General features: G+C 69.2%; 57 protein-coding genes and 1 other RNA gene (2 of these 58 running past the window's edge). 24 read left to right on the plus strand and 34 right to left on the minus strand.

Annotated features, from left to right (window positions below; genetic code table 11):
• Positions 1-185 carry the start of an RNA polymerase sigma factor RpoH gene (gene rpoH, locus ACLQ7T_RS03195; RefSeq protein WP_420470822.1) on the minus strand. It extends 703 nt beyond the left edge of the window, so the window shows 185 of its 888 coding nt (coding positions 1-185); its start codon is at positions 183-185; its stop codon lies beyond the left edge, outside the window.
• A 276-nt stretch (positions 186-461) separates the two neighbouring features.
• Here rpoH and ACLQ7T_RS03200 point away from each other — a divergent pair, with 276 nt between their 5' ends.
• Complete coding sequence (locus tag ACLQ7T_RS03200) at positions 462-1,574, plus strand: hypothetical protein (protein ID WP_420478105.1); 1,113 nt, start codon at positions 462-464, stop codon at positions 1,572-1,574.
• 20 nt (positions 1,575-1,594) lie between these two features.
• Here the strand turns inward: ACLQ7T_RS03200 and ACLQ7T_RS03205 are convergent, their stop codons facing one another.
• Both ACLQ7T_RS03205 and ACLQ7T_RS03210 read right to left on the minus strand, forming a co-directional pair.
• Positions 1,595-1,900: a GNAT family N-acetyltransferase gene (locus tag ACLQ7T_RS03205; RefSeq protein ID WP_420478106.1), complete on the minus strand. Its 306-nt coding sequence runs from the start codon at positions 1,898-1,900 to the stop codon at positions 1,595-1,597.
• Between the two features lie 10 nt (positions 1,901-1,910).
• Complete coding sequence (locus ACLQ7T_RS03210) at positions 1,911-2,915, minus strand: RluA family pseudouridine synthase (protein WP_420478107.1); 1,005 nt, start codon at positions 2,913-2,915, stop codon at positions 1,911-1,913.
• 121 nt (positions 2,916-3,036) lie between these two features.
• Between ACLQ7T_RS03210 and ACLQ7T_RS03215 the strand changes: the two genes are divergently transcribed.
• Positions 3,037-3,675 carry a DUF2799 domain-containing protein gene (locus ACLQ7T_RS03215; RefSeq protein ID WP_420478108.1) on the plus strand — a complete coding sequence of 213 codons (639 nt, stop codon included), beginning with the start codon at positions 3,037-3,039 and terminating at the stop codon, positions 3,673-3,675.
• 22 nt (positions 3,676-3,697) lie between these two features.
• Here the strand turns inward: ACLQ7T_RS03215 and fba are convergent, their stop codons facing one another.
• From fba to ACLQ7T_RS03245, 6 genes are all read right to left on the minus strand, one after another.
• Positions 3,698-4,783 (minus strand): class II fructose-bisphosphate aldolase, encoded by a 1,086-nt coding sequence (fba, locus tag ACLQ7T_RS03220; protein ID WP_420478109.1) that lies wholly within the window; start codon positions 4,781-4,783, stop codon positions 3,698-3,700.
• A gap of 142 nt (positions 4,784-4,925) precedes the next feature.
• A complete protein-coding gene (locus tag ACLQ7T_RS03225; RefSeq protein WP_420478110.1) occupies positions 4,926-6,119 on the minus strand; it encodes a phosphoglycerate kinase in 1,194 nt (397 codons plus the stop codon).
• Positions 6,116-6,478 (minus strand): hypothetical protein, encoded by a 363-nt coding sequence (locus ACLQ7T_RS03230; RefSeq protein WP_420478111.1) that lies wholly within the window; start codon positions 6,476-6,478, stop codon positions 6,116-6,118. Before ACLQ7T_RS03230 ends, ACLQ7T_RS03225 begins: the two co-directional genes overlap by 4 nt.
• Positions 6,478-7,485 carry a type I glyceraldehyde-3-phosphate dehydrogenase gene (gene gap / locus ACLQ7T_RS03235; protein ID WP_420478112.1) on the minus strand — a complete coding sequence of 336 codons (1,008 nt, stop codon included), beginning with the start codon at positions 7,483-7,485 and terminating at the stop codon, positions 6,478-6,480. Before gap ends, ACLQ7T_RS03230 begins: the two co-directional genes overlap by 1 nt.
• Before the next feature lie 129 nt (positions 7,486-7,614).
• The gene (locus tag ACLQ7T_RS03240) at positions 7,615-9,126 is read right to left on the minus strand and encodes an ATP-binding protein (protein WP_420478113.1); all 1,512 of its coding nucleotides are present in this window, start codon (positions 9,124-9,126) and stop codon (positions 7,615-7,617) included.
• Positions 9,123-9,842 carry a response regulator gene (locus ACLQ7T_RS03245; RefSeq protein WP_420478114.1) on the minus strand — a complete coding sequence of 240 codons (720 nt, stop codon included), beginning with the start codon at positions 9,840-9,842 and terminating at the stop codon, positions 9,123-9,125. Before ACLQ7T_RS03245 ends, ACLQ7T_RS03240 begins: the two co-directional genes overlap by 4 nt.
• Positions 9,843-9,966: 124 nt before the next feature.
• Here ACLQ7T_RS03245 and ACLQ7T_RS03250 point away from each other — a divergent pair, with 124 nt between their 5' ends.
• Both ACLQ7T_RS03250 and ACLQ7T_RS03255 read left to right on the plus strand, forming a co-directional pair.
• On the plus strand, positions 9,967-10,629 hold the full coding sequence (locus ACLQ7T_RS03250) for a hypothetical protein (RefSeq protein ID WP_420478115.1): 663 nt from the start codon (positions 9,967-9,969) through the stop codon (positions 10,627-10,629).
• Positions 10,630-10,732: 103 nt separating this feature from the next.
• The gene (locus ACLQ7T_RS03255; RefSeq protein ID WP_420478116.1) at positions 10,733-11,968 is read left to right on the plus strand and encodes a S41 family peptidase; all 1,236 of its coding nucleotides are present in this window, start codon (positions 10,733-10,735) and stop codon (positions 11,966-11,968) included.
• 13 nt (positions 11,969-11,981) lie between these two features.
• Here the strand turns inward: ACLQ7T_RS03255 and ACLQ7T_RS03260 are convergent, their stop codons facing one another.
• The gene (locus ACLQ7T_RS03260) at positions 11,982-13,127 is read right to left on the minus strand and encodes a carbohydrate porin (RefSeq protein WP_420478117.1); all 1,146 of its coding nucleotides are present in this window, start codon (positions 13,125-13,127) and stop codon (positions 11,982-11,984) included.
• On the opposite strand from ACLQ7T_RS03260, the gene ACLQ7T_RS03265 reads away from it, so the two are divergent.
• The gene (locus ACLQ7T_RS03265) at positions 13,063-13,254 is read left to right on the plus strand and encodes a hypothetical protein (protein WP_420478167.1); all 192 of its coding nucleotides are present in this window, start codon (positions 13,063-13,065) and stop codon (positions 13,252-13,254) included. The two genes, ACLQ7T_RS03260 and ACLQ7T_RS03265, sit on opposite strands and share 65 nt — an antisense overlap.
• A 96-nt stretch (positions 13,255-13,350) precedes the next feature.
• A complete protein-coding gene (locus tag ACLQ7T_RS03270) occupies positions 13,351-15,255 on the plus strand; it encodes a methyl-accepting chemotaxis protein (protein WP_420478118.1) in 1,905 nt (634 codons plus the stop codon).
• Between the two features lie 10 nt (positions 15,256-15,265).
• Here ACLQ7T_RS03270 and purT read toward each other — a convergent pair whose 3' ends face one another.
• From purT to tkt, 4 genes are read right to left on the minus strand one after another with little or no spacing between them, the layout of a single operon-like run.
• Positions 15,266-16,465 (minus strand): formate-dependent phosphoribosylglycinamide formyltransferase, encoded by a 1,200-nt coding sequence (purT, locus tag ACLQ7T_RS03275; protein WP_420478119.1) that lies wholly within the window; start codon positions 16,463-16,465, stop codon positions 15,266-15,268.
• Positions 16,462-17,289, minus strand: a complete 828-nt coding sequence (locus ACLQ7T_RS03280) for an alpha/beta hydrolase (RefSeq protein ID WP_420478120.1) — start codon at positions 17,287-17,289, stop codon at positions 16,462-16,464. Before ACLQ7T_RS03280 ends, purT begins: the two co-directional genes overlap by 4 nt.
• Positions 17,286-17,681, minus strand: a complete 396-nt coding sequence (locus tag ACLQ7T_RS03285; protein ID WP_420478121.1) for a VOC family protein — start codon at positions 17,679-17,681, stop codon at positions 17,286-17,288. Before ACLQ7T_RS03285 ends, ACLQ7T_RS03280 begins: the two co-directional genes overlap by 4 nt.
• A gap of 4 nt (positions 17,682-17,685) precedes the next feature.
• On the minus strand, positions 17,686-19,680 hold the full coding sequence (tkt, locus tag ACLQ7T_RS03290) for a transketolase (RefSeq protein ID WP_420478122.1): 1,995 nt from the start codon (positions 19,678-19,680) through the stop codon (positions 17,686-17,688).
• A 98-nt stretch (positions 19,681-19,778) separates the two neighbouring features.
• Here tkt and ACLQ7T_RS03295 point away from each other — a divergent pair, with 98 nt between their 5' ends.
• The 8 genes from ACLQ7T_RS03295 to ACLQ7T_RS03325 all read left to right on the plus strand — a co-directional run bounded on the left by ACLQ7T_RS03295 (position 19,779) and on the right by ACLQ7T_RS03325 (position 24,943).
• Entirely contained in the window at positions 19,779-20,036 is a 258-nt protein-coding gene (locus tag ACLQ7T_RS03295; RefSeq protein WP_420470803.1) for a hypothetical protein, read from the plus strand.
• Entirely contained in the window at positions 20,036-20,359 is a 324-nt protein-coding gene (locus ACLQ7T_RS03300) for a cell division protein ZapA (protein WP_420478123.1), read from the plus strand. The genes ACLQ7T_RS03295 and ACLQ7T_RS03300 overlap by 1 nt, the downstream gene beginning before the upstream one ends.
• 66 nt (positions 20,360-20,425) lie before the next feature.
• Positions 20,426-20,905 (plus strand): MarR family winged helix-turn-helix transcriptional regulator, encoded by a 480-nt coding sequence (locus tag ACLQ7T_RS03305; protein ID WP_420478124.1) that lies wholly within the window; start codon positions 20,426-20,428, stop codon positions 20,903-20,905.
• Positions 20,905-22,254 (plus strand): S41 family peptidase, encoded by a 1,350-nt coding sequence (locus tag ACLQ7T_RS03310; RefSeq protein WP_420478125.1) that lies wholly within the window; start codon positions 20,905-20,907, stop codon positions 22,252-22,254. The genes ACLQ7T_RS03305 and ACLQ7T_RS03310 overlap by 1 nt, the downstream gene beginning before the upstream one ends.
• 63 nt (positions 22,255-22,317) lie before the next feature.
• Positions 22,318-22,480, plus strand: a non-coding RNA gene (gene ssrS, locus ACLQ7T_RS16225) — 6S RNA.
• A 148-nt stretch (positions 22,481-22,628) separates the two neighbouring features.
• The gene (locus ACLQ7T_RS03315) at positions 22,629-23,183 is read left to right on the plus strand and encodes a 5-formyltetrahydrofolate cyclo-ligase (RefSeq protein ID WP_420478126.1); all 555 of its coding nucleotides are present in this window, start codon (positions 22,629-22,631) and stop codon (positions 23,181-23,183) included.
• 1 nt (position 23,184) lies between these two features.
• Positions 23,185-24,006, plus strand: coding sequence for a TIGR00282 family metallophosphoesterase (locus tag ACLQ7T_RS03320; protein ID WP_420478127.1), 822 nt, complete (start codon positions 23,185-23,187; stop codon positions 24,004-24,006).
• Between the two features lie 91 nt (positions 24,007-24,097).
• Positions 24,098-24,943, plus strand: a complete 846-nt coding sequence (locus ACLQ7T_RS03325) for a DUF5694 domain-containing protein (protein WP_420478128.1) — start codon at positions 24,098-24,100, stop codon at positions 24,941-24,943.
• On the opposite strand, the gene ACLQ7T_RS03330 is transcribed toward ACLQ7T_RS03325, so the two are convergent.
• The 3 genes from ACLQ7T_RS03330 to ACLQ7T_RS03340 are packed head-to-tail and all read right to left on the minus strand — an operon-like array spanning position 24,922 to position 28,357.
• Positions 24,922-25,269: a DUF305 domain-containing protein gene (locus tag ACLQ7T_RS03330; RefSeq protein ID WP_420478129.1), complete on the minus strand. Its 348-nt coding sequence runs from the start codon at positions 25,267-25,269 to the stop codon at positions 24,922-24,924. The two genes, ACLQ7T_RS03325 and ACLQ7T_RS03330, sit on opposite strands and share 22 nt — an antisense overlap.
• The gene (purL, locus tag ACLQ7T_RS03335) at positions 25,269-27,479 is read right to left on the minus strand and encodes a phosphoribosylformylglycinamidine synthase subunit PurL (RefSeq protein ID WP_420478130.1); all 2,211 of its coding nucleotides are present in this window, start codon (positions 27,477-27,479) and stop codon (positions 25,269-25,271) included. Before purL ends, ACLQ7T_RS03330 begins: the two co-directional genes overlap by 1 nt.
• A gap of 59 nt (positions 27,480-27,538) precedes the next feature.
• Positions 27,539-28,357 carry a hypothetical protein gene (locus ACLQ7T_RS03340; RefSeq protein WP_420478131.1) on the minus strand — a complete coding sequence of 273 codons (819 nt, stop codon included), beginning with the start codon at positions 28,355-28,357 and terminating at the stop codon, positions 27,539-27,541.
• Positions 28,358-28,465: 108 nt separating this feature from the next.
• Here ACLQ7T_RS03340 and ACLQ7T_RS03345 point away from each other — a divergent pair, with 108 nt between their 5' ends.
• Positions 28,466-28,660: a hypothetical protein gene (locus ACLQ7T_RS03345; protein WP_420478132.1), complete on the plus strand. Its 195-nt coding sequence runs from the start codon at positions 28,466-28,468 to the stop codon at positions 28,658-28,660.
• A gap of 12 nt (positions 28,661-28,672) precedes the next feature.
• On the opposite strand, the gene ACLQ7T_RS03350 is transcribed toward ACLQ7T_RS03345, so the two are convergent.
• The 8 genes from ACLQ7T_RS03350 to purC form a co-directional block, all read right to left on the minus strand.
• Entirely contained in the window at positions 28,673-29,224 is a 552-nt protein-coding gene (locus ACLQ7T_RS03350) for a sugar O-acetyltransferase (RefSeq protein ID WP_420478133.1), read from the minus strand.
• A 22-nt stretch (positions 29,225-29,246) separates the two neighbouring features.
• The gene (purQ, locus tag ACLQ7T_RS03355) at positions 29,247-29,909 is read right to left on the minus strand and encodes a phosphoribosylformylglycinamidine synthase subunit PurQ (protein WP_420478134.1); all 663 of its coding nucleotides are present in this window, start codon (positions 29,907-29,909) and stop codon (positions 29,247-29,249) included.
• 33 nt (positions 29,910-29,942) lie between these two features.
• Positions 29,943-30,173: a hypothetical protein gene (locus ACLQ7T_RS03360; protein ID WP_420478135.1), complete on the minus strand. Its 231-nt coding sequence runs from the start codon at positions 30,171-30,173 to the stop codon at positions 29,943-29,945.
• A gap of 38 nt (positions 30,174-30,211) precedes the next feature.
• The gene (locus tag ACLQ7T_RS03365) at positions 30,212-31,444 is read right to left on the minus strand and encodes an MFS transporter (RefSeq protein WP_420478136.1); all 1,233 of its coding nucleotides are present in this window, start codon (positions 31,442-31,444) and stop codon (positions 30,212-30,214) included.
• Between the two features lie 106 nt (positions 31,445-31,550).
• Positions 31,551-32,030 (minus strand): YbhB/YbcL family Raf kinase inhibitor-like protein, encoded by a 480-nt coding sequence (locus ACLQ7T_RS03370; RefSeq protein WP_420478137.1) that lies wholly within the window; start codon positions 32,028-32,030, stop codon positions 31,551-31,553.
• Between the two features lie 72 nt (positions 32,031-32,102).
• Entirely contained in the window at positions 32,103-32,234 is a 132-nt protein-coding gene (locus ACLQ7T_RS03375) for a hypothetical protein (protein WP_420470787.1), read from the minus strand.
• A complete protein-coding gene (gene purS, locus ACLQ7T_RS03380; protein ID WP_420470786.1) occupies positions 32,231-32,467 on the minus strand; it encodes a phosphoribosylformylglycinamidine synthase subunit PurS in 237 nt (78 codons plus the stop codon). The genes ACLQ7T_RS03375 and purS overlap by 4 nt, the downstream gene beginning before the upstream one ends.
• Complete coding sequence (gene purC, locus ACLQ7T_RS03385; protein WP_376861550.1) at positions 32,467-33,225, minus strand: phosphoribosylaminoimidazolesuccinocarboxamide synthase; 759 nt, start codon at positions 33,223-33,225, stop codon at positions 32,467-32,469. The genes purS and purC overlap by 1 nt, the downstream gene beginning before the upstream one ends.
• Positions 33,226-33,493: 268 nt before the next feature.
• Between purC and ACLQ7T_RS03390 the strand changes: the two genes are divergently transcribed.
• Complete coding sequence (locus ACLQ7T_RS03390; protein ID WP_420470785.1) at positions 33,494-33,817, plus strand: DUF1476 domain-containing protein; 324 nt, start codon at positions 33,494-33,496, stop codon at positions 33,815-33,817.
• A 65-nt stretch (positions 33,818-33,882) separates the two neighbouring features.
• On the opposite strand, the gene purU is transcribed toward ACLQ7T_RS03390, so the two are convergent.
• Genes purU through purB form a run of 3 tightly spaced genes read right to left on the minus strand, consistent with a single transcriptional unit; the run spans position 33,883 to position 36,535 of the window.
• Complete coding sequence (purU, locus tag ACLQ7T_RS03395) at positions 33,883-34,725, minus strand: formyltetrahydrofolate deformylase (protein ID WP_420478138.1); 843 nt, start codon at positions 34,723-34,725, stop codon at positions 33,883-33,885.
• The gene (locus tag ACLQ7T_RS03400) at positions 34,722-35,234 is read right to left on the minus strand and encodes a DNA-deoxyinosine glycosylase (RefSeq protein ID WP_420478139.1); all 513 of its coding nucleotides are present in this window, start codon (positions 35,232-35,234) and stop codon (positions 34,722-34,724) included. Before ACLQ7T_RS03400 ends, purU begins: the two co-directional genes overlap by 4 nt.
• Positions 35,234-36,535 carry an adenylosuccinate lyase gene (gene purB, locus ACLQ7T_RS03405; protein ID WP_420478140.1) on the minus strand — a complete coding sequence of 434 codons (1,302 nt, stop codon included), beginning with the start codon at positions 36,533-36,535 and terminating at the stop codon, positions 35,234-35,236. Before purB ends, ACLQ7T_RS03400 begins: the two co-directional genes overlap by 1 nt.
• 124 nt (positions 36,536-36,659) lie before the next feature.
• Here purB and ACLQ7T_RS03410 point away from each other — a divergent pair, with 124 nt between their 5' ends.
• Positions 36,660-37,304 (plus strand): glutathione S-transferase, encoded by a 645-nt coding sequence (locus ACLQ7T_RS03410; RefSeq protein ID WP_420478141.1) that lies wholly within the window; start codon positions 36,660-36,662, stop codon positions 37,302-37,304.
• Positions 37,305-37,490: 186 nt separating this feature from the next.
• Here the strand turns inward: ACLQ7T_RS03410 and ACLQ7T_RS03415 are convergent, their stop codons facing one another.
• Both ACLQ7T_RS03415 and ACLQ7T_RS03420 read right to left on the minus strand, forming a co-directional pair.
• Positions 37,491-39,158, minus strand: coding sequence for a lytic transglycosylase domain-containing protein (locus ACLQ7T_RS03415; protein ID WP_420478142.1), 1,668 nt, complete (start codon positions 39,156-39,158; stop codon positions 37,491-37,493).
• Between the two features lie 157 nt (positions 39,159-39,315).
• On the minus strand, positions 39,316-40,107 hold the full coding sequence (locus tag ACLQ7T_RS03420) for a uracil-DNA glycosylase (protein ID WP_420478143.1): 792 nt from the start codon (positions 40,105-40,107) through the stop codon (positions 39,316-39,318).
• Between the two features lie 199 nt (positions 40,108-40,306).
• Here ACLQ7T_RS03420 and ACLQ7T_RS03425 point away from each other — a divergent pair, with 199 nt between their 5' ends.
• The 5 genes from ACLQ7T_RS03425 to ACLQ7T_RS03445 all read left to right on the plus strand — a co-directional run bounded on the left by ACLQ7T_RS03425 (position 40,307) and on the right by ACLQ7T_RS03445 (position 46,826).
• Positions 40,307-41,959, plus strand: a complete 1,653-nt coding sequence (locus ACLQ7T_RS03425; RefSeq protein ID WP_420478166.1) for an electron transfer flavoprotein-ubiquinone oxidoreductase — start codon at positions 40,307-40,309, stop codon at positions 41,957-41,959.
• 128 nt (positions 41,960-42,087) lie between these two features.
• Entirely contained in the window at positions 42,088-43,923 is a 1,836-nt protein-coding gene (locus tag ACLQ7T_RS03430) for a tetratricopeptide repeat protein (protein ID WP_420478144.1), read from the plus strand.
• Positions 43,924-43,926: 3 nt separating this feature from the next.
• Positions 43,927-44,793, plus strand: a complete 867-nt coding sequence (locus tag ACLQ7T_RS03435) for a 4-(cytidine 5'-diphospho)-2-C-methyl-D-erythritol kinase (RefSeq protein WP_420478145.1) — start codon at positions 43,927-43,929, stop codon at positions 44,791-44,793.
• 222 nt (positions 44,794-45,015) lie between these two features.
• A complete protein-coding gene (locus ACLQ7T_RS03440; protein WP_420478146.1) occupies positions 45,016-45,807 on the plus strand; it encodes a fasciclin domain-containing protein in 792 nt (263 codons plus the stop codon).
• Positions 45,808-45,905: 98 nt separating this feature from the next.
• Positions 45,906-46,826 (plus strand): hypothetical protein, encoded by a 921-nt coding sequence (locus tag ACLQ7T_RS03445; RefSeq protein WP_420478147.1) that lies wholly within the window; start codon positions 45,906-45,908, stop codon positions 46,824-46,826.
• A gap of 139 nt (positions 46,827-46,965) precedes the next feature.
• Here the strand turns inward: ACLQ7T_RS03445 and ACLQ7T_RS03450 are convergent, their stop codons facing one another.
• On the minus strand, positions 46,966-47,706 hold the full coding sequence (locus ACLQ7T_RS03450; RefSeq protein WP_420478148.1) for a polysaccharide deacetylase family protein: 741 nt from the start codon (positions 47,704-47,706) through the stop codon (positions 46,966-46,968).
• Between the two features lie 281 nt (positions 47,707-47,987).
• Here ACLQ7T_RS03450 and ACLQ7T_RS03455 point away from each other — a divergent pair, with 281 nt between their 5' ends.
• On the plus strand, positions 47,988-48,875 hold the full coding sequence (locus ACLQ7T_RS03455; RefSeq protein ID WP_420478149.1) for a glycine--tRNA ligase subunit alpha: 888 nt from the start codon (positions 47,988-47,990) through the stop codon (positions 48,873-48,875).
• The gene (gene glyS / locus ACLQ7T_RS03460) at positions 48,875-50,938 is read left to right on the plus strand and encodes a glycine--tRNA ligase subunit beta (protein ID WP_420478150.1); all 2,064 of its coding nucleotides are present in this window, start codon (positions 48,875-48,877) and stop codon (positions 50,936-50,938) included. Before ACLQ7T_RS03455 ends, glyS begins: the two co-directional genes overlap by 1 nt.
• 98 nt (positions 50,939-51,036) lie before the next feature.
• Here the strand turns inward: glyS and ACLQ7T_RS03465 are convergent, their stop codons facing one another.
• The 3 genes from ACLQ7T_RS03465 to ACLQ7T_RS03475 all read right to left on the minus strand — a co-directional run.
• Positions 51,037-52,062: a glycerophosphodiester phosphodiesterase family protein gene (locus tag ACLQ7T_RS03465; RefSeq protein ID WP_420478151.1), complete on the minus strand. Its 1,026-nt coding sequence runs from the start codon at positions 52,060-52,062 to the stop codon at positions 51,037-51,039.
• Positions 52,063-52,102: 40 nt separating this feature from the next.
• Positions 52,103-53,008 carry a cobalamin biosynthesis protein CbiG gene (locus ACLQ7T_RS03470; RefSeq protein WP_420478152.1) on the minus strand — a complete coding sequence of 302 codons (906 nt, stop codon included), beginning with the start codon at positions 53,006-53,008 and terminating at the stop codon, positions 52,103-52,105.
• Positions 53,009-53,093: 85 nt separating this feature from the next.
• Positions 53,094-53,446, minus strand: partial view of a hypothetical protein gene (locus tag ACLQ7T_RS03475; RefSeq protein WP_420478153.1) — the 3' portion only. It continues 163 nt past the right edge of the window; only the last 353 of its 516 coding nucleotides appear in the window; the start codon falls outside the window, past its right edge — the gene reads right to left on this strand; its stop codon occupies positions 53,094-53,096.

Consider the following 53,446-nt stretch of genomic DNA (forward strand, 5'->3'; position numbering starts at 1 on the left):
GCCACGAGACGAAGGTGCGAGGTGACGAGGCGGTGGGCGGCCTCGGGGTCCTGGTGCTCGGTCCAGCGCTTGGCCAGCATGAACTCCTCGTCCTTGGCCAGCATCGGAAATTTGCGGATTTCCGTCAGATAGCGCGAGAGCCCCTGTTCGGGCGACATCACCGCGAGCGTAGTATTGGAAGCCATAGTCTGTGGTCCCTCCGACCGTATTCCCGAGCGGGTCCAACGGTATCGGCCACCGAATGTGCACCGACGCCTCACCCCTCAACCGGATAGATGGGGACGGGTTTCCGTCTTTGTCAGAGGCGGATTGTCACACGAAAGCGTGACCGTTGCCCGGGCGCCACTACGCCAGTCGAGGGAGCTTATAGCGGATAGTAAGTTCTTAATCAAGACTGACTTGTTTCGGCTTGCGAAAGCACGCTTCTTCCGGACTTAGTCGTCGCTGCTGAAGGGGGATTCATGCAGCTTACATCCATGGTCGCGGGGGCGCTTCTGCTGGTGGCGTCTGACCCGGGGGAAGCCGACTATTTCAACGGGGGCCGATCGGGCGCGACCTACTTCAACCGTGTCGGAGCGACGCTGGCGGAGCAGAACGCCGACATGACGGCGTGCGGCGTGTACCTTCTCGGTCCTCCCGCGCCGGACGCGCCGGTGAACTCAAGCTTCCTGAGCCGCCTGATCTGGAGCGGCCCGGTCGAGCGCTACATTGCATCCATCAATGCCGGTCGGATGGAAACATGCATGGTTGCGCGTGGATGGCGTGTGGTTTCGCTTCCCGAAGTCGAGCAGGCGCGGCTCAATGATCTGAACGACGATGCTCTGCGCGCCGAACTTGATGGAATGGTGGGGGCGGAGAGCCCGGTCGGTGAACTGGTTCGCGAATGGGGCAACGAAGGCTCTCGCCCGTCTTCCGTTCGCTGGAGTGGAGAGCCGCCGGTTCCGGTCCGCGCGGATGTCACCACGCGCATCTTCACGCTGGTGGCCGCGCAAGGCGAGCCTCCGGCGGCGGTCCAGCCTCAACGACATGTCCAGTATGAGCTCATCCGCAAGGACGGCAGGTTCAAACCCCCGGCCGCCGGGAAGGCGGTCATCATCTTCCGGGTGCAAGGCGGGACCTTCTCGTACGGCACCAACCTCGGGTTCGTTCAGCGAGATGATGGAGAGGGGCAGACCGCCAAACGCTATCTGGCTCAGGGATGGACCGCCCCGCTTTTCATAGGCCGGGAGGGGAATTGGTACAGCTTCACGGTGCCGCCCGGTCGATGGATTCTGGGGGAGAGCGGTTCGTTCAACTTCTGTCTCGGCGGCCCGTCATTTGAGGCGCCCGAGGGGGCGGTGGTCTACGCTGGCACATTCAATATCACGGGGGAACGTCTGGGGCCGGTCCTGGACCTTGAGCCTGTCAGAGAGCGCTTGGGCGGAGATGTGGGCGGACGGTTGGTCGCCGCGAACTACGATCGCAATGGCGACGAGTTCCCGTGCCCCCTGTTCTTTGGTCCCCCCTACGCCCTCGAAATCGAGGGCCTGCCCGCCGTGGAGGGGAGCCGGGCCAGGCCGGCGCCGCGCCCCTGAAGAGGGGCGCGGCTGAGAACTCAGATTCCCAGAATCTGCCGATAGGTCGGGTGAACGACCTCGGCATGTTCCGGGTGCTTCTGCAGATAGCTGGAGAAGAAGGGGCAGACCGGCAGGATCAGCAGACCACGCGCCCGGGCGTCCTCGATGACGTGTTTCGCCAGCCGGCTGGCGATGCCCCGGCCTTCCAGACGTTCCGGCACCAGGGTCTCGTTGATCATCAGGTTCGGCGGCGACAGGTTGTAGGTCACGACGGCGATCTCGCCGTCGATGGTCAGCTCGTAGCGCCTGGCGTCGGCGTTATCGTGGATTTCCGGGTCGAGCATCGGAAGACCTTCAGAGCTGGGTGAGGAGGGTTTCGAGTGTCTGCATATCGGCAGGCGGCGACGTTTCGAACCGCAGGGCCTCGCCGGTGACGGGGTGGACGAAGCCCAGGACAGCTGCGTGCAGCGCCTGTCGGGTCAATCCCGCCTCCGCGACGGCAGCGCGCACAGGGATGCCGGGGCTTCCGGAGCCGTAGACGGGGTCGCCGAGGATCGGCGCGCCCTTTGAGGCCAGATGCACCCGGATCTGATGGGTCCGTCCGGTATGCAGGGTGCAGGCGACCCGCGCGGCTGGCGGCGCGCCGCCCGCGCGCGCGGGCTCGCCGAAGGTGCGCTGGACCTCGTAGTCGGTGATGGCGTTCCGCCCACCGGATTTCAGCACGGCCATCTTCTTGCGGTCGGATGACGAGCGCCCGATCAGGGTCTCGATCCGTCCCCTGGCCGGGCTCGGTGCACCGCGCGTCAGGGCGATATAGGTCCGCTCGATGTCATGGGTGGCGAACAGGGCCGAGAGTCCCTGATGCGCCCGGTCCGTCTTGGCGGCGACCATGACGCCGGAGGTGTCCTTGTCGAGCCGATGCACGATCCCCGGTCGGGCGACGCCGCCGATCCCCGAAAGGCTCTCACCGCAATGGGCGAGCAGGGCGTTGACCAGCGTTCCGGTCTCGGTCCCGGGCGCCGGGTGGGCCGCCATGCCGGCAGGCTTGTCGATGACGATCAGGTCCGCGTCTTCATACAAAACCGTCAGCGGGATCGCCTCGGGCTGAGGCGTCGCCGGGGCGACCGGGGGCAGGGTGATGGCGTACAGGCCTGCCTTCGCCTTGGACGATCCGCCCGAGACGCTTTCTCCCTCGAGGGTGACGGCGCCTTCGGCCAGCAGGGCCTGCAACCGGGCCCGCGACAGGGTTGGAAAGGCCTCCGCCAGCGCCTTGTCCAGACGGACGCCGCCGGTCTCTATGCGGGCTTCCAGCACCGCGCCGTCCTCGTCATCGCTCAGCAGGGGTTCGTCGGGCACCATCTACTCCGCCGCCGCACGGCGGTCGTTCCGTCTAGCACGCCCCGGTCGTCGCGGGTCAAACCCGACTTGGAACAAGCTGCGCCTTAAGGTAGTGTGTTAACCGTCTTCGGGGGAGGGCCTCATGCGTATCATCTGGATCGGTATGGCTCTGGTCGTCGCCGGCGCGTCTCTGGGCAGTTGCGCGACGATGAGTGCGGAAGAGTGCATGGCCGGCGACTGGGGCGGCCGCGGCTTCTCCGACGGTGCGGCCGGCTACGCCCAGAGCCGGCTGGGCGAGCATGCTGAGGCCTGCTCCAAACACGGCATCACTCCGGACGACGGCGCCTATCGCGCGGGCTGGGCGCAGGGCGTGCTGCGTTACTGCACCCTGCCCAACGGTTTCGCCCAGGGGCGCAGCGGCGCGGCCTACAACGGCGTCTGCCCACGCGATCTGGAGCGGGACTTCCTGCCGGCCTATCAGGACGGCCAGCTGGTCTACGCGGCCGAACAGGCTGTCTCGACGGTCCGCAGCAGCATCAACAGCTACGGCGCGCGGCTCGAGGAACTCGACGACAAGATCACCGCCAAGCAGCGTGAACTGCGTCAGGACGGCCTGACCGACGAGCAACGCGACCAGATCCGCAACCGCATCCAGGAAATCCGCCGGGAGCGCGAGGACACCGAGCGGGACTGGCGTCGTGCGCAGCGCGAGCTGGATGACGCCGAGCGCAATGCCCGTGACGTCCGCTATCGTTTCCAGAGGCTCTACGGCGCCTGGTGAGGCGCCGTAACTCAAGGCCGGATCAGGCGGCGCGCGAGGCGGCGCCGCCGAAGTGCGGGTCCAGTTCGCCCGAGGCGTAGCGCTTGGCCATCTGGGCGGTCGACAGCGGCTTGATCTTCGAGGCCTGCCCCTCGCAACCGAACTGCTGGTAACGCTCGACGCACAGCTTCCGCATGGCTTCCTTGGCGGGCTTCAGATAGGCGCGCGGATCGAACTCGCCCGGCTTCTCGGCCAGCACCTTGCGGATGGCGCCGGTGATGGCCATCCGGTTGTCGGTGTCGATGTTGATCTTGCGCACGCCGTGCTTGATGCCGCGCTGGATTTCCTCGACCGGCACGCCCCAGGTCTGGGGCATCTGGCCGCCGTACTGGTTGATGATGTCCTGCAGGTCCTGAGGCACCGAGGACGAGCCGTGCATGACCAGATGGGTGTCCGGCAGGCGGCGGTGGATCTCCTCGATCACGTTCATGGCCAGCACTTCGCCGTCCGGCTTGCGGCTGAATTTGTAGGCGCCGTGGCTGGTGCCCATGGCGATGGCCAAAGCGTCGACCTTGGTGGCGCGCACGAAATCGACGGCCTGATCCGGGTCGGTCAGCAGGGCCGAGTGGTCCAGCTTGCCTTCGAAGCCGTGGCCGTCCTCGGCCTCGCCCATTCCGGTTTCCAGCGAACCCAGCACGCCCAGCTCGCCCTCGACCGAGACGCCGCAGCTGTGGGCCATCTGGGTGACGCGGCGGGTGACGTCGACGTTGTACTCGTAGCTGGCCGGGGTCTTGGCGTCCTCTTCCAGCGAGCCGTCCATCATCACCGAGGTGAAGCCGTACTGGATGGCGGTCGCGCAGGTCGCCGGTCCGTTGCCGTGGTCCTGGTGCATGCAGACCGGGATGTGAGGATACAGTTCCGCCAGGGCGTCGATCAGCTTGGCCAGGACGATGTCGTTGGCGTAGCTGCGGGCGCCGCGCGAGGCCTGGATGATGACCGGCGCGTTGACCTCATGGGCGGCCTCCATGATCGCGAGGCCCTGCTCCATGTTGTTGATGTTGTAGGCGGGCAGGCCGTAGCCTTCCTCGGCCGCGTGATCGAGCAGTTGTCGCAGCGTGATGCGCGCCATGGCGTGGTCTCCTGATCCCTTTTGATTTTGGGCAGGGTTTAGACCGGCGACGGATGGAAGTCACGCTGTGTTACAGCCGGGCAGGCCCGTCCCTGCGAGGAAGAACGGGCCTGTGGCGGGCAAGCGACGCCCGCGAAGCCGGTCAGGCCTGAAGCGCTTCGACGCCGGGCAGGGGCTTGCCTTCCATCCACTCCAGGAAGGCGCCGCCGGCGGTCGAAACGAAGGTCATGTCGTCGGCGACCTTGGCATGGTGCAGGGCCGCGACGGTGTCGCCGCCGCCGGCCACGGCGACCAGCTTGCCGGCCTTGGCCAGTTCCGCCGCGTGCCTGGCGGCGGCCACCGTGGCGCGGTCGAACGGGGGCACCTCGAACACGCCCAGCGGACCGTTCCAGATCAGGGTCTTCGACGCATCCATCGCCGCGATCAGGCGGGCGACGGTCTCCGGACCGGCGTCCAGGATGCGGTCATCGGCCTGGATGGCGTCCAGCCCTCGCACGTCCGGCTCGACGCCCGGCGTCAGGCCCTTGGCCGTCACCACATCGACCGGCAGCAGCAGTTCGCAGCCCTTGGCCTCGGCTTCCGCCATGATCTCACGCGCGGTGTCGGCCAGATCCTTCTCGCACAGCGAGGCGCCGACATCGTGCCCCTGCGCGAACAGGAAGGTGTTGGCCATGCCGCCGCCGATGGCGAGACGGTCCAGCTTGCTGACGAGGTTCTTCAGCAGGTCCAGCTTGGTCGACACCTTGGACCCGCCGACGATGCCGATCACCGGCTTTTGCGGATTGCCCAGCGCGGCGTCCAGCGCATCCAGTTCGCGGCGCATCGACTCGCCCGCATAGGCTGGCAGAAGGCGGGCCAGACCCTCGGTCGAGGCGTGGGCGCGGTGCGCGGCCGAGAAGGCGTCGTTCACATAGACATCGCCCAGTTCCGCCAACTGCGCGGCGAAGGCCGGGTCGTTGCTTTCCTCGCCGGCGTGAAAGCGGACGTTCTCCAGCAGGACCACCCCGCCCGCATCCAGATCGGCGACGGCAGTCCGGGCCACATCGCCCACGCAGTCGTCGGCGAAGCGCACGGGCGCGCCCAGCAGGGTCTCGAGCGGCTCGACCACCGGCTTCAGGCTCATGGTCGCGACGCGCTGGCCCTTGGGGCGGTCGAAGTGGGCCAGCAGCGCCACCCTGGCGCCCGCGTCGCGCAGCTTCTGGATCGTCGGCAGGGCGACGCGCAGCCGGGTGTCCTCGGTGACCTTCCCGGCCTCCATCGGCACATTGAAGTCCACGCGAACCAGCGCGGTCTTGCCGGCGAGGTCCTTGGCGTCGTCGAGGGTGCGGAAGGTCATGGGCGGAAATTCTTCCAGGCTTCGGCTTCAGCCGGTGAAAGGACGATGGTTCGAGACGCCTTCGGCTTTTCAAGCTTCATGGCGACGACGGGGGCAAGGGCTAGGAGCGTTGTGACGATGGCGAAAAGCCAGCGTGTTCGACCGCGGAGCCGGGTGAACAACCAGATTGCCGAAGCGAGCCAGAAGAGCCCCGGGACGAGCAGCGCCGCGACAATCGGCCATCCTGACGAGACCGTATGCGGCTGGAACGAAAACCGGACGAAGCCGGCTGCCTGATAGATCGCCGGCCCGGCGATCAGGCCCAGAATGGCGACGAGAAGGGCGGCGCCCCGGTGGCTCCAGGGGCGCCGCGTCTTCATCAGAGGAACTTCGCCATCTGCAGCGCGGTGTCCGACATACGGGTCGCGAAGCCCCACTCGTTGTCGTACCAGCTCAGCACGCGGGCCAGCTTGCCGTCGACGACCTGCGTTTGCGGCAGGGCGGCGGTCGACGAGGCCGCGATGTGGTTCAGGTCGGTGGACACGACCGGGTCGTTGGTCGTGAACAGCACGCCCTTCATCGGGCCGTCGGCGGCGGCTTGCAGGGCGGCGTTGATCTCTTGCGCCGTCACTTCACGACCGGCGACGACCTTCAGGTCGACGACCGAGACGTTCGGGGTCGGAACGCGGATCGACGAGCCGTCCAGCTTGCCCTTCAGTTCCGGCAGGACCAGGCCCAGGGCCTTGGCGGCGCCGGTCGAGGTCGGGATCATCGACAGGGCGGCGGCGCGGCCGCGGTACAGGTCCTTGTGCATCGTATCCAGCGTCGGCTGGTCGCCGGTGTAGGCGTGGATGGTGGTCATGTAGCCGCGCTCGATGCCGAACAGGTCGTTCAGCACCTTGGCCACCGGGGCCAGGGCGTTGGTGGTGCACGAGCCGTTCGAGACGATGATGTCGTCGGCGGTCAGGGTCTCGTGGTTGACCTTGTAAACGATGGTCTTGTCGGCGTTCTCGCCCGGAGCCGAGATCAGCACGCGCTTGGCGCCGGCCTTCAGGTGGGCCTCGGCCTTGTCACGGGCGGTGAAGATGCCGGTGCACTCGAACGCGATGTCGACGTTCAGGTCCTTGTGCGGCAGGTTCGCCGGATCGCGCTCGGCGGTCACCTTGATCTTGCCCAGACCCACGTCGATCCAGTCGTCGCCGTGCTCGACCGTGCCGGGGAAGCGGCCGTGGACCGAGTCGTACTTCAGCAGGTGGGCGTTGGTGGCCACGGGGCCCAGATCGTTGATCGCCACCACCTCGATGTCGCGACGGCCGTGCTCGACGATCGAGCGGAGGACGAGGCGGCCGATGCGGCCGAAACCATTGATGGCGACGCGGACGGTCATGAGCGGGGCTCCCTTGGGCTGTTGCCGGAATATAGGTCGGCGCTTCAATGAGACCCAGCGCCCGGCGTTTCAACCCCGCGACTGTAACAAGACGTGATGAACTGTAACGCCGGCGGCGTCAGGCCCGCCTCATGTCCGCGTCAGGGGCAGGCTCAGGCGGGCGGTCAGCCCGCCGCCGGACCGGTTGGACAGCGTCACTTCGCCGCCCGCGCCCCGCGCCGCCTGTCGCGCCACCGTCAGCCCCAGCCCCGCGCCGCCGGTCTCGCGGTTGCGCGACTGCTCGCCCCGCCGGAACGGCTCGAACACCGCTTCCAGCTCGTGTGCCGGCAGGCCCGGCCCGTCGTCCTCGACCGTGATCACAGCGGCCTCCTCAAGCGCAAAGGCCTTCACCCGGGCGCCGCCGCCGTACTTCACGGCATTGCCGATCAGATTGCCCAGCGCCCGTCGCAGGGCCGCCGGGTCCGCCAGCACATCCAGTCGCGTTCCGCCCTCGAAGGCGACGTCCGCGCCGGTCTCCGCGAAGCCGGCCGCGCAGTCGGCGGCGAGGGCGCCCAGATCGAGGGGCTCGCTGCGCTCCGGCGTCGTCTCGCCCCGCACGAAGGCCATGGCCTGGGCGATGAGGGCGTCCATCTCCTCGATGTCCGCCACCATGCGGTCACGGACAGCGTCCGGCGCCTGTTCGGCCCGGAAGCGCAGACGGGTCAGGGGCGTCCGCAGGTCATGGGCGATGGCCGCGACGGTCTGGGTGCGCTGGCGCATGTGATTGCGCAGCGAGGCCTGCATGTCGTTGAAGGCGTGGATCGCCGTCCGCACCTCGCTGGGGCCGGACGGCTTCAGCGGTTCGGCTTCCGGATCGGCGCCCAGGCGTTCAGCCGCGCCGGCGAACACCCGGATCGGGCGGGTCAGCCGCTGCGCCATCCACCACACCAGCGGCGCCAGCAGCAGGACCGAGATCCCCAGGGCCAGCAGAACGCGCTTCTGCCAGGGCGAAAGCAGGCCGCGCGGCGGCTCGACCGTCGCCCAACGCCCGTCGTCCTGCTGCACCGAGGCGGTGAACGGCGCGAAGGTCAGGCGGTCGGCGCGGATGGTGAACTGCTGGACGGTGGAGTTCACCACCACCCGGCCGGCGCGCTCGGCGCGCTGGACCGTAAGCCGCTGGACCTCGCCGGACGGGGCGCCTGCGGGCGCGGGGTGGGTCACGTCGACGCCGGTCTTCTCGTCGGGACGGACGAAGACGAAATTCACATCGCCGGCCGGACGCATCCGGATCGGCGGGCCGTCGGGGCCCGGGCCGTTGCGACGGGGCGGACCCCGCTCCACCGAGACCTTCACCCGCTCCAGCGGGACGCCCAGCCGCTCCGCCAGCGATCCGGCGATAGCGATCGCCACGGGGTCGCGCGCGTCCCGATCGGTGCGCCGAACGGGCTGGTCGGTGATCCGGCGTCGCAGGGGGCGGCCGTCCGAGGTCTCCGCCGCCTCCCCTTTCAGGGCCTGGCTGGCGGCGTCGATGCTGAACCCGACCGGCCGGGGGTCCGGCGACAGCACGACCAGGGCGAAGGTCACCGCCTGCGACAGGACCAGCGCCAGCACCGCCAGGGCGGCGACCTGGACCAGGACCGGAAAGGCGCTCGGGCGCTTCAAGCCGCGCCTCGCAGACGCTCGACCTTGACGTCGAACATATAGCCCTCGCCGCGCAGGGTCTGGATCATCTCCAGACCGGAGCCGTCGTCCAGCTTCTTTCTCAGTCGGCTGATCTGCACGTCCATGGCGCGGTCGAAGACGTCCGCATCGGCGCCGCGCGCGCGTTCCAGCAACTGGTCGCGGCTCAACACGCGTCCCGGGCGTTCGGCGAAGGCGTGCAGCAGGGCGAACTCGCCGGAAGACAGGCCGACCTGTTCGCCGTCCGGCCGCGTCAGCTCCCGCCGCAGCAGGTCCAGTCGCCAGCCGGCGAAGCCCAGGGCGGGGCCGGCGGCCGCGGCGGTTTCCTCGCGCGGGCGACGCAGCACGGCGCGCACCCGGGCCAGCAGTTCGCGCGGGTTGCACGGCTTGGCCAGGTAGTCGTCAGCGCCCAGTTCCAGACCGATGATCCGGTCCATGTCCTCGCCCATCGCGCTCAGCATGATGATCGGCGTCCCCTTGCCGGAGACGCGGCGACAGACCGACAGGCCGTCCTCGCCCGGCATCATCAGGTCCAGCACGATCAGGTCCGGGGTGCGCAGGGCGATGGCGCGGTCCATCTCCGCGGCCGAGGCGGCGCCGACGGCGTCATAGCCGTGCTGGCCCAGGTAGTCGCACAGGACTTCGCGGATGCCGGGATCGTCATCAACGACGAGAATACGGTGGGCGTCTGCTTGCATGGGGCCATTCTGGCGGAGCGCCGCGTCCGCGTCATTTCAGTCCTGAAACAATTCGGGCGAACGCTGAAATACCGGCGCAAGGGCGGCGTGTTCCAAGGGATCATCCAAACAAGGAGCCGAGCCCATGCTCTCCATGATCGCGCTGTCCCTCATCCTCGCCCAGGACCCGCCGCCGCCGCTGCCGCCCCGGATGGAGGTCCACAGCCGCGTCGTCTTCGTCGGCGGCGACGGCGACGCCCCCGGTCTGGACGCCGACAACGACGGCCAGGTCACCCGGGAGGAGTTCGCCGCCCCGCTGAACGCCGCCTTCGCCCGGCTCGACAAGGACGGCGACGGTCGTCTGTCGGGGGAGGAACTGGCGGAGCGTCCGGGCGCCGGCGACGTCCGCCGGTTTGAGTGGCGCGGCTCCGGCGAGGAGGGCGAACCCCTTCGCCTCGAGCGGGACGGCGATCGCACGATAGTGTTCGTCACGCCCGATCCGGGCGGGGCCGAGTCCAGGGTCGTTGTGCGCACGCGACCCGGCGGCCCCGGTGGTCCGGGCGGTCCGGGCGGGCCGGGGGCGCGGGGCTCTCGCGTCATGGTTCATGCGGTCGACGGTCCCGGTGACCGGGACCTCGACAAGGACGGGGACGGCAAGATCAGCGAGGCCGAGTTCCTCGCGCCCCTGCGCGAGGCCTTCGCCGGCATGGATGCGGACCACTCGGGCTTCATCGAGGACGGAGAGCGGGGTCGCAACGGCGAGGTCCGGATTTTCAGCCACAGGATCGAGACCCGGGACGGTGATTGACCCAGCGCCGCGATTTCGTGATTTGGCCCGCCCTGTCGGGGCGCCATAACGTGGGCGGATGAACTTCCGTCGTCTTGTCACACGACTGACCGTGTCAGCCGCGATGAGCCTCGCGCTCGTCGCGGCTCCGTCGTTTGCGGGGACGGTCGAGGCGGGTGGCGGCGCTGTCGTTGATGCGGCGTCATCGACGCGGGACCGGGCGCGAATGAACCAGCGGGTCTTCGACCGCGTCTGGGGCGAGGTGCGCAGCCAGTACTATGATCCGGGCCTGCACGGGGTGGACTGGGACGCCGCCCGGCGCACCTATCGCCCCCAGGCGCTGGCGGCTCGCGATGATCGCGGGCTGTACGCCGTTCTCGATGAGATGCTGGACCTTCTGGACGACGATCACGCGGGCGCGGCCTCGCCGGCGGTCGCCTCACGGCAGGACGCCCTGCGGCAGCGTCGCGCCGCCGTCGGCCTCTCGCTCCGGCCCGCGCCGGAGCATCCCGGCGACTACCGGATCGAGGCTGTTCGGCGCGGCTCTCCCGCCGAGGCTGCAGGGGTTCAGGAGGGCTGGCGCCTGCGGGTCCTGCAGGACGGCTGGAGCCCCGACCAGGAGGTGGTCGCCGGACAGGCCATGGCGATGACGTTCGTGGACGAGGCGGGGCATGAGCGGCCGCTCTCCCTGACCCCGGTGGTGATGGAGCCTGTGCCGGCCTTCGTCGCCGACCGGTCCCGTCCGGGCGTGGTGGTGTTGAGGGTCGAGGGGTTCGAGGCCGGACTCGGTCGGTGGATGGGGCAGGAACTGGCCGGCCTTCCGCCTGAAACCGATCTGGTCATCGACCTGCGCGGCAATCCGGGCGGGCGGCTGATGGAGGCGGACGCGGTGCTGAGCTGCTTCCTGCCGCGCGATCAGGTCTGGGCCACGCGGACCCCCCGCTCGGGCCGCCGGATCGCGCTCAGCACGGCGGGCGGGTGCGGAGACCTCGAGGCGCCGGTGTCCAACCCGGTCGCGGTGCTGGTCGACGCGGAAAGCCGCTCCGCCGCCGAATTGACCCCCGCCGCCCTGCAGGAAGCCGGCCGCGCCGTCGTGGTGGGCGAACGCACCGCCGGCGCGGTGCTGATTTCGCAGGAGACGCGCCTGCCTGACGGCGGGCGCCTGACCCTCAGCCGGGCCGACTTCGTCACCTCCGGCGGGGTTCGACTGGAGAAGCGCGGCGTGACGCCCGACGTCGAGGCCGCCGTGACGCGCGAGGACCGGCGCGAGGGCCGCGACCCCGCGCTGGAGGCGGCGCTGGGCGCGTTGGCGGCCCGGGAGCGCGGCGGGGACCTGGCAGGGCCGGGGCCGGTCGTCTAGCCGGCCAGGGCGGTCAGTGAAGCGCCACGCTCAGGCGCAGCGTTGCCACCACGACGTCTCGGGCGTCGCGGTCGCCGCCGGGGTTGTTGATCCACTGAAGGCTGGGCTGCACCGTCAGGGGGCCGACGGTATCGGCATAGGTCAGTTCGACGCCTTCCTCGGCATGGGCGGGGTCAAGGCCCGTATCCCGGATGTTCGCCCGCGCCTTGCCCGAAAGCAGGCCCTGGTGAACGCCGAAGGACAGGGCGGCGTCCGGTCGGGACGGGAAGACATGGTCCAGCCGCACCCCGCCCTGCCATCCGCCCCGGAAGTCGGTCGTGTCGCCGTCCGATGCGCCGATTCGCAGGAAGGCGCGGGCGGTGAGGCCGCCCTCGGTCTCGTAGACGACGCCCTCCGCCAGCATATAGGCGCCCTGGGCCCATCGGGGTTCGGGGTCGCCGAGGGGGTCGGTGTCCCGGATGTCGTCCTGACGCTCGCTGTATCGCCAGCCGCCGACCGCCACCCGGATGCGACCGTTCAGGCCCGCCTCCGCCAGCAGCAGGGCGCCGCTGTCCAGGCCGGTGTCCACCCCGGAATCGCCCAGGGCGCCAGCTTCCGCGTTGACCGCTGCGACCTGCGCGTAATGCCGATCGGGGTCACCGAGGCGCAGGCGAAGCGCCAAGGCGGTGGACGGGAAGATGGATGGTCCGTTCGGGCCGGTCGCGGCGAGTTCCGACCCGATGCCGAACGGCGGCGCGATCAACAGGTCCGACGCCTCGGTCGCATAGAACTCGCTGTTGACGTCATACAGGCCGGCCAGGACCGACCCTGCGCCGAAGTCCTGCTCAAGCCAGAACTCGTAAAGCCGCGCACCCTGGTCGGCGACCTCGATATTGTCGATCCCCTGCAGGGTTCCGGCCAACTCGTTCGGCTCTCCGCCGTTGTTGTTCAGCGCGTAGATGTGGACCCGAAGGCCGCGGAGCCCCCAGAGTCGTTCGAGATCTCCGTCGACAGTAATGTCCAGATTGTCCAGAAAACGGCTCGATCGCGCGGTCCCGCCAGAGACGACTCCCGCGATATCGGCGGTATAGATAACCTCGGTTGACCAGGCTGACGTGTTCTCCTGGGCGGAGCATTGGCTCGATGCGGCTGCGCAGAGGGCCAAACTGCCCGCAAGCATGGAAAACAACTTTGTAAGTGTCGAAGTTGTCATTCTTTCATCTCAAGAAATGCCGATTTTTTCGGTCTTTTTACGACGAAACTTTACAGGTAACGCACGCTTCAAGTTTATGATCTTCTTCGATTGAACTTGGATTAAGCGGCGCATACGGGCTTTCCGTCCTGTCGATTAATCAAAGTTTTAACCCGTGACGCTTGAATGGTCCTTCAAACCGAGGGTCGCCATGCTCAAGACGATTCGTGTGAAAGTCGCGCTCGCTGGACTGCTTGTGCTGTTGTTGTGCGCCCTCAGCGGGGGCGGCGGACTCTGGGTGACGGCGACCTTGAAGACCGCGCTCGAAAACTCGGGGCGCTCCGCCGAAGTGCTGCGCAATCACATGCGCGCGGACATGATGCACGACGCGCTGCGGTCGGATGTTCTGTCGGCCATTCTCTCGACCGATCCGTCCGCCGGGGTCAGTCTGGACGATGTCCGGGCCGAGACCGGGGAGCACGTCGCCGTCTTCCAGGACGCGGTGCGGGCCAACAGGGCGCTGGCGACAGACCCCGAGGTGCGCGAAGCCCTGTCCGGGGTCGAGGCGCCGCTGGAGGCCTACATCGCCGCCGCCGGCCGGATCGTCGAACTGGCCGGGCGGGACCCGGACGCGGCGCGCGCCGGCCTGCCGGCGTTCAAGACCGCCTTCCTGGACCTTGAAGGCCGGATGGAAGCCGTTTCGGAAGAGATCGAACGCGTCGCGACCCGCGCCGAACGCGGTGCGGAAGCCCAGGCGCATATGGGCGTTCGCCTCATGCAGGGCGCGATCGGCCTCGGCGTGGTGCTCAGCCTGCTGCTGATCGCGGCCTCCATCCGGATGATCGTGATGCCGATCCAGGGGCTGGCGCGCGAGATGCGGGCTCTGGCGTCGGGTCGCACGGACGTCGACCTGACCAGCGCCCGCCGGAACGACGAGGTCGGCGCGGTCGGCCGGGCGGTCGAGGAGCTTCAGGCCCTCATTGTCGAGCGCATGAACCGGGAGGCTGCCGAAACCGAACGCCGCCGGACCGCCGAGGACGCCCAGCGCCTGCGGGACGAGGCCGCGCGGGAGGCCTTGGCCCGCGATCAGGAACGCGTCGTCCAGGCGCTCGGAAACGGCCTGGCCCTGCTCAGCAAGGGCGATCTCAGCCAACGCATCGAGACGGCCTTCCCGACGGACTACGAACAGCTTCGGGCGGACTTCAACGCGGCCATCGCCCAGCTTGAGCAGGCGATGACCCAGGTCGTCTCCAACGTCTCGGCCATCCGTTCGGGTTCGGGCGAGATCAGCCACGCGGCCGACGACCTGTCGCGCCGCACCGAGCAGCAGGCCGCCTCGCTGGAGGAGACCGCCGCCGCCCTGGACGAGATCACCGCCACCGTGAACAAGACCGCCTCGGGCGCCCGCCAGGCCTCGGACGTGGTGCAGGGCGCGCGCGGCGACGCCGAGACCTCGGGCGTGGTCGTCCGCGACGCCGTGGCCGCGATGAGCGCCATCGAGCAGTCGTCCAGCCAGATCAGCCAGATCATCGGCGTGATCGACGAGATCGCCTTCCAGACCAACCTGCTGGCCCTGAACGCCGGGGTCGAGGCCGCCCGCGCGGGCGACGCCGGCCGCGGCTTCGCGGTCGTGGCCTCGGAAGTCCGGGCCCTGGCCCAGCGCTCGGCCGAGGCCGCCAAGGAGATCAAGACCCTGATCTCGGCCTCGGGCTCCCAGGTCGCCTCGGGCGTCCAGCTGGTCGGCCAGACCGGCGAGGCCCTGCAGCGGATCGTCAGCCGCGTGGCCGAGATCGACAGCCTGGTGTCCGAAATCGCCGCCTCGGCCCAGGAGCAGGCCGTCGGCCTGCAGCAGGTCAATACGGCGGTGAACCAGATGGATCAGGTCACCCAGCAGAATGCGGCCATGGTCGAGGAATCGACCGCCGCCAGCCATTCCCTGACCCAGGAGGCCGAGAGCCTCGCCTCGTCGGTCGCCCGGTTCCGTCTGGCGTCGTCAACGGCCCGGCCGGCCGCACCGAAGGTGCAGCACCGGCCGGTCGTCCAGATGCGCACGGTCGGGGAGGGCGGCGCCGCGCGCCAGAGCCAACCGGCCGAGGGCGGCTGGGAAGAGTTCTAGGCCGCGGGGCTCAGCCCGCGACCGGACGCACCTTGCCGGCGGCCTCGCCGGCGCGCTCGCGGGCCTGATCGGTGTCCGCGCCCCGCGCCAGGGCCACGCCCATACGGCGGCGCTCGAAGCTCTCGGGCTTGCCGAACAGGCGCAGGTCGGCGGTCGGCACCGACAGGGCCTCGGCCACGCCCTCGAAGGCGATGCCGGCAGCTTCGATCCCCCCGTAGATGACCGCGCTGGCGCCCGGCTCGCGCTGGCTGACGTCCACCGGCAGGCCCAGGATGGCGCGGGCGTGCAGGGCGAACTCGCTCATCGTCTGGGTGGCCAACGTCACCAGCCCCGTGTCGTGCGGGCGCGGGCTGACTTCCGAGAACCAGACCTGGTCGCCCTTCACGAACAGTTCGACCCCGAACACGCCCAGACCGCCCAGCGCCGCCGTCACCTTGCCGGCGATGTCCTGCGCCGAAGCCAGGGCCGCCGCCGTCATCGCCTGCGGCTGCCAGCTCTCGACATAGTCGCCCTTCACCTGCCGGTGTCCGATGGGGGCGCAGAAGTCGGTGCGGATCGATCCGTCCGCCGCCTTCGACCGCACGGTCAGCAGGGTGATCTCGAAGTCGAAGTCGATCTTGCCCTCGACGATCACCGTTGCCGTCTCGACCCGGCCGCCCGACTGGGCGTAGGCCCAGGCGTTGGGGGCGTCCTCGATCGCCTCGATCATCGACTGGCCCTTGCCCGAGGACGACATCACCGGCTTCACGAACACCGGCAGGCCGATCCCGTGCGCCGCGGCGGCCAGTTCCTCGGCCGAGGTGGCGAAGGCGTAGGGGCTGGTCGGCAGGCCCAGCTCTTCCGCCGCCAGACGGCGGATGCCCTCGCGGTTCATGGTCAGCACGGTCGCCCGGGCGGTCGGGATCACGGTCGCCATCCCGGCCTCCTCGATCCGCGCCAGCACGTCGGTGGCGATGGCCTCGATCTCCGGCACGATGATGTGCGGGGCCTCGGCCATGATCACGCCGTTCAGCACCTGCGGATCGGTCATCGGAATGACGTGACTGCGGTGCGCCACCTGCATGGCCGGGGCGTTGGGATAGCGGTCCACCGCCACCACCTCGGCGCCCAGCCGCTGCAGCTCGATCGCGACCTCCTTGCCGAGCTCGCCCGAGCCCAGAAGCATCACGCGAATGGCGGAGTCGGAAAGCGGGGTGCCGATACGGGTCATGGGGCGGGGGTCTCCGTGACGGGGAAGGCCTCGCGCACGAACAGCGGCGCGACGGCCTGATAGATGGTGGAATGTTCCAGATCGTGGCGCGGCTCGTAGCGCCAGTGCAGGCCCTGCGGACCCGCGCGATCCAGCGCCAGCATCAGTCGGTTCAGGCCCGACTGCATCTGTCCGCCCTCATCGGCGATGGACAGCAGCAGCAGGCGGTCGCCCGCCGGATGCGCGGCCAGAAGACCTGCGGCCCGCTTCGACAGCGCCTCGCGGTCCCACCACAGGCTGGGGCTGATCGCCAGATAGCGGTCAAACAGCGTCGGCTGCTCCAGGAAGGCCTCGACGATGAACAGGGCCGCCGCCGACTCGCCCAGCACCGCATCCTCGCCGTCCGTGCGATAGCGCGTCTCCACCCAGGGCTTCACCTCGTCCGTCAGGAACTGGCGGAAGCGCTCCGACTGGCCGTGGCTCGGCCAGCGCGTGATGATCTGCCGGTCGCGGGCGCGCTCCGTCAGTTCGTTCTGGCGATCTTCCGACGCTACGCCGACCACGATGACCGGCTGCATCTGCCCGTCCCGCGCCGCCTGCCGGATCATGGCGGCATAGGTCGGGAAGTCCTGCGCCTGCCCGCCGTCCAGGATGTAGATCACCGGATAGCGCGCCGCGCCCGCCTCATAGCCGTCGGGCAGCAGGACGTTCAGCTCGCGATCCTTGCCCATCAGGGGCGAGGCGACCGTGAAGGTCTCGCCGACCGGAGCCGTCCCCGGGGTCTGCGCCGCCAGCGGCGTGGCGAACAGCATCAGGGCGAGGGTCAGGACGGCGCGGCGGATCATACGGTGCTCCCGGCGGGCTGGATCAGATCCCAGGCGTTGCCATACAGGTCCTCGAACACCGCCACCACGCCATAGGGCTCGTGACGCGGCGCCTCGCGGAAGGTCACGCCTGCCGCCGTCCAGGCTGCATGATCCCGCGCGAAATCGTCGGTCTCGAGAAACAGCCAGACCCGTCCGCCGGCCTGATCGCCGATGCGCGCGACCTGCTCCGGCGTCGTCGCCCTGGCCAGCAGCAGGGCGGCGTCCCCGCCCTTGGGCCGCACCGTCACCCAGCGCTTCCCGCCGCCCATGTCGAGGTCGCTGGTCAGGTCGAAACCCAGCGTGCCGACATAGAAGGCGACGGCCTCGTCATAGTCGCGGACCAGCAGGCTGACGGCGCCGAGGCGGCTCATGCGATCAGAGCCGCGCCTTGACCGCCGCGACCACCGCCTCGGTGGTGATGCCGAACTTCTCGTACAGCACTTCCGCCGGGGCCGAGGCGCCGAAACCGGTCATGCCGACGAAGCCGCCGTCCTCGCCGATGAAGCGCTCCCAGCCCTGCTGCAGGGCGGCCTCGACGGCGACGCGCACGGTGCCGCGGCCGATGACCGAGGCCTGATACTTGGCGTCCTGCTGGAAGAAGAGTTCGAAGCAGGGAACCGAGACCACGCGGGTCGGGATGTTGTTCGCTTCCAGACGGTCCGCGGCTTCCAGCGCCAGCGGAACCTCGGTGCCGGTGGCGAACAGGGTGGCCCGGGCCTCGCCCTTGGCGGCGCGCAGCTCATAGGCGCCCCTGGCGGTCAGGTTCTCCGACGACGCCGTGGTGCGCACGGCGGCGGTCTTCTGACGCGACAGGCACAGGGCCGACGGCGCGGTCCTGGTCTGCAGGGCGACCTTCCAGGCTTCCATCGCCTCGATGGTGTCCGCCGGACGGAAGACCAGCAGGTTCGGAATGGCGCGCAGGGCGGCCAGGTGCTCGACCGGCTGGTGGGTGGGGCCGTCTTCGCCCAGGCCGATCGAGTCGTGCGTCAGTACGTGAACCGCGCGCACGCCCATCAGGGCGCCCAGGCGGATCGCCGGGCGGCTGTAGTCCGAGAAGACCATGAAGGTGCCGCCGTACGGGATCACCCCGCCGTGCAGGGCCAGGCCGTTCATCGCCGCGGCCATGCCGAACTCGCGGATGCCGTAGTTGATGTAGCGGCCTTCATAGGTCGGGGCGTCGAGGATCAGGGTGTCCTTGACGAAGGTGTTGTTCGAGCCGGTCAGGTCGGCCGAGCCGCCGACCAGTTCCGGGATCGCGGCGAACAGCTCGTCCAGCGCGGCGCCCGACGACTGGCGCGTGGCCTGCGCGGGCCTGGTCTCGACCAGTTCGGCGATCTTGGCGTCCAGCTTGGCGAAGGCCGTGTCCGGCAGATCGCCCTTCATGGCGCGGGTGAAGTCGGCGGCCTGCGCCGAGTCCTTCAGACGGGCTTCCCAGGCCTTGCGGGCCTTGGCGCCCTTGCGGCCGACCTTGCGCCAGGCCGACAGCACGTTTTCCGGCATTTCGAACGGGGCGTGATCCCAGGCCAGGCCCAGACGGGTCGCCGCGATCTCGGCAGCGCCCAGCGCCGCGCCGTGGGTCTTGTGGCTGCCTTCCATGGTGGCGGCGCCCTTGCCGATCTTGGTCTTGCAGGCGATCAGCGTCGGCTTGTCCTGACGGGTCGCCCATTGCAGGGCCGACTTCACCGCCTTCATGTCGTGGCCGTCCACGGCCTTCACCGCCCAGCCCGCGGCCTTGAAGCGCGCCTTCTGGTCGGTGACGTCCGACAGCGAGACCTTGCCGTCGATGGTGATGTCGTTGTCGTCCCACAGGACGTGCAGCTTGTTCAGCTTCAGGCGGCCGGCCAGGGCGATGGCCTCCTGCGACACGCCCTCCATCAGGCAGCCGTCGCCGGCGATGACCCAGGTGCGGTGATCCACCAGATCGGCGCCGTATTTGGCCGCCAGATGACGTTCCGCCAGTGCAAAGCCGACCGAGGTGGCCAGACCCTGACCCAGCGGGCCGGTGGTCACTTCAACGCCCGGCATGTGGCCGTACTCCGGGTGACCCGCCGTCTTCGAGCCCCACTGACGGAAGTTCGACAGCTCTTCCTTGGTCGCGGCCTTGTAGCCGGTCAGGTGCAGCAGGGCGTAGATCAGCATCGAGCCGTGACCGGCCGAAAGGATGAAGCGGTCGCGATCGGCCCAGTCGGGGCGGCTCGCGTCGAACTTCAGGAATTTCGAGAACAGGACCGTCGCCACGTCGGCCATCCCCATCGGCATGCCGGGGTGGCCGCTCTTTGCCTTTTCAACGCCATCCATGGCCAGTACGCGGATCGCATCCGCCATCTGCTTCGGGGTGGCTTTCTCGGATACGGCTTTGGCGTCGGTCACTGTGGAGACCTTTCGTCGGAAGGCGGAAAAAGGGAGGCGCGCCGCTTTACCCCGGCGCGCGCGCGGGTTCTATACGGAATCTGGAGGTTCTGACCGGTATGGATGCTGCAACGGCCGCTAAGGATCGTGTCGACAGGGCCCTGGCCCTGCTCGAACGCCGCCTGATGGACCTGAAGAGCCGCGCGGCGGGCGCCAGCCGCGTGCCGGACGACGACCTGTTCGCGCCCCAGCCGTCCAGCGAGACGGATCGCGCCCGCATCCATGAGCTCGAGGCCGCCGGACGCGACGCCGCCGAGGCCCTGTCCCGGGCCGCCGACGCGATTCGCGAGACCCTGGCCGAGCAGGAGGCGCGCTGATGGCCACGGTCACGGTCGAGATCAACGGTCGCCCCTACGCCGTCGGCTGCGCGGACGGTCAGGAGGAGCGCGTCCGCGCCCTCGCGGGCCAGTTCGACGGCCATGTCCGTCAGGTGGCGGGCGAGGTCGGCCATGTCGGCGACCTGCGCCTGTTCCTGATGGCCGGCCTGCTGCTCGCCGACGAGCTGCACGAAGCCCGCACCAACGGCGGAGGCGCCGCCGGTTCCGCCGCCGCCGAGCCTTCGGCCCCGCCCATCGACGGCGTGGCCGAAGCCCTCAACGCCGTCGCCGCCCGCCTCGAAAAGATCGCCCAGGGTCTCTGATTGCTCCCGACGGACCTTTCCCATTTGTCATTTGTGGAGGTGTAACAGTGCTTATACATCTCGCGCATGCCCTACTCACAACGCACACACGGCGTCCTGCTCCGCCGCCTGATCGACCATCTCGACGGTGCGGTTGAGCAGTCCTACGTTGAAGCCGGTCTCGACTATCGGCCGCGCTTCACGCCGATCCTTCGCGCCCTGCTGAACGACGGCCCGGCCAGCATCCGCGCCCTGTCAGCCCGAACGGGCGTCACCCACTCGGCGGTCAGCCAGACGGTCAGCCAGATGGCGGCGCGGAACTGGGTCTCGCTCGCGCCCGGTCAGGACGCCCGCGAGCGGATCGTGGCCCTGACGGATTTCACCCACACCCGGCTGCCGACGCTTCAGCGGTGCTGGGCCGCCACCGCAGCAGCGTCGGACGCCCTCGACGCCGACATCGGCCAGCCGCTTGCCGATGTGCTGTCGCGCGCCCTTGAGGCGCTCGGACAAACCCCCTTCCGCGATCGTCTCGCCACGGCCGCCGCCTCCCTGTCCGGAGAAGACTGATGACCCGCCTTGCCCTGATCCTGTCCGTTTGCGCGCTCGCCCTGACGGCGGCCGGGCCGGTCCTTGCCCAGCGCGCTGCGCCGGTTGCGGTCGCCCGCACCGCGACTGCGTCGATGACGGCCACGGATCGCGCCGCCGCCGTCGCCGCCATCATTGCGGCGGTCGAGACCCGCTATGTCTTCCCCGCGCGGGTGGCGGCCATCCGGGATCGCCTGAACGAGGGGCTCGCCTCGGGGCGGTACGACACCGCCGATCGCGGCGCCTTCGCCGAGCGCCTGAGCACCGACCTCCGTGAGTCCAGCGACGACGGGCACATGTATCTGAACAACGACCCGGCGGAATACGCGGCTGCGCTGACCTCCGGGGGCGAGGTCTTCGACAATCCTGAATTCCTGGCGCTCTGGGCCGCCGCGGCCCGGCGCAGCAATCAGGGCCTGGCCGAGATGCGCATCCTGCCCGGCAATGTCCGGTACCTCCGTATCACCCAGTTCCACTGGGTCATGGACCGCACCGGACAGGCTTATGACGACGCCATGCGTTTCCTGCGGGACGGGGATGCCGTGGTCATCGACTTGCGCGGCAACGGCGGAGGCGACCACGCCGCTGTCCGCTACCTGCTCAGCCATTTCATGAAGCCGGACCAACTGGACATCACCTTCCTCGAAGCGGGCAAGGACCCGGTCCAGTCGCGCACGCTCGACAACGTCCCGGCGGGACGGATGATCGGCAAGCCGCTCTACGTCCTGATCAATCGTCAGGTTGGCTCGGCCGCCGAAGCCTTCGCCTATGACGTCCAGCAGTTCCGGCTCGGGACACTGGTGGGCGGGGGCACTCACGGCGCCGCGAACAACAACACCTTCGTGCCCATTCCGCCGGGCTTCATGCTCAGTGTCTCCTATGGCCGTCCGGTTCACCCGGTGTCCGGGACCAACTGGGAAGGCGCCGGCGTCAGCCCGGACGTGGAGGTCGATCCGGCGACTGCGCTGGACGCCGCCAGCGCGCTGGCTCTGACGGCGCTGCTCCAGCGGACGGATGCCGATCCGGTCGATCGCGCCGGCTGGGAGTGGGCCCGTGCGGGCATTGAGGCCCGGGTCCATCCTGTCACCCTCCCGGTCGAACGACTGGAGCCTCTCGCCGGGATCTACGGCGCCCGCACCATCCTGTTCCAGGACGGCGGACTGATCTGGCGTCTCTCGAACGGCCAGACCTACCCGCTGCGCCCGATGACCGAAGACGGCCTGTTCGCCGTCGAGGGCACGGAGGACCGCATGCGGGCTCGCCTGACCGGGGATGCGCTCGAGGTGTTCCGCGTCGAGGAGCCGGCCCCGACCCGTTTCCCGAGGGACTGACTTCCATCGCGACGCGATGCCATTGTTCCGCCCCCAAGGAGCGACTATCTTGCTTCCCGGCGGGTCATGCTGTGGCTCACGTCGAAGGCAACATATCCTCGCGGCCTTAATTCACTCGAAGGGATCTGCCCCTGTCCGACCTCGTGGGGTTGGGCACGCGGAGCCCACCTGGCTACCCAGGCTCGAGAGGATTTAAACCGTCCTTCACGGCTCTTACGGCGCCGCCACCCTTTCTCTCTTTTGTGCGCTAACGCTCGGCTCGCGGAGCCTCGCTGCCTGAGCGCGAACGCGTTCCTCCCCCTTGGGGGAGGGGGACCATCCGAAGCCGCAGGCGAAGGATGGTGAAGGGGCGCCGGATACGGTACGCCCGGTTCATGATCGACAAGAGCCAGCTTCGGTCGGAGATGCGAGCGCACCGCAAGCGGCTGGCCGGGCTGGACCCTCAGGCCGCCGAACGCGCCGCGTCCCATGTCAGCCACCTCCCGCCGGGCGATCCCGTCGCCGTCTATCACGCCATCGGCTCGGAACTCGACACGGACGTCCTGGCCCTCGCCCTGATCCGGCAGGGACGGAGCCTGTGTCTGCCGGTTGTGCTCCAGACCGACGCCGTCATGATCTTCCGCCGCTGGGCGCCGGGCGAGCCGCTGGAGCTGGATCAGGAGGGCGTGCCCGCGCCCCTGCCTCTGGCGGAGACGGTGGTCCCCGAACTGATCCTCACGCCTCTTCTGGCCTTCGACGTGCAGGGAGGACGGCTGGGGCAGGGGGGCGGCTATTACGACCGCACCTTCGCCGCCCTTCCGCAGGCGATCCGCATCGGCTTCGCCTACGCCGGGCAGCAGATCGACGATCTGCCGGTGGAAGGGCACGACATACGCCTGGATGGCGTTCTGACCGAGGTCGGCTATACCGCCGCCCGAAAGGTACTTTGATATGCGTCTCGCCTTCTTCGGTGATGTGGTCGGCAAGTCCGGCCGCGACGGTCTGTCCGACCATCTTCCCGCGCTCAAGCGCGACCTGAAGCTCGACTTCGTGGTGGTCAACGCCGAGAACGCCGCGGGCGGTTTCGGCATTACCGAGCACACGGCGAATGAGCTGTTCATGGCCGGCGCCGACTGCCTGACGCTGGGCAACCACAGCTGGGACCAGCGCGAGGCCCTGACCTACATCGTGCGAGAGCCGCGGCTGATCCGCCCGCTGAACTATCCGCGCCTGATGGACGCCCCGGGCGCCGGCGCCAATCTGTTCGAGACCCAGTCGGGTCGCACCGTCCTGGTCATGAACGTGCTGGGCCGCGTTCACATGGACCCGATGGACGATCCGTTCAGCGCGGTCGAGAAGGAGCTGGCCGCCTGTCCGCTGGGCATGGCCGCCGACGCCATCATCGTCGACATCCACGCCGAGGCGACCTCCGAGAAGATGGCCATGGGCCATTTCTGCGACGGCCGCGCCTCGCTGGTGGTGGGCACCCACACCCACGTCCCGACCGCCGACTGCCAGATCCTGCCCGGCGGTACGGCCTACCAGACCGACGCCGGCGGCTGCTGCGACTATGACTCGGTCATCGGCAACGACAAGGAAGAGCCCCTGCGGCGCTTCACCACCCGCCTGTCCGGCGGCCGCTACAGCCCCGCCCACGGCCCGGCCACCATCTGCGGCGTCTATGTCGAGACCGACGACCGGACCGGCCTGGCCACCCGCGTCGAGCCCCTCCGCGTCGGCGGGCGCCTCAGCCAGGCCATCCCGGTCGTCTGAGCCGGGCTGAACCTGTCCAGGAATTAATCCGCCGGGCCGCATCCATGCGGTCCGGCGGTCGCCTCTTCCCCCGAAACCTCAGGGGGAACCCATGCTCAAGCTCATCGCGGCCGTCGCCGCCCTCGTCCTTCCCACTGCCGCGTTGGCGCAGTCGGCTCCGCCTGTTCCGGACCCCGCGCCGATCGAGGTGATGATCCTCGGCAGCTATCACATGAACAATCCGGGGCGGGACGTGCATAACGCCCGCATCGACCCGGTCACCACGCCGGAGAAGCAGGCCCAGCTTCAGGCGGTATCCCGGGCGTTGGCCCGGTTCAATCCGACCGCGCTCGCCGTGGAGCGGATCGCCTCTGACCGGACGACCCTGCTGGATCACCGCTACCCCGCCTTCACTCCCGCCGACCTCGCGACCAACCCCGACGAACGGGTCCAGATCGGCTACCGGTTGGCTCACGATCTCGGTCTTGAGCGCGTCTACGCCATCGACGAGCAGGACCGCGAGGGCCAGCCCTCCTACTTCCCGTTCGAGGATGTGATGACCTGGGTGCAGGCCAACGGGCAGCAGGCTCGCTTCGATGAAATGAACGCCCGCATGGCCGTCATGGCTGCGGAGATGGAGCGCCGTCAGTCCACGGCGACCGTGGCGCAGCTCCTCGCCTGGCTGAACACGCCCGAGCAGGTCGCCTATAGCCAGGGCATCTACGCCGACCTGCTGAGCCTCGGCGCCGGCGACGAACAACCGGGCGCCGTGCTGAACGGCCGCTGGTACACCCGCAACGCCGTCATCTTCGCCCACATCCGGCAGGTGGCGCGGCCGGGCGACCGGATCGTCGTCCTGTACGGCGCGGGCCACGCCTACTGGCTGCGCCAGATGGTCAGCACCACGCCGGGCTACAGGCTGGTCGAACCGAACGACTACCTGCTGACGGCGGACTGATCCGCCGGACGCCAGGCTTCCAGCTCGGCGATTTCGCGGGTCCGGCTCTCGGCCGCCGCCTGCGCCAGTCGCCGCAGTTCGGGATCCCGGGTGTCGCGCAGAACCCTCTCTGCGTCCGCCCGTGAGGCGCGGCGGTCGGCCAGCATCGCGTCCACCCGTTCCTGATCGGGCGAGCGCGACACAGCGGGTTCGACCGTCGCCGTTTCCCTGACTACCGCCGAGTGGTTGGCCGCCGCCGTCTCGCGCAGGGCCTGCTGCACCGGATCGCCGCCGCCGTCGCAGGCGGCCAGCAGCATCAGGGCGATCAGGCCCGGCGCGACGCGCATCAGCCGTTCATCCAGTTGGGCATCCAGCTCTCGTGCATCTCGCGCAGGTGGGCGAGCGGCAGGCGGAACAGCTCGCCCTTCGGCCCCGAGGAGGCGAAATCCGCGCCCTTGATCTCGCCGACGACCGAGGCGTGCAGCCCGGCCTCATGCGCCCTGGCGATCAGGGCGTTGGCGTCGGAGACGGCCACCAGATAACGGGCCTGATCCTCGCCGAACAGGAAGGCATGGGCATGGGCGGCGCTCGAGGCGTTCAGCTCGACGCCGACGTCCGACGCCAGGGCGATGTCCGCCGCCGCGCCGACCAGACCCCCGTCCGACAGGTCGTGGACGCAGGTCAGTTCGCCGGTCTCGATCAGGCCGCGCACGAAGTCGCCGGTCTTGCGCTCCAGCTTCAGGTCCACCGGGGGCGGGGCGCCGTCCTCGCGGCCCAGAACCTCGCGCAGATAGATGGACGCGCCCAGCTCGCCGTGCGTCTCGCCGATCAGCACCAGCACATCGCCCTCGACCGCGCCGCCGAAGCCGGTGACGGTGTCATAGTTGGGCAGCAGGCCGACCGCGCCGACCGTCGGGGTCGGCGGAATGGCGACGCCGTTGGTCTCGTTGTAGAGGCTGACGTTGCCGCTCACGACCGGGAAGTCCAGGTCGCGGCAGGCCTCGGCCATGCCGTCGATGGCCCGCACGATCTGGCCCATGATCTCGGGGCGCTGCGGATTGCCGAAATTCAGGTTGTCGGTGATGGCGATCGGACGCGAGCCGACGGCGGTCAGGTTGCGCCAGGCCTCGGCCACGCACTGCTTGCCGCCTTCATAAGGATCGGCCTGCACATAGCGCGGGGTGCAGTCGCTGGTGACGGCCAGACCCTTGTCCGTGCCATGCACCCGCACAACGCCCGCGTCGGCGCCGGTGGCCGAGTCGTGCAGGGTGTCGGCCATCACGTGGCGGTCGTACTGCTCCCAGATCCAGCGCTTGGACGCCATGTCCGGGCAGGTCAGCACGTTCAGCACCGCGTCGGTCCAGCTTTCCGGCGCCGGCACGTCCTTCGGATCGAGGCGCGGCTGCAGCTCCGGCTGCACCCACGGGCGGTCGTACAGGGGCGCGTCGTCGAACAGCGGGGCCAGCGGCACATCGCAGACCAGTTCGCCATGGTGCTTCAGCACCAGACGGCCGGTGTCGGTGGTCACGCCGATGACGGCGGCGTCCAGGCCCCATTTCTGGAAGATGCGGTAGCCGTCTTCCTCGCGGCCCGGCTTCAGGACCGCCAGCATCCGCTCCTGCGATTCCGACAGCATCATCTCATAGGCGGTCATGCCCTCTTCGCGCTGGGGCACGGCGTCCATGTTCAGCTCGATGCCCACGCCGCCCTTGCCGGCCATTTCGACCGAGGACGAGGTCAGGCCCGCGGCGCCCATGTCCTGGATGGCGGCGACGGCGCCCGAGGCCATCAGTTCCAGCGTGGCCTCGATCAGCAGCTTCTCGGCGAAGGGATCGCCGACCTGCACGGTCGGACGCTTCGATTCCGACTCATCGTCGAACTCCGCCGACGACATGGTCGCGCCGTGGATGCCGTCGCGGCCGGTCTTCGATCCGAAATAGACCACCGACAGGCCCGCCGCCGGGGCGGCCGAGTAGAAGATGGCGTCCGACTTCGCCAGACCGACGCACATGGCGTTGACCAGGATGTTGCCGTTGTAGCCGGCGTGGAAATTGGTCTCGCCCGCGACGGTCGGCACGCCGACGCAGTTGCCGTAGCCGCCGATGCCCGAGACGACGCCCGAGACCAGACGCTTCGTCTTCTCGTGGGCCACGTCGCCGAAGCGCAGGGCGTTCAGCAGGGCCACCGGGCGCGCGCCCATGGTGAAGACGTCGCGCATGATGCCGCCCACGCCCGTCGCCGCGCCCTGGTAGGGCTCGATGTAGGACGGGTGGTTGTGGCTCTCCATCTTGAAGATGCAGGCGTCGCCGTCATCGATGTCGATGACCCCGGCGTTCTCGCCCGGCCCGCAGATCACCCGCGGTCCCTTGGTCGGGAATTTGCCGAGGTGGATCTTCGAGGATTTGTACGAGCAGTGCTCGGACCACATCACCGAGAAGACGCCCAGTTCGACCTGGTTGGGCTCTCGGCCCAGCCGGTCGAGGACGACCTGATATTCGTTCGGGGCCAGGCCGTATTCGGCGGCCAGCTCGGCCATGGTCTTTTCGGGAGCGCTCATGGCCGCGCCTTCTAGCGGCAGAAGCCGATCCTGTCAGCCATGGCGGCGCAAGATCAGCGTCAGAGGCCGCGTTCGGGCGCTCCGGCGAGGCGGTCGACCGGCGGCTTGAGGCGGAAGCCCAGAATCACCGCCCCGACCAGGGTGACGCCCGCGGCCAGGACCGCGCCGCCGGCCAGGACGCCGTTGCGCGCCTGCTCGGCATTGAAAACCCCCAGAAGACCCCAGGCGATCGGCAGGGCGAAGGCCGGCGTCCTCAGGGCCCAGGTCACCGCCAGCGCCTTGGCCGTCACCAGCACGACGGCGATCAAGGCCCAGACGGTGGGGGCGAGAATCGTCGGCAGGTCGCCGTTGCCGGTCAGCACCGTCAGCAGGTTCACCGGGGCGGCGATCCCGAGCCACCCGGCCAGCAGGGCCAGCGGCCACACCACCATCCACCGCTCCCGCGACGTCCGGGGCAGGGCGCGGATGGCCGCGGCGTTCATCAGCAGGGGAATGAGCAGAACCAGAAGAGAGCCGAAGATCAGCAGGATGGTGCCGGTTTCCCAGTCCAGGGCCGCCGCCACGATCCACCAACCGATCCCCAGCAGAGCGACGGCCGAGGGCCAGCCCAGGCGGTTCAGCAGGACGCTTTCACCGGTCGCGGGCAGGGCCTGCCTCACCGCATAGATCAGCAGACCCAGATAGATCACGCCCCAGATGGCGAAGGCGTAGCCGGCCACCTTCAGGGTGGCGTCGCTGTCCGCGGCGAACTCCGCGGCCGTCTGCCCCAGTCCCAGCCCCATCTGCACCTGGGCGACGACCACGGCGAAGATCGCGCAGGCCAGCACGATCAGGCGACGGGTCATCTGTGCGGGGGTAGGGCGAAGAAGGGCGGACATGCGGGCTCCCGGCTGTGATGCGGTGTCTACGTCCGGCCCGGTGTTTTGGTTCACGGGAACCCGGCCGGGCCCGGCCCTGTTGAGGGGCGACAGAGATGGAGAGACCTCATGGCCGACCAGACCCCCCGCTTCGAAACCGATTTCGTCGAGACCGACCGCGCCCGGGAACAGGGGCTGGGACTGGGCGAGCGTGAATTGAAGGCCCAGCGCGATCCGGGCGGCGTCTCCACCCCGGACGTCGACGAGGACGACGAGCCCGGTGATCCGGTCGTGCGCAATGTGAAGGACGATCCGGAGGGCTGACCGCCCGGCCGGTCAGCGTTTTTCGCGCGCCGGATTGCCCATCACGGTGGCGCCCCGGGGCACGTCCCGGGTGACGACCGAACCGGCCCCGATCACCGCGTCGTCCCCGACGGTCACGCCGGGCAGCAGGATGGCTCCGCCGCCGATCCAGACGTTGCGGCCGATGGTGACGGGCTTGCCGTACTCCAGCCCCCGCGCGCGCTCTTCCGGGTCCCGCGGGTGGTCGGCGGTCAGGATCTGAACCCCCGGTCCGATCTGCGTCAGGTCGCCGATCTCGACCTCGCAGACGTCCAGAATGATGCAGTTGAAGTTCAGGAAGACGTTCCGGCCCAGCCGGATATTGTAGCCGTAGTCGCAGTGGAAGGGCGGCCGGACCACCGCGCCCTCGCCGACGTCGCCCAGCTTCTGGCGCAACAGGTCGCGCCGCTCGGCCGGCGTCGCCGCCAGCGCGGCGTTGTACCGGACCATCCAGTGTTTGGCGGCGGTCTGGTCGTCCTGGAGTTCGGGATCGCCCGGGTTGTAGGGCTGGCCCGAGATCATCTTCTGGCGTTCGCTGACGAACATCGACGCCTCCCTGCCGAGGCCCTCAGGCCGCCGCGTAGATGCTCTGGAACAGGGTGGCGCCGTCCGCCGACCCCAGTTCGGCCTCGAAGGCGCGGTCCGGGTGGGGCATCATGCCCAGCACGTTGCCGCGCGCGTTCTGCAGACCCGCGATATCGGCGACCGAACCGTTAGGGTTGTCGACGTAGCGGAAGACCACCTGACCCTCGCCCTCGATCCGCTTCAGCGTCTCTTCGTCGGCGAAATAGTTTCCGTCGCCGTTGCCCTGGGTCATCACGACCTCGCGCTGCCCCTGATAGCCCGAGGTGAAGCGGGTCTGGCCGTTGGCGACCGTCAGGCTGATCGGCTTGCAGACGTACTTCAGGCCCGAGTTGCGCAGCAGGGCGCCCGGCAGCAGTCCGGCCTCGCACAGGATCTGGAAGCCGTTGCAGATGCCGACCACGGCCACGCCGTCGTCGGCGGCCTTCTTCACCGCCTGCATGATCGGAGCCTGCGCCGCCATCGCGCCGCAGCGCAGGTAATCGCCATAGGAGAAGCCGCCCGGCAGGACGATCAGGTCCAGCCCCTTGGGCAGTTCGGTCTCGGCATGCCAGACCATCTGCACCTGTTCGCCGGTGGAGCGTTCGACGGCGACCTTGCAGTCGCGGTCACAGTTGGAACCGGGGAAGACGATGACGGCTGCGCTCATGGCGCGGGCGTTTAGCAGGGTTCGCCGGAAATGTCAGTGCGCGGGATCAACAAGACCAAGCCGGACGTTCACGCGCTCAACGCGATCATCAAGATGACCCAACCGGCTGTAGATATTCGCCACATCCTGCTGGACCGCGACCTGATGGCCCCGGATCGCCTGAAGTTCCAGCTTCACCTCATCCAGCTTGTCGTCCATGCGGCCGAGGCGAGCCTGCATCGACTTCAGTACGTCATAGAGAAGCTCGTTCGTGACTTCTGCCATGACGCCAAACTACCATCGCGTGAACGAAACGGCAACATTCAGACTGCGGCGGCGACCGTCCGCTTCCCGTCCAGCCACGCCCAGACCCAGATCGCCAGCCCGCCCAGCGTCAGGCCCACGGCCACCCAGCCGGTCGAGGCCCAGCCGAAGCCGGCAGCCACCGCCGTCCCCGCCAGAAGCGGGCCCAGGGCGTTGGCCGTGTTGAAGGCCGAGTGGTTCAGCGCCGCCGCCAGCGTCTGCGCCTCGCCCGCCACATCCATCAGCCGGGTCTGCAGGATCGAGCCCAGCCCGCCACCGAAGCCGATGAACAGGACGATCGCCAGCATAGACCACAGGGACTGCGACGCCAGCGGATACAGGGCCAGGGCGATCGCGCTCCAGATCAGCACGCCCGCCGCCGCCTTGAAGCCGAACCGGTCCCCGGCCCAGGCGCACAGCAGGTTGCCCGTGAACATGCCGACGCCGAAAACGGCGAACACCCAGGGCAGGACGTCGGGACCCACGCCGGTGACCTCGCGCAGCACCGAGGCCAGATAGGCGTAGACCGCGAACATTCCGCCGAAGCCGACGGCGCTGACGCCCAGCGTCAACCAGACCTGCCGGTTCTTCAGCGCCTTCAGCTCCCGCAGGGGGCTGGCGTTCGGATGCGCCGGATCGCGCGGCGCGAACAGGGCGACCAGCGTCATGGTCAGCACCGCCAGCCCGCCGACGATGCCGAAGGTCCAGCGCCAACCGTGCGCCTGGCTGACCAGATTGACCACCGGCACGCCCAGCACTGTCGCGATGGTCAGGCCCATCAGGATGGTGGAGACGGCGCGGGTGCGGAACTTCAGCGGCACGGCCGAGGCCGCGACCAGGGCCGCCACGCCGAAATAGGCGCCGTGCGGCAGGCCGCTCAGGAAACGGAAGACCAGCATGGTCTCGAAATTCGGCGACAGGGCGCTCAGCGTATTGGCCACGGCGAACAGGCCCATCAGGCCGATCAGCAGGATCCAGCGCGGCAGGCGCGCGCCGAACGCCGCCAGCAGGGGCGCGCCCACAACCACGCCCGCCGCATAGGCGCTGATCGCGTGCCCGGCGGTCGGCTCGTCGACCCCCAGCCCGCGCGCGAAATCGGGCAGGACGCTCATCGCCGCGAACTCGGTCACGCCGATGGCGAAGCCGCCCATGCCCAGCGCGGTCAGCAGCAGGGCCACCGCGCCGGGTTTCAGGGCGCCCGGTGCGCCCTCCAGGCCGGGTTCGGGACAGGCGGCGGCGTCGACGGGCGTCATGAAGGCTTACTCAGGGGAAGGAATGCTGCGCTGCAACATAGGCGCCCCCGTCGCCCCTTCAACCCGTCAGCTGATCAACAATCATATATCCCCGCCGCCCATGGGCTCAGCCCGCGCCGGTGTTCTCGTAGGTGGCGGTGATCGTCGCCTTGGCGAGGGTGTGGAAATGCAGGTTGAAGCCGAAGACCGCGCCGGAATTGTCGGGGGTCACGTCCAGCTTGTCGGTGTCCACCGCGAAGACGGTGAAGATGTAGCGGTGCGGGCCGTGGCCGGGAGGCGGGGCGGCGCCGCCGAAGCCGGCCGGGCCGTAATCGGTCCGGCCCTCGACCGCTCCGGCCGGCAGGTCGGCGGACGAGGCGCCGGTCTTCAACTCGGTCACGTCGGCGGGGATGTTGGCCACGGTCCAGTGCCAGAAGCCCGAGCCCGTCGGCGCGTCCGGATCATAGCAGGTGACGGCGTAGCTCTTCGTGCCCTCGGGCGCGCCCGACCACGACAGATGGGGGGAGGTATTGCCCTTGGCGAACACCTGGGCGTCCGGCAGCACGCCGCCGTCGGTGATGTCGTTGGAAGTCAGGGTGAAGGTCATGGGCCGCTCCATCAAGGGACTGGAGACCTCATAACGCGCGGGGGACGGCTCCGTCACCCGCCGGGCGCCCGCCTAGTGGCCCTGATCCTGCGCGGCGGTGGTGAAGGCGCTGTCGTCCATCAGTCCGCCGGCGAGGGCTGCGGCGAAAATCACGCAGCCCGCCACGATGAACAGGACGATCAGCGGCTTCAGGACGCGTTTCACGCGACCTCGATCCGGTACGATTCGATCACCGTGTTGGCGAGCAGGGTCTCGCACATCTTCTTCACCTCGACGGCGGGGTCGCCCTCGCCGTTGAAGTCGAACTCGATCAGCTTGCCGACGCGGGCGTTGGCGACGCCGCCCCAGCCCAGACCGTTCAGCGCGCCCTCGACGGCCTTGCCCTGAACATCCAGCACGCCCGGCTTCAGGAAGACGTGAACCTTGACCTTGGCCATCAGTGCAGCCCTCCCTGAATGACCGTCGGCATGCCCTTCATGATGCCCAGGCGACGCGCGACTTCGGTGTAGCTTTCGATGACATTGCCCAGGTCGCGGCGGAACCGGTCCTTGTCCAGCTTCTCACCGGTGGTGGTGTCCCACAGGCGGCAGCTGTCCGGGCTGATCTCGTCGGCCAGGATGACGCGGGCGAAGTCGTTCTCCCAGACGCGGCCGAACTCGATCTTGAAGTCCACCAGCTGGATGCCGACGGCGCCGAACATGCCCGACAGATAGTCGTTCACGCGCACGGTCATGGCCAGGATGTCGTCCAGCTCCTGGGTCGAGGCCCAGTTGAAGGCGGTGATGTGCTCTTCCGTCACCATCGGATCGTTGAGCTCGTCCTTCTTCAGGTAGAACTCGATGATCGACCGGGGCAGGGGCGTGCCCTCCTCGATGCCGAGGCGCTTGCTCATCGAGCCGGCCACCACGTTGCGGCAGACGACTTCCAGCGGAATGATCTCGACTTCGCGGATCAGCTGCTCGCGCAGGTTCAGGCGCTTGATGAAGTGGTTCGTCACGCCGATGCCGTTCAGGCGCGACATGATGAATTCGCTGATCTGGTTGTTGATGACGCCCTTGCCCTCGAGTTGGGCCTTCTTCTCGCCGTTGAAGGCGGTGGCGTCGTCCTTGAAGTACTGGATCAGGGTGCCGGGCTCGGGTCCTTCGTACAGGATCTTGGCCTTGCCCTCGTAGAGCTTCTTGCGCTTGACGTTCATCGGTCTTCGTCCAGGCGGGGCGCGCCGGAAACAAAAAACGCGCGGCCAGCGCGTAGGTCTGGTCAGCGCGATCCGGAATCGGGCGTGCGGGTAAATCGTCGCGGCCTCCATAGCGGAACCCGCCCCGTGATACAAACGGCGCAGCGGCGTCACGGCGACGGGGACAAGCCGCCGCAACCCGCCGGTTCCGGTTGCCTTCGCCCCGCGCGCGGCCTAGAGCAGCGCGACGCGGCCACCACCCGGTCGTTTGAGGAGCCTGCAGACGCCCATGACCACCTTTGACGATCGCGAAAAGGGCTTCGAAGCCAAGTTCGCCCTCGATGAGGAGCAGGAGTTCAAGGCGAACGCCCGGCGCAACAAGCTGCTGGGTCTGTGGGCCGCCGAGAAGATGGGCCTGAGCGCGGAAAGCGCCGACCAGTACGCCGCCGCCGTCGTGCGCGCCGATTTCGAACAGCCGGGCGATGAGGACGTGTTCCGCAAGGTCGCCCAGGACTTCGAGGGTTCGGGCCTGGTGGTCTCGGAGGGCGAAATCCGCCGCAAGATGGACGAGCTGTCCTCGGTCGCCCGCGAGCAGATCCGCAACGGCGAATAAGCCGCCCGGACGCCGAACAGAATCAGGGGCCGCTCCGTCGCCGGGGCGGCCCTTTTTCCTGTCCGTCAGTCGGCGAAGACCACGGTCTTCGAGCCGTTCAGCAGCACCCGGTCCTGCAGATGATGGGCCACGGCCCGGGCCAGCACCCGCCGTTCGATATCGCGGCCCTTGCGGATCAGGTCCTCCGGCGCGTCCCGGTGGCTGATGGGCTCGACGTCCTGCTCGATGATCGGGCCCTCATCCAGATCGGCGGTGACATAGTGGGCGGTCGCCCCGATCACCTTCACCCCGCGCGCATGCGCCTGATGATAGGGCTTCGCGCCCTTGAAGCCGGGCAGGAAGGAGTGGTGGATGTTGATGCACCGGCCCTCCAGCCGCCCCGCCAGATCGTCCGACAGGATCTGCATGTAGCGGGCCAGCACGACCAGCTCCGTTCCGGTCTCCTCGATCAGCCGCAGCAGCTCCGCCTCCTGCCCCGCCTTGTCCGCCGCGTGGACCGGCAGGTGGTGGAAGGGCAGGTCCCCCAGATCGACATGGCCGATCTGGTCGCGCGGGTGGTTCGACACGATGCCGGTGATCGTCATCGGCAGCTCCTCGGCCCGCCAGCGGTACAGCAGGTCCGCCAGACAGTGATCGAATTTCGAGGTCAGGATCATCACCCGCCGCGGTTCGGGGCCGCGCAGGGTCCAGTCCATCCCGAACCGCGCCGCCGGTTCGGCGAAGGCCGCGCGCAGGGCGTCGATGCCGTCCCCGCCGGCGGGCTCGAACACCACCCGCATGAAGAAGGTCCCGGTCGAAGGATCGCCGAACTGCTGGGCGTCCGAGATGTTGGCGTCGCGCTGGAACAGGAAGGCCGAGACGGCGGCCACGATGCCGTGCCGGTCGGGGCAGGAGAGGGTCAGGATCATGCGGTCTCGGTCGGGGAGGCGACGTAGGGCGCCAACTTGACCCAGTGTTCCGCCTTCCACGCAAGCGGTTTCGCCAGGGCGGGACTGCTGGACGGCAGGGTCAGGCGGGCGATCCGCCCGTCCGGCGGCCCCAGCACCTGCTCGCCCTCCTTCGCCGCCTTGCCGCCGTTGAAGGCGACGGCGCGCAGTCGGGGCAGGGCGGCGATCAGGGTCTTGAGGTCCGCATGGGTCGGCATGCGGATGGCGGTGTCCAGGCTGCCGACCCGCGTCGCCTCGGCGATCACGTCCCACAGCCCGATCCCGTGCGCACGCAGGAGATCCAGCCGCGCCTCATAGGGCTGCGCCTTCAGGTCCGGACGGTCGATCACCCCGCCGACCAGCGGCCAGAAGGCGTTGCGCGGATGGCCGTAGTACTGCCCGGCCTTCAGCGAGGCGTCGCCGGGCAGGCTGCCGAGGATGAGCAGGCGGGTGTTCGCGTCCACGACGGGATCGAACGCCCGCTTCAGCATCAGGCGTCGCCGAACACCCGGGCGAACACCGTGTTCACGTGCTTGGTGTGGTAGCCGAGGTCGAACAGGGCCTCCAGCTGGGCCTCCGGCAGGGTGACGCGGGCGTCGGCCTTCAGGAAGTCCAGGAAGCGCCCCTCGCCGCGCCACACCTTCATGGCGTTCTCCTGCACGGCGGCATAGGCGTCCTCGCGGCTCACCCCCGCCTGAGTCAGGGCCAGCATCACCCGCTGCGAGTGCACCAGACCGCCCAGCAGGTCGATGTTCTTCTGCATGTTCTCCGGATAGATGTTCATCCGCTCGACCACGCCCGCCAGACGATGCAGGGCGAAGTCCAGGTGGATGGTCGCATCCGGGCCGATGCCGCGCTCGACCGACGAGTGGCTGATGTCGCGCTCGTGCCAGAGGGCGACGTTCTCCATCGCCGGAACCACCGAAGAGCGGACCAGACGGGCCAGACCCGTCAGGTTCTCGGTCAGGATCGGGTTGCGCTTGTGCGGCATCGCCGACGAGCCCTTCTGGCCCTTGTCGAAGAACTCCTCGGCCTCCAGCACTTCCGTGCGCTGCAGGTGGCGGACCTCGGTCGCCAGACGCTCGATGGAACTGGCGACGACGCCCAGCGCCGCGAAGAAGGCGGCGTGGCGGTCGCGCGGGATCACCTGGGTCGAGACCGGCTCGACCTGCAGGCCCATCTGGTCGGCGACATACTGTTCAACGGCCGGATCGACGTTGGCGAAGGTGCCCACGGCGCCCGAGATGGCGCAGGTGGCGATCTCTTCCCTGGCCGTGATCAGGCGGCGCTTCGCCCGCTGGAACTCGGCGTGATAGCCGGCCAGCTTCAGGCCGAAGGTGATCGGCTCGGCGTGAATGCCGTGGCTGCGGCCGACCTGCGGGGTGAATTTGTGCTCCTTGGCGCGGGTCTCCAGCGCGGCCAGCACGCGATCCACGCCGCCGATCAGCAGGTCCGCCGAGCGGGCCAGCTGCACCGCGAAACAGGTGTCCAGCACGTCCGACGAGGTCATGCCCTGGTGCAGGAAGCGGGCTTCCTCGCCGACGATCTCGGCCACATGCGTCAGGAAGGCGATGACGTCGTGCTTGGTGGTGCGCTCGATCTCGTCGATCCGGTCGGCGTCGAAGACGGCGTCCTTGCCCTTGGCCCAGATGGCCTCGGCGGCGTCGGTCGGGATCACCCCCAGCTCGGCCATCTTCGTGGCGGCGTGCGCCTCGATCTCGAACCAGATCCTGTACTTGGTCTCTTGCGACCAGATGGCGACGGCGTCGGGGCGGGAATAGCGCGTGATCATGGACGCGCCGTGTCGGGTGATGGGGCCCCGGAGTCAAGCGCCGCTTGTGTTTCGGGCGATCAAACTCGGTCGCGAAGGGGCGCGGAACGGCCTATGACCGACCCGGAACCGGGAGGGATTTCAAATGGAACTGATCATCGGGCCGCGCCTGTACTCGACCTGGTCCCTGCGCCCGTGGCTGGTGCTCAAACGCTGCGGCGCGAACTTCACCACCACCGAGATCGACATCTACTCGCACGCCGGTCAGGCCGAGCTGGAGCGCATCTCGCCCTCCCGCCTCGTGCCCCTGCTCAAGGTCGACGGCGAGACCATCTGGGACTCCATGGCCATCTCCGTCTGGTGCGCCGAGCGTTATCCGGATGTCCGGCTCTGGCCCGCCGATCCCCATGCCCGTTGGCTGGCCCGCGCGGCGGCGTGCGAGATGCACGGCGGCTTCATGGCCCTGCGCACCCACTGCGGCATGGGGCCGGATCACACCATGGTCGGCCCTGACCGTTCGCCCCTGCCGGCCGGAGAGGGCGTGGAGCGCGACATCCGTCGTCTGGTCGCCCTGTTCCGCGAAATGCGCGGCCGCTTCGGCGCGGCTGGCCCCTGGCTGTTCGGCGAGTGGTCCGTGCCGGACGCCTTCTTCACCCCGGTCGCCACGCGCTTCCGCCACTACCAGGTCGATCTGTCCGACTTTGGCGATGACGGGACCGCGCAGGCCTATTGCGAGGCCCTGCTGGCCCAGCCCGACTTCCTCGCGTGGTCAGAGTCAGCGTTGCGTTAACCCCACACTCCAACGCCGCCTTAAGACAACGGCGATATTCATGGGAGCCGAAGGAACGCAGAAGCGTTCGAGGTCCGTCATGTCGATGCAAGCGCCCCAACCCGTCGCCCGCCGCCCCAGCCTGCTGGTTTACGGCCTGCTGATCGTCGTGGCCTGCTGCCTGCCGGCCATGCTTCTGGCGGGGCTCTAGCCGCCCGTCGTCAGCACCGCGGCCACCTCGACCGGCTGGACCGGTTCCGGAGGCGGCGGCACGAAGTCCAGGCTCAGCGGCACAAGCGGCGCGCCCGACGCCACGGCGTCCAGGGTGTTCAACGGTCGCCCGTTCATGCGCTGATAGATCCAGTAGGCGGCGACCACCTTCTCCACATAGTCCCGGGCCTGCGGCACATCGATCGTCTCGATCAGCAGCAACGGATCAGCATCCGGGCCCAGCTTGCGCACGGCCGCCATCATCGGGCCCGGTCCGGCGTTGTAGGACGCCGCCACGCGCAGCAGGTCGCCGTTGATCTCCGGCCGGGCCAGAACCCGGTTCACATAGGCCTGCCCCATCCGGGCGTTCACGGACGGATCGTACAGACGCTCCGGCGTGCTGACGAAGCCTCGGTCGCCCGACAGCTCGGCCGCCGTCCCCGGCATCACCTGCATCAGACCATAGGCGCCGGCTCCCGAACGCGCCCGGGCGTTGAAGCCGGTTTCCTTGCGGGCGATGGCGTAGACCAGCGAGCGCTCGATGGTGAAGCCGCCCTCGGGTTCGATCACCGGCTGGGCGTAGTTGTTGGCGTCGACCCGCCGGGCGTCGGAGTCCGACCCGGTCACCCGCGGGCCGAGCGCGCGGCCCAGCGCGGCCCAGAGTTCACGGGCCCGGTCGCCGACCGCCGAACGCATGCCGGTGCGAAGTTCGTCCCGGGCGTCCGTCCGGCGTCCGATCTCGAAGAAGGCCACCGTGCGCCGGGCGCGCGGCTCGGCGCGGATGAACTCTTCCAGCTCGGCGGCGTCGACCCCGATCGGCTCCTCCGGCACATACAGCGCGCGCTGCAGGGCCGGGGCCGCCTCATAAGGGCGGGGGCCGAGGTTCTCGATGGTCATGTCCTCGCCGAGCTGGCGCAGGGCGATCTGACCATAGAAGGTGGCGGGCCAGGCGGCGGACCGCCGCAGCAGCGGCTGGACCCGATCCTGCTGGCTCGACCGGGCGGCGGAGCGGGCGGCCCAGAAGGCCGCGCCGGCGCGCACCCAGCTGTCCTCGGTCGGATCGTCCAGCACCTTCTCGAAGGCCGTGGTCGCGGCGCCGAACTCCCCGAGGCGGTACTGTGCCAGGGCGACGCTCCACCAGTCGCCGATCTCCTGGCCGATCACCACGGCGCCGGCCAGATCGTCCCGGTTCAGGGCGACCCGGGCGGCCTTCATCGGATCGCCCTCGGTGTTCTGCCCGGCGGCCGAGGCCGCGGCCCAGCTGCGGTTCGAGAACCGGCCCGGCCGACGCGGCTCCGGCGCATCATCCGGACGACGGCGCATGGCCAGATTGTAGGCCCGGTCGGCGCAGGGCAGGTCGTAATACTCCTCCAGCCACGCCGCCAGCTCTTCATAGGTGGCCGAATAATCGGGGTGGAACAGCCGTTCGAATTCGACCTGTCCCAGCAGGACGTGATCCTGGGCGGCGCGGGCCGAGGCGCGGGCCGCGTCCAGGTCGCCGCGCCGCAGGGCGTCGAAGGCGGTGGTGTAGCTCAGGCGGTCGGCGGCGCTCAGCGCGGACGGCGCGCGGCGGTCGTCGTCAGAGGCGTGGGCCAGACCGCCGAAAGCGGTCAGGGCAATCGCCAGCGTCGGCGCCAGGAAGGCGCGGCGGAATGAAACAGGCACTGAGGCGGCCCCCCTTGGAGCGGACGCCTGACCGTCTCGTTTCGGTCGACATCTCGCTATTCGTTCGGTCGTCAGGCCAGAAAGGCGCCAAGCCCTCGACCCGTGTCAAGTTTCCCGGATTTTTGGGGCGCTTTTGCGTCGGGGAGGTTAACGCCGTTCAGCCGGCGGGCGGGTCCAGTCGGGCCGCGACCGACAGCATGTCCGCCCAAGCGGCCTTCTTGGCCATCGGCGTCCGCAGCAGGAAGGCCGGGTGGAAGGTGGCCAGCACGGGCGCCGACACATTGCCTTCCGCCAGCCGCCAGTCCTTCCAGTGCCCGCGCAGTCGCATGATGCCTTCATCGGTCGACAGCACCGATTTCGCCGCCGCCGCCCCCAGCAGCAGAACCGCCTTCGGCTTCAACAGGAAGAAGGCCCGCTCCACGAAGGGCGCGCAGGCGGCCTGTTCCGCGGGGCTCGGCGTCCGGTTGCCCGGCGGCCGCCAGAAGACGGTGTTGGTGATGAAGGCCCGGTCCGCCAGTCCGGCCTCGGCCAGCATCCGGTCCAGCAGCTTTCCGGCCTTGCCCACGAACGGCAGGCCCTGCTCGTCCTCCTCGGCGCCCGGTCCCTCGCCGATGATCAGCAGCGGCGCGTCGGCGGGGCCGCGCGAGAAGACGGCCTGCCGGGCGCCCATGTCCCGCAGCGGACAGCCGGTAAAGGCCGCGACGGCCTCGGCCAGCGCCGCCGGCGTATCGGCGCCCGCGGCCAGCCGTCGCGCCTCGGCGACGGCGTCGCCGGTCACGGGCAGGGCGACCACCGAGGCGGTCGCCTTGGCCACGGCCTTCACCGCCGGAGGCGGCGCGACGTGGGTGCGGTCGACCGGGGAGTCCTCGAAGCAGGCGTCGACGCCCGCGTCCCGCCAGAAGGCGAGCAGGCTTTCGGCTGCAGCGGTATCGAGGGCTGGGGCGTTCATGTCAGTCGGTACAGGGATAGTCCTTGACCGCCCCCGCGTCACCTTCCGATAAGCGGGACAGGGAAGACACCACGAATAACGAGGACAATCGGGCATGGCCGAGGAAGCGATCGAGGGCGGCGCGAAGAACGCCTGGCAGGAAGCGGTCATCGACAAGCTGCCGCCGGCCGAGGCGCTGGCGGGCGTCGAGCGCGAGGTCATGGAGTATGACGTCGTCATCGTCGGCGGCGGCCCGGCCGGCCTCTCCGCCGCCATCCGCCTCAAGCAGCGCGCGGAGAAGGACGGCAAGGACATTTCCGTCGCCGTGTTGGAGAAGTCGGCCGAGATCGGCGGCCACATCCTGTCCGGCGCGGTCATCGATCCGAAGGCGCTGAACGAGCTGTTCCCCGACTGGAAGGAACGCGGCGCGCCGCTCGAGACTCCGGTGACGAAGGATCGCTTCCTGCTGCTCGGGCCGCAGGCCGACATCCCCCTGCCGATGTTCGCCTTCCCGCCGCTGATGCACAATCACGGCTGCTACATCGCCTCCCTGGGCAATGTCGCCCGCTGGCTGGGCGAGCAGGCCGAGGCCATGGGCGTCGAGGTCTATCCGGGCATGGCCGCCAGTCATGTCGTCTGGGACGAGCCGACCGGGCGCGTGAAGGGCGTCGTCGCCGGCGTCTTCGGCATCGACCGCGAGGGCAAGCCGACCGGCGAGTTCCAGCCGGGCATCGAACTGCACGGCAAATATGTCTTCATCGCCGAGGGCGTGCGCGGCTCGCTGGCCAAGACCATCATGGCCCGCCACAACCTGTGCGATGCCGCCGAGCCCCAGAAATTCGGCATCGGCGTCAAGGAGCTGTGGCAGATTCCGGCCGAAAACCACCAGCCCGGCCTGGCCCAGCACTCGACCGGCTGGCCGCTCGACGAGTTCACCGGCGGCGGCAGCTTCCTGTATCATTTCGGCGATCGCTACGTGACCGTCGGCTATGTGGTTCATCTGAACTACAAGAACCCGCACCTCTCGCCCTTCGACGAGTTCCAGCGTTTCAAGCACCACCCGTCGATCGCCAGGCATCTGGAGGGCGGCACGCGCGTCTCCTACGGCGCTCGCGCCATCACCGAGGGCGGCTTCCAGTCGGTGCCGAAGCTGGCCTTCCCGGGCGGCGCCCTGATCGGCTGTTCGGCGGGCTTCGTGAACGTGCCCCGCATCAAGGGCAGCCACAACGCCATGAAGACCGGCATGCTGGCCGCCGACGCCGCCTATGACGCCGTCATGGCCGGCCGCTCGGGCGATGAACTGGTCGAGTACCAGGCCGCCTATGAAAAGAGCTGGGTCTACAAGGAGCTGAAGCTCGTCCGGAACGCCAAGCCCCTGCTGTCCAAAGTCGGCACCTCTCTGGGCGGGGCGCTGGGCCTGTTCGACATGTGGTTCCAGACCCTGTTCGGCGGCTTTTCCCTGTTCGGCACGATGAAGCACGGCAAGACCGACGCCGCCTCGACCGAGCCGGCCGCGAAGCACAAGCCGATCGCCTATCCCAAGCCGGACGGGAAGCTGTCGTTCGACAAGCTGTCGTCGGTCTTTATCTCGAACACCAACCACGCCGAGGACCAGCCGGCTCACCTGAAGCTGCTGGACCCGACCGTGCCGATCCGGGTGAACCTGCCGAAGTTCGGCGAGCCGGCGCGCCTGTACTGCCCGGCGGGCGTCTACGAAGTCCTCTACGACGAGGACGGCAAGTCCAATCCGCGCTTCCAGATCAACGCCCAGAACTGCGTCCACTGCAAAACCTGCGACATCAAGGACCCGTCGCAGAACATCGTCTGGACCACGCCCGAAGGCGGCGGCGGCCCCAACTATCCGAACATGTAGGCCCGCGCAGGTCACACGGGGCGGTCGCCGGTCTTCGATCCCGTCGAAGCGGGGCGGCCGCCCCTAAATTCGCCGCCCGGCAGGCGAGGGGCCTTGTCGTCGCCTCATAAAGCGGGAAGGGTCGCCGGATGCGTTCTTCCTCCCTCCGTGTCCTTCTCACCGGTTGCGCCCTGCTGGCGTTTGCGGGCCCTGCGGCCGCCCAGGACGTCCCGCCCGCCACGCCTGTCCCCGCTGCGGAGGATGCGGCGGATCCGGTTCCGGCCGAGGCCCCCGTCGCAGAGGCCCCCGTCGCCGGGGAGCCCGCCGCCGAGGCCGAACCGGCCGCGCCCCCCATTCCCGAGATCTGGGCGCCTGTGCCGGTCGACGAACAGGGGCAGTCCGCCTACGGCCTGTACCTGTCGGGCCGGATCGCCAGTTTCCGCGGCGACGGCGCCGAAGCCGCGCGCCTTCTGTCGGAAAGCCAGACCCTGACTCCGGAGCAGCCGCTCCTCTGGCGCGAGACCTTCCTCACCAGCCTGTTCAACGGCGATCTCGACACCGTGGTGCGTCTCACCCCGACGGTGGAGAGCGTGCCCGAACTGGCCGAGGCGGGGCGACTGGTTTCGGTGATCCGGTCGGTGGAGCGCGGGCAGGCGCGTCAGGGCTATGCGGCCCTGTCCGGCCAGCCGCTGGGTCAGCCCTTCACCATCATCGGTCAGTTCATCACCCCCTCCCTCGCCGCCGCGGCCGGAGACTGGGAGACCGCCCTGCGGCCGGTGGAGAGCGCCGCGCAGGACCCTTCCGGCCTGATCCTGCGACTGCAGCGCGCCCAGCTTCTGGAGGCGCGCCGTCGATATGACGAGGCCGACGCCGAGTACCGCGCGCTGATCGCCCTTCCCAACGGCGCCCGTCTGTTCAGCGTCGAATACGGCGAGTTCCTCGAGCGTCGGGGAAAGCGGGACGAGGCCTTCGCCCAGTACCGGGCGTCCCTGACCGGGCTTTCGCCGGATCCGGCGGCCCTGGACGGCCTGCAGCGGCTGGCCGGCCGCAGCCGCCCGCCCTCCGCCCCCACCCCGGCCGACGGCATCGCCGAGGCGCTCGACTTCGCCTCCCTCATGGCCAGCGAGCGGCAGGACCACAAGCTGGCCGCCATCGTTCTGCGTCTGGCTGAAACCCTGAAGCCCTCGGACATGACCGCCCTGCGTCTCGGGCTGGCCCTGGCCGCCGACGAGCAAGCCGAGCCGGCGCGCCGGGCCTTCGCCCGCGTCGGCCGGTCGAACGCCATCATCTATGCGGGCGCGCAGTACAATCTGGGGCTCGGCTACCAGGAGACCGATCCCGAGGCGGCCCTGGCGGCCTTCGCCCGGGCGACCGCGGCGTCGCCGGACCAGACCCGCATCACCCTGGCCTACGCCGGTCATCTGCTCGGCATGGGGCGGAACGACGAAGCCCTCGCGGTGCTCAACCGGCCGGAGGTCAATACGGCTGACCAGACCGCCGATGTACGGTTCCTGCGCGGCGCGGCGCTGGAGGCCATGGGGCGGATCGATGAGGCCGAAGGCGAGCTCTGGGCCGCCCTTCAGGCCTATCCGGAAAATCCGATGCTGCTGAACCACCTCGGCTATCTGTGGGTCGACAGCGGACGGCGCGTCGAACAGGGCGCCGAAATGATCGCCCGCGCCCACGCCGCCGATCCGGAAAACGGCAACATCCGGGATTCCCTCGGCTGGGCCCAGTATCGTCAGGGGCAGTACGAGACGGCCGTCAGCACCCTGGAGGACGCGGTCGCAAAGGAGCCGGCCAATCCCGAGATCAACGATCACCTCGGCGACGCCTACTGGCAGGTCGGCCGCCGCCGTGAGGCCCAGTGGCAGTGGAACCGGGTGCTCACCCTGGACCCGGACGCCGACCAGCGCGCCGAGATCGAGCAGAAGCTCGCCTCCGGCCTGCCCCAACCGGACGCTGTCGCCGGCAGCCAGCCCTGATCCATGACGGTCCCCGCGGCGCTCGCTCCCGCCAAGGTCAACCTGTTCCTGCATGTCGGACCGCTCGACCGGGACGGCTATCACCCCCTGTCCAGCCTCGTCGCCTTCGCAGAGGTCGGGGATCGGCTCAGCGTGACGCCGTCGGACCGGCTGTCCCTGACCGTCACCGGCCCCTTCGGTCATGGACTGGACGGGGAGGGGGACAATCTGGTTCTGCGGGCTGTCCGCGCCCTCGCTGACTGCGTGGGCCTTCCGGAGCCCGGCCTGGCCTTCACCCTGGACAAGCGGCTGCCCATCGCGGCCGGACTGGGGGGCGGGTCCTCCGACGCCGGCGCGGCGCTGAAGCTGGCGCGGGACGCCCTCAACCTGTCCCTGGACGACGCGGCGCTGGCAGAGGTTGCGGCGCGGATCGGGGCGGACGGACCCATGTGTCTTCACGCCCGCGCCGCCTGGGCCGGCGGGCGAGGGGACCGCCTGGCCTTCGAGCCACGCCTGCCCGGCCTGCCGGCTGTCCTGATCAATCCCGGCGTCCCGTCGCCGACCGGCGCGGTCTATCGCGGCTATGACGCCGGACCGCCGGCGACGGCGGATGAACCCTCGCCGCCCGCGGACTGGAGCCTGCCCGTCTTGCTGGACTGGCTGGCGGCGCGGCGGAACGATCTCCAGCCCCCCGCGGTGGCGCTACAGCCGGTCATCGGCGAAGCGCTCGAGGCCGCGGCGGCCCTGCCCGAGGTGCGTCTGGCGCGCATGTCCGGTTCCGGGGCGACCGTCTTCGCCCTGTTCGCGACGGCCTCCGCCGCCGCCGGGGCCGCGCGCGCGCTTTCAGTATCCCGGCCGCACTGGTGGGTACAGCCGACAGTATTGTCCTGATTTCCTCATGAAATCCGCTTTTTGACCGTATGGCGCCGGTAATGGGTCAATCGCCGGAACATCGCCCCGAGATGACCTTCGCCATTCGGGTGAACAGTGTGATCTTCAACCCTATATGGAACTCAAGGCCGTTCTCGGGTCTTGAACGCTGCAGTCCAGCGTACTGACGTCCGCCCTCACTCCCCTGGCGGTCGTCTATGTTTCACTGAAAGGGATACTGTCATGCTTCGCACGAAACTTCTGACCGCCGCCGCCGCGACCGCCCTGCTGGCCACGCCGGCCTTCGCCCAAGAGGCCCAACCGGCCCAGACCCCGGCGCCCGCCGCCGCGACGCCGACCGCTTCGTCCGAGTCCGAAGCCGGCAATGTGATCGAGGTGCTGCGCGCGAAGGGCGAGTTCTCGACCCTGCTGACCGCCCTGGATCAGGCCCAGCTGACCGAAACCCTGGCCAGCCGCCCGGCCATCACCATTTTCGCGCCGACCGATGCGGCCTTCGCGGCCCTTCCGGAGGCGGATCGCACCCGTTTGCTCGATCCGGCCAATGCCCAGGAGCTGCGGACCCTGCTGCTGTATCACGTGATCGTCTCGGACGTTGAGGAGGGCATGATCTCCGGCGCCCGCGGCGGCGTCCAGACCGCGGCCAACAACAGCCAGGTCATGCTCGACGGCACCGGCGACAGCATCAAGGTTGACGCCGCCACCGTGACCCAGGCCGACCTCGACGCCTCGAACGGCGCGGTCTTCGTGATCGACCAGGTCCTGAACCCGGCCACGTCGCAGGCCGCCATGGGCGATGAAGAGCCGATGGCTCCCGCTGAAGAGGCCGCCGCTCCGGCCGCCGAGGCGGTGACCGAGACCACCGCTCCGGCCGAGCCGGGCGCCACCGCCCCGAACGGCCAGCCGGCCGCGACGACCACCACGGTCGCCTCGCCCCCGGTTGAGAACCCGACCGACGGTCAGGTCGACAGTCAGGAAGACCCGGCCAACCCGGCGCCGACCCCGACGCCGAACTGATCCGGTCCGGCGACGGATGAAGGGCGGGAGTTTCGGCTCCCGCCCTTTCTTGTGCCCGCTTAACCGTCGGCAAACCGGTGGTGGTGCAGGATGCGGGCATGGAAACGCTCACGCCCGCTCACATCGCCGCGTTCGAGGCCGTTCTGGACAGGGTCCCGTCAGAGGACCGCGCCCGCCTTCACGCGCTCAAGTCCGCCGCTGCGGAGGCCGCCGCCGCCTCCGCGCCCCATTGGGATTTCGACCAGCCCGGCCATCGCGCCGAGGAGGCCCTGCAGGCCGCCTTCGGCGCGGCCCTGACCGACGACCACCGTCGGGCGCTGGTTGCCATCTGGGCGCTGGAGATGCCGGCTCGCGTCCCTGCCGCCGATCTGCCCGAGGCGTCGCTGGAGCTCTACCCCCAGTGGATCGACCGTCTGGCGGCCTTCCTCACCGAGGGCGCCAATCCCTACGACCGCGACTTCTGGGCCAAGGATGTGCGTATCTCGCTGGTTCTCAGCGTGCCCGGCGCCTGCACCCAGATGATCGACCTGTCCTCGCCCATGGGGCCGGGCCAGATCCTGCGCCACGCCCGCGAGGGATGGGGCTGGTCGGTGATCCCGGCGTATGCCGCCGCCCAGTCGTGGAAGCCCTGGCTGGAGGTCCATACCGAAAGCCGCGAACTGTCGGACTTCAACGAGGCCGGCTGGGACCGCGCCTGGGCCACCGCCGCCGAAATCCTCAAGCGCCGCCCCGAGATGGCGGGCATGCTCGGTTCTTCGTGGTTCTATGATCCGCCGCTCGAACAGATCAGTCCGCGCCTCGCCTATCTCCGCGTGAACCCGCTGAAACACGGCGCCTTTATGATCCATCAGGGGCCGGGCGAGATTCACACCCAACGCGCCGCCACGTCGTCGCCCACCCGCGCCGCCCTGATCGAGAAGGGCGAATACACCGCCCGCTCCTGGATCGTCGCCTGGCCCCGGGCCGCCCTCATCAAATGGGCGGATGCGCGCAAGGCGCAGCTGGCCGAGGCGGCCTGAACGCCGGCTTCCGCGGGTGACAAGCGTCGCGCCTGCGTCCAAATCCGACGCATCAGCGTGCTAGCCTGAAGTCTGCAGCGCTTCGGGGGATAGACGATCTGGACGGTCTGGACGGTATTTTGCACCGTCTCGCAGATTTTTACCCGGATATAAATTCGCGCCAGGCCTCGCCGACAGGACGGACCTCCAGTCCCGCCGCCTTGGCCAGCCGGATCACCCGGTCCAGATCGTCGGGGGTGCAGCCATAGTCGGTCGGGTCGTCCGAGACGTCGTGGGCGTAGGCGGTCAGCCAGCCGTTCGACGCCGCCGCCTCGGCCATCAGGCCCTCGAGGTCGTAGTGGGGCAGGCGACGGCTCTCCAGCCCGATGGACTTGAGCAGCCCCCGGTCCTCGCGCCCCGCATTGACCCCGTCGCGGACCCCGCGCCCCAGGTCGAACCGTCCGCGCACATACCGCTTGGCCGACAGGGTCGCGTCCCCGAACGGATAGGCGAAGGTGGTCATCTCATATCCGCCCAGCCGCTCGCTCACCCAGGCCGCATTGGCGTCCAGGCTCAGCTTCAGCGCCTCCGCGTCCATCCTCAGCACGCTGGTGTGGCCGAAGGTGTGGCAGCCGACCTCGTGCCCGGCCGCGTGCAGTTCCTGCAGGTGCCGGACCTGGAACTGGTCCCGGTCCATGTTCCGCCCGCCGGCCAGCCCGCCGCAGACATAGTAGGTCGCCCGGATCCCGTGCTCGGCCAGGATCGGCCCCGCCTCGGTCCAGGCCGTCGCCGGAATGTCGTCGAAGCTCAGCGAGAACACACCCTTTGCCGGGGCGATCTGCACCGCGTCCACATCGAGATACCGCGCGGCCCGCCGGCGCATCTGGTCGATCTGCTTCATGAGGTGAGTTCTACAGCCCCAGCCTTAAGACTCCCCTTCCCCTCAAAAGCCCTCCCCCTCGATGGGGGAGGGTTGGGTGGGGGTGGCGGCAGGTCGCGTCAGAACGGCCCCGAAAGGCGCCGTCGCCTCCCGCGCCACCTCCGGTCCGATCCAGCCCTCACCCCATCCCCCGACCCCTTCCCCATCGAGGGGAAGGGGAGGACTGCAACGCCTCAGGGCTTTCCCACCGTGGCCTCACCGTCTAGGGTCCGCGGCCTTCTTCCCCGGATGAAAATGCTGCCGTGACGACCGAACCGCTCGCCTTCCAGGACCTCATCCTGACGCTCCACAAATACTGGGGCGATCAGGGCTGCGCGATCCTTCAGCCCTATGACATCGAGGTCGGCGCGGGCACCCTGCACCCGGCCACCGTTCTGCGCGCGCTGGGGCCCCGGCCGTGGAAGGCCGCCTACGTCCAGCCCAGCCGCCGTCCGGGCGACGGCCGCTATGGGGAAAATCCCAACCGGCTCCAGCATTATTATCAGTATCAGGTCCTTCTGAAGCCGAACCCGGACAATCTTCAGGAGCTCTACCTCGGCTCGCTGCGCGCCATCGGCATCGATCCCAGCCTGCACGACATCCGCTTCGTCGAGGACGACTGGGAGAACCCGACGGTCGGCGCCTGGGGCCTCGGCTGGGAGGTTTGGTGCGACGGCATGGAGGTGACCCAGTTCACCTACTTCCAGGGCGTCGGCGGCATCGAGGTCGACGTCGTCTCGGGCGAGCTGACCTACGGGCTGGAGCGTCTGGCCATGTACGTCCAGGGCGTCGACAACGTCTACGACCTGAAGTTCACCAGGGAGGGCACGACCTACGGCGAGGTCTTCCTGGAGAACGAGCGCCAGCAGTCGGAAGCGAACTTCCACGGCTATGACGTCGACGGCCTGAAGCGCCGGTTCGAGGACATGGTCTCCGAGGTCTCGCGCCTGCTCGCCATGACCGGTCCGCAGGGCCAGCCGCTGGTCCTCCCGGCCTATGACCAGGTCCTCAAGGCCTCGCACCTCTTCAACCTGATGGACGCCCGCGGCGCCATCGCCGTCGCCGAACGCCAGAGCTACATCGGCCGCATCCGCGAGCTGTGTAAGGCCTGCGCCCTCGCTTATGTCGAACAAGAGCGGAAAACCGCCTGATGCCCCAACTCCTTCTCGAACTCTTCTCTGAAGAAATCCCGGCCCGCATGCAGCAGGGCGCGGCGCGCGACCTTGAGCGCATGGTCGCCGACCGGCTGAAGGCCGCGGGCCTGAGCTATGAGGCCCTGACCACCTGGGGCGGTCCGCGCCGTCTGACCTTGGTCATCGACGGCCTGCCGTCGGCCACGCCCGACCGCGAGGAAGAGCTGAAAGGCCCGAAGGCGAGCGCCCCGGAACAGGCGCTGGAAGGCTTCCTGCGCAAGACCGGCCTGACCCGCGAGCAGCTGGTCGAGCGCGACGGCGTGCTGTTCGCCGTCATCAGCCAGAAGGGCCAGTCCACCGCCGCCCTGATCCCGGGCATGGTCGACGCCATCGTCCGCACCTTCCCCTGGCCCAAGTCGATGCGCTGGGGTTCGGGCACGCTGCGCTGGATCCGTCCGCTGAAGCGGATCATCGCGATCTTTGACGGCGCGGTCGTGCCGTTCGAGATCGACGGCATCGAGAGCGGCGACCTGACCGAGGGCCACCGCTTCCTCGGCTCGGGCAAGCCGTTCGCCGTGAAGGATTTCGCCGACTACCGCCAGAAGCTGGAGCGCGAGCACGTCCTGCTGGACGTCGCCGACCGCAAGCTACGCATCCTCGAGGCCGCCCAAAAGGTCTGCGCCGACAAGGGGCTGGCTCTGGTCGATGATGACGGCCTGCTGGACGAGGTGGCCGGTCTGGCCGAATGGCCGACCCCGATCCTGGGCGACATGGACCCGCAGTTCCTCGCCCTGCCGCCCGAGGTGGTGCGCCTGTCGATGAAGGTGCACCAGAAGTATTTCGCCGTCCGCGACCCGGCCAAGCACGGCCTCGCCCCGCACTTCGTCGTCGTCGCCAACGTCGAGGCCTCGGACGGCGGCAAGGCCCTGGCCGCCGGCAACAGCCGCGTCCTCTCCGCCCGCCTGAACGACGCCCGCTTCTTCTGGGACGAGGACCAGAAGGTCGGCTTTGAGCCCTGGCTGAAGAAGCTGGAAGGGGTGACCTTCCACGCGAAACTCGGAACGCTGGCCGAGCGCGTCGAGCGCATCGCCGCCCTGGCCCGTGAGATCGCTCCGCTGGTCGGCGCGGACCCGGATCAGGCCGAACAGGCCGCCCGTCTGGCCAAGGCCGATCTGGCCTCGGGCATGGTCGGCGAGTTTCCGGAACTGCAGGGGATCATGGGCGGCTACTACGCCCGCGCCTTCGGCCAGCCGGACGCTGTCGCCGACGCCATCCGCGACCACTACAAGCCGCAAGGCCCCTCGGACACGGTCCCGACCGCCCCGCTGACGGTGGCCGTCTCGCTGGCCGACAAGCTCGACACCCTCGTCGGCTTCTTCGCCATCGACGAAAAGCCCACCGGCTCGAAGGACCCGTTCGCCCTGCGCCGCGCGGCGCTGGGGGTGATCCGGCTGGTGCTGGAAAATGGGGTGCGGATCGGCCTCGCAGAAGGCGCTGTCAGCGCGGCTCTGGCGGCTCAGGCCAACATCCAGCGCGCTGTCGACAAGCAGTCCGTTGAAACGGAAGTTCTCGCCTTCTTCGCCGACCGCCTGACCGTCCTCTTGCGTGACCAAGGCCAGCGGCACGACCTCGTGGCCGCTGTCTTCGCCCTCGGCGACGACGACCTTGTCCGCATCGTGCGTCGGGTGGAGGCGCTGGCCGCCTTCCTCGCCACCGATGACGGCGCCAACCTGCTGGCGGGCTACAAGCGCGCGTCCAACATCCTCAAGGCCGAGGAGAAGAAGGGCGCGCTTCCGGTGGGCATGGTCCAGACCGGCCTGCCGAACCAGCCCGCCGAGGAGACCACGCTTGCCTTCGCCGCCGCCGCCGCCGCGACCGCCGTCGACGCCGCGCTGGAGACCGAAGACTTCGCCGCCGCCATGACCGCCCTGGCCCGCCTCCGCGCCCCGGTCGACGCCTTCTTCGAGAAGGTCATGGTCAACTCGGAGGTGGCGTCCGAGCGGGAGAACCGTCTGAAGCTGCTGGGTCAGGTCCGCTCGGTCATGGGCCGCGTGGCCGACTTCGGGCAGATCAACGGCTAGTCTTCCTTCTCCCCTCCGGGGGAGAAGGTGGCTCGCGGAGCGAGACGGATGAGGGGGATGGTCGGGGCATCCCGACTGTCGTCCAGCCCGTCTCCGGCTTACCCCTCATCCGGCCCTGACGGGCCACCTTCTCCCCCAAGGGGAGAAGGACGGTAACGCGGCTGATCCATGAACGCCGCATCGAGCCCATAGCCCGCGAACCGCGCCAGCCGCTCCCGCAGCCGCCCATGCCCGGCGGGCTCGCCCCCGATCCGGTCCCCCTCCGGCAGGAAGGCGTTCTCCGCCCGGAAGGTCCAGGCGGCCACCTTCAGCCCCGCCGCATGGGCGTCGGCGATCAGCGTCGTCGGCGCGCCGGGCTCCGGCTCGATCAGCGCCGTGTCCGCCCCGATCCACCGGGCATAGCCCGCGATCCGCCTCGCCCCCTCCGGCGTCGCCATCTCCGCATAGGTCAGCTCCGGCCGGTCGACCGGTCCTCCGCCCCGCGCCATCAGCTGCAGCAGGGGCGTGTCGATCCGGCGGCTCAACCGCTCCAGCGGCCCGACCTCGAAGCACTGGACCAGCACCGGCGCGTCGGCTCCCGTAAGCCCGTGCCGCTCCAGCACGGCCACGAAGGCGTCCTCCATCGGCAGGCCGATCCCGGCGAAATACAGCGGATGCTTGAGCTCCGGCGCCACCCCGACCCCGGCCTCCGCCGCGATCGCCAGCACCTGCTCGAAGGTCAGGATCGGCTCCTGCCCGTCGAAGGCCGTGCCGCGCAACTGCGGCAGCCGCTCCCGCGTCCGCAGGGTCATCAGCTCGGCAAGGGTGAAGTCCTCGGTGAACCAGCCGGTCACCGTCGACCCGTCGATGGTCTTCGTGGTCCGGCGGTCCGCGAACTCCGGATGGGCGGCCACATCGGTCGTGCCCCCGATCTCGTTCTCGTGCCGCACTACCAGCACCCCGTCGCGGGTCATGACCAGATCGGGCTCGATGACGTCCGCGCCCTGCCGGATGGCCAGTTCATAGGCCGCACGGGTGTGCTCGGGCCGTTCGCCCGAGGCGCCCCGATGGGCGATGATCAGCACGTCAGCCACAGCGGGGCTCGCGGTCAGCAACAGAAGGGCCGTCAGGATGATCCGGAACATGCGCCGGGGATAGCGGTCCCCGGCGACACGCGCATGAAGGTCAGGCCCCCAGGATCCAGCCTTCTTCCTGCTCGACCTGCCGGATCAGGGCGTCGCTCGCATCGTTCGGCGGGGCGAAGGCCTTGGCCAGATCACCGGCCTCATCCATCTTCGCGATGGCTTCGGCGGTGACCCGCACCTGGGCCTGATCCTTGTATTCGCCCGGCTCGGGCTTCGCGTCGAACATCGACGGCCACACCTCGACCACCAGCGCCGACAGGGGCTCCACGTCCGCCGTGTCCAGCGCGCGCCAGCCGGTGCCGAAGGGCCAGACGGCGCCGGCGTCGCCCAGACCGTCCAGCAGACGGCGGACCATGGGGATGCCCGTCAGGGTCTGGCCGCCGACCGCGCCCGCGCCATGCATCTGCCAGACCGACTTGGGCTGCAGCTTGCCCTTGCGGGCCGCGTCTTCGGTGGCCCGGAACTCGGGGATGTCGGCGCCTGCGTCGGCCGGGGGCTTGGTCGTGGTCAGCCAGCGCTGCGCCTGCTTGGCGGGCGCGCCCCAGAACGGCCAGGCCTCGTCGGTCATCAGCCGGTTCATCTTGGCCGCGACCTGATAGCGGTTGTTGGTGTTGTCGGCCTTGTCCACGACGTTGGCCGCGATGAATTTCCACATCGCCGACCATGGGGCGCCGTCGAGCTTCAGGCGTGCGGCCGTGCCGGCCGGATAGCCGAAGTTGAAGTCCAGCCCGACCAGCACCCGGTCGCCGCGTTTGCGGTGCTCCGAGATCAGCTTGTTCAGCAGGGCCTCGCCCTCGGCCCGCGTCGCGACGTTGTGGGTCTCGGTGTAGAGGCGGAAGCGGACGTCACGCTTGGCCACCCCGATCCAGACGGACTGATCGCCGAGCTTCTTCGTCTCGGCGGCGGTCCAGTCCGCGATGATGACGGCGTCGAACAGGCGGGCCACGGCGGGCTCCTTCAGGCTACTCGGTAAAACAGGATGGGGGCTTCCTAGTCGCCTCCCCGTTGCGCAGCAATGGGGGCGAAGGCGCCTAACCCTTCAGCAGGGCTTCCAGATGGGACAGCCAGCGGCGGCCCAGGCGAAGGGCCTCGCCCGGTGAGCCGGTCTGGACGGGCAGGGCCGCGTCCCACAGGGCCAGCTCGAACTCCGGATGCCGGGCGTCCGCGAACATCAGTCGCAGGACCACGTGCTCGGCGTCAGGCGCGAGGATGTCCAGAGACTTGCGGGTCTCGCCCCGGCGGACGCGGGCGACGACATGGCCGTCGACGATGATCTCCCCGCCCTCGATCTCCTCGAAGGCATAGACCAGGCCCGAGCCGCCCCGGTTCCACAGCACGGCGATCTGGCCCCCGTCGAAGTCAAGTCCGGCGGCGCGGCCCTCGG

It is taken from the genome of Brevundimonas sediminis, from assembly GCF_048799765.1.
Lineage (GTDB): Bacteria > Pseudomonadota > Alphaproteobacteria > Caulobacterales > Caulobacteraceae > Brevundimonas.

What these genes read in the sequence shown, in the direction of transcription:
- ACLQ7T_RS03200 (WP_420478105.1), top strand. Translation starts at nt 462, where the DNA reads ATGCAGCTTACATCCATGGTCGCGGGGGCGCTTCTGCTGGTGGCGTCT.
- ACLQ7T_RS03205 (WP_420478106.1), bottom strand. Translation starts at nt 1,900, where the DNA reads ATGCTCGACCCGGAAATCCACGATAACGCCGACGCCAGGCGCTACGAG.
- ACLQ7T_RS03210 (WP_420478107.1), bottom strand. Translation starts at nt 2,915, where the DNA reads ATGGTGCCCGACGAACCCCTGCTGAGCGATGACGAGGACGGCGCGGTG.
- ACLQ7T_RS03215 (WP_420478108.1), top strand. Translation starts at nt 3,037, where the DNA reads ATGCGTATCATCTGGATCGGTATGGCTCTGGTCGTCGCCGGCGCGTCT.
- fba (WP_420478109.1), bottom strand. Translation starts at nt 4,783, where the DNA reads ATGGCGCGCATCACGCTGCGACAACTGCTCGATCACGCGGCCGAGGAA.
- ACLQ7T_RS03225 (WP_420478110.1), bottom strand. Translation starts at nt 6,119, where the DNA reads ATGACCTTCCGCACCCTCGACGACGCCAAGGACCTCGCCGGCAAGACC.
- ACLQ7T_RS03230 (WP_420478111.1), bottom strand. Translation starts at nt 6,478, where the DNA reads ATGAAGACGCGGCGCCCCTGGAGCCACCGGGGCGCCGCCCTTCTCGTC.
- gap (WP_420478112.1), bottom strand. Translation starts at nt 7,485, where the DNA reads ATGACCGTCCGCGTCGCCATCAATGGTTTCGGCCGCATCGGCCGCCTC.
- ACLQ7T_RS03245 (WP_420478114.1), bottom strand. Translation starts at nt 9,842, where the DNA reads ATGCAAGCAGACGCCCACCGTATTCTCGTCGTTGATGACGATCCCGGC.
- ACLQ7T_RS03250 (WP_420478115.1), top strand. Translation starts at nt 9,967, where the DNA reads ATGCTCTCCATGATCGCGCTGTCCCTCATCCTCGCCCAGGACCCGCCG.
- ACLQ7T_RS03255 (WP_420478116.1), top strand. Translation starts at nt 10,733, where the DNA reads ATGAGCCTCGCGCTCGTCGCGGCTCCGTCGTTTGCGGGGACGGTCGAG.
- ACLQ7T_RS03260 (WP_420478117.1), bottom strand. Translation starts at nt 13,127, where the DNA reads ATGCTTGCGGGCAGTTTGGCCCTCTGCGCAGCCGCATCGAGCCAATGC.
- ACLQ7T_RS03270 (WP_420478118.1), top strand. Translation starts at nt 13,351, where the DNA reads ATGCTCAAGACGATTCGTGTGAAAGTCGCGCTCGCTGGACTGCTTGTG.
- purT (WP_420478119.1), bottom strand. Translation starts at nt 16,465, where the DNA reads ATGACCCGTATCGGCACCCCGCTTTCCGACTCCGCCATTCGCGTGATG.
- ACLQ7T_RS03280 (WP_420478120.1), bottom strand. Translation starts at nt 17,289, where the DNA reads ATGATCCGCCGCGCCGTCCTGACCCTCGCCCTGATGCTGTTCGCCACG.
- ACLQ7T_RS03285 (WP_420478121.1), bottom strand. Translation starts at nt 17,681, where the DNA reads ATGAGCCGCCTCGGCGCCGTCAGCCTGCTGGTCCGCGACTATGACGAG.
- ACLQ7T_RS03295 (WP_420470803.1), top strand. Translation starts at nt 19,779, where the DNA reads ATGGATGCTGCAACGGCCGCTAAGGATCGTGTCGACAGGGCCCTGGCC.
- ACLQ7T_RS03300 (WP_420478123.1), top strand. Translation starts at nt 20,036, where the DNA reads ATGGCCACGGTCACGGTCGAGATCAACGGTCGCCCCTACGCCGTCGGC.
- ACLQ7T_RS03305 (WP_420478124.1), top strand. Translation starts at nt 20,426, where the DNA reads ATGCCCTACTCACAACGCACACACGGCGTCCTGCTCCGCCGCCTGATC.
- ACLQ7T_RS03310 (WP_420478125.1), top strand. Translation starts at nt 20,905, where the DNA reads ATGACCCGCCTTGCCCTGATCCTGTCCGTTTGCGCGCTCGCCCTGACG.
- ACLQ7T_RS03315 (WP_420478126.1), top strand. Translation starts at nt 22,629, where the DNA reads ATGATCGACAAGAGCCAGCTTCGGTCGGAGATGCGAGCGCACCGCAAG.
- ACLQ7T_RS03320 (WP_420478127.1), top strand. Translation starts at nt 23,185, where the DNA reads ATGCGTCTCGCCTTCTTCGGTGATGTGGTCGGCAAGTCCGGCCGCGAC.
- ACLQ7T_RS03325 (WP_420478128.1), top strand. Translation starts at nt 24,098, where the DNA reads ATGCTCAAGCTCATCGCGGCCGTCGCCGCCCTCGTCCTTCCCACTGCC.
- ACLQ7T_RS03330 (WP_420478129.1), bottom strand. Translation starts at nt 25,269, where the DNA reads ATGCGCGTCGCGCCGGGCCTGATCGCCCTGATGCTGCTGGCCGCCTGC.
- purL (WP_420478130.1), bottom strand. Translation starts at nt 27,479, where the DNA reads ATGAGCGCTCCCGAAAAGACCATGGCCGAGCTGGCCGCCGAATACGGC.
- ACLQ7T_RS03340 (WP_420478131.1), bottom strand. Translation starts at nt 28,357, where the DNA reads ATGTCCGCCCTTCTTCGCCCTACCCCCGCACAGATGACCCGTCGCCTG.
- ACLQ7T_RS03345 (WP_420478132.1), top strand. Translation starts at nt 28,466, where the DNA reads ATGGCCGACCAGACCCCCCGCTTCGAAACCGATTTCGTCGAGACCGAC.
- ACLQ7T_RS03350 (WP_420478133.1), bottom strand. Translation starts at nt 29,224, where the DNA reads ATGTTCGTCAGCGAACGCCAGAAGATGATCTCGGGCCAGCCCTACAAC.
- purQ (WP_420478134.1), bottom strand. Translation starts at nt 29,909, where the DNA reads ATGAGCGCAGCCGTCATCGTCTTCCCCGGTTCCAACTGTGACCGCGAC.
- ACLQ7T_RS03360 (WP_420478135.1), bottom strand. Translation starts at nt 30,173, where the DNA reads ATGGCAGAAGTCACGAACGAGCTTCTCTATGACGTACTGAAGTCGATG.
- ACLQ7T_RS03365 (WP_420478136.1), bottom strand. Translation starts at nt 31,444, where the DNA reads ATGACGCCCGTCGACGCCGCCGCCTGTCCCGAACCCGGCCTGGAGGGC.
- ACLQ7T_RS03370 (WP_420478137.1), bottom strand. Translation starts at nt 32,030, where the DNA reads ATGACCTTCACCCTGACTTCCAACGACATCACCGACGGCGGCGTGCTG.
- purS (WP_420470786.1), bottom strand. Translation starts at nt 32,467, where the DNA reads ATGGCCAAGGTCAAGGTTCACGTCTTCCTGAAGCCGGGCGTGCTGGAT.
- purC (WP_376861550.1), bottom strand. Translation starts at nt 33,225, where the DNA reads ATGAACGTCAAGCGCAAGAAGCTCTACGAGGGCAAGGCCAAGATCCTG.
- ACLQ7T_RS03390 (WP_420470785.1), top strand. Translation starts at nt 33,494, where the DNA reads ATGACCACCTTTGACGATCGCGAAAAGGGCTTCGAAGCCAAGTTCGCC.
- purU (WP_420478138.1), bottom strand. Translation starts at nt 34,725, where the DNA reads ATGATCCTGACCCTCTCCTGCCCCGACCGGCACGGCATCGTGGCCGCC.
- ACLQ7T_RS03400 (WP_420478139.1), bottom strand. Translation starts at nt 35,234, where the DNA reads ATGCTGAAGCGGGCGTTCGATCCCGTCGTGGACGCGAACACCCGCCTG.
- purB (WP_420478140.1), bottom strand. Translation starts at nt 36,535, where the DNA reads ATGATCACGCGCTATTCCCGCCCCGACGCCGTCGCCATCTGGTCGCAA.
- ACLQ7T_RS03410 (WP_420478141.1), top strand. Translation starts at nt 36,660, where the DNA reads ATGGAACTGATCATCGGGCCGCGCCTGTACTCGACCTGGTCCCTGCGC.
- ACLQ7T_RS03420 (WP_420478143.1), bottom strand. Translation starts at nt 40,107, where the DNA reads ATGAACGCCCCAGCCCTCGATACCGCTGCAGCCGAAAGCCTGCTCGCC.
- ACLQ7T_RS03425 (WP_420478166.1), top strand. Translation starts at nt 40,307, where the DNA reads ATGGAGTATGACGTCGTCATCGTCGGCGGCGGCCCGGCCGGCCTCTCC.
- ACLQ7T_RS03430 (WP_420478144.1), top strand. Translation starts at nt 42,088, where the DNA reads ATGCGTTCTTCCTCCCTCCGTGTCCTTCTCACCGGTTGCGCCCTGCTG.
- ACLQ7T_RS03435 (WP_420478145.1), top strand. Translation starts at nt 43,927, where the DNA reads ATGACGGTCCCCGCGGCGCTCGCTCCCGCCAAGGTCAACCTGTTCCTG.
- ACLQ7T_RS03440 (WP_420478146.1), top strand. Translation starts at nt 45,016, where the DNA reads ATGCTTCGCACGAAACTTCTGACCGCCGCCGCCGCGACCGCCCTGCTG.
- ACLQ7T_RS03445 (WP_420478147.1), top strand. Translation starts at nt 45,906, where the DNA reads ATGGAAACGCTCACGCCCGCTCACATCGCCGCGTTCGAGGCCGTTCTG.
- ACLQ7T_RS03450 (WP_420478148.1), bottom strand. Translation starts at nt 47,706, where the DNA reads ATGAAGCAGATCGACCAGATGCGCCGGCGGGCCGCGCGGTATCTCGAT.
- glyS (WP_420478150.1), top strand. Translation starts at nt 48,875, where the DNA reads ATGCCCCAACTCCTTCTCGAACTCTTCTCTGAAGAAATCCCGGCCCGC.
- ACLQ7T_RS03465 (WP_420478151.1), bottom strand. Translation starts at nt 52,062, where the DNA reads ATGTTCCGGATCATCCTGACGGCCCTTCTGTTGCTGACCGCGAGCCCC.